Source organism: Rathayibacter tritici, assembly GCF_002932875.1.
GTDB lineage: Bacteria > Actinomycetota > Actinomycetes > Actinomycetales > Microbacteriaceae > Rathayibacter > Rathayibacter tritici.
In genome coordinates this window covers 1-55183 of sequence record NZ_PSWS01000058.1, presented here as the reverse complement: position 1 = coordinate 55183, position 55183 = coordinate 1, and the positions used below count along the sequence as shown (strand labels likewise).

Here is a 55183-nt window from a genome sequence, read left to right as displayed (position 1 = left end):
TGGGTGCTGGTCGACGACCGGCTGGCCGAGCTTCCCGAGGCCCTGGCTCAGGCCGGCTGCCAGGACGGAGTGATGGCTGCTCTCCGCGACGCGCTCCTCGCCATCGGCTCCGGCTTCGGCCCGGCGAGCGTGCCGTGGGTGCTCACCCAGTCGGAGCTGATCGGCAGCGTGCACGAGCTGCAGGCGTCGGCCCTCTCTCGCCTCGCCCGCCAGGCGGCCGTGATCGCGCGCTTCGTGCACGAGCGGAGCGCGCATCCGCTGCCCTCCCACCTGGCCCGGGCCATCGCCTACGCGAGTATCGGAGCCGCGGTCGCCGCGGTGCAGGCCTGGGCCGCGGCCGGGCCGACCCGCGGCGAGCTCGTGCCGTACCTCGATGAGGCGCTCGCACCTGTCTGCGCCGGTTTCGCGCCCGTCCTCGGCTGACCCCACTCCCGTCGCTCGGCTAGAATCGGCACGGCCGACGGGCGACCCGCCCCGGAGCCCCCATCCAGGCACCATCACCACCGACACGGTGCCGCCCACAGCGAACCGGAGCATCATGACCCTCGCCGACCGCCTCCCCGCGAAGCCCGCCCTCGAGGGATTAGAGGGCTACTGGGGCCCGCGCTGGCAGACCGACGGGACCTACCGGTTCGACCGCACCGGCCTCACCCGGGACGACGTCTACTCGATCGACACACCGCCGCCCACCGCGTCCGGTTCGCTGCACATCGGGCACGTCTTCTCCTACACGCACACCGACGTCGTGGCTCGGTTCCAGCGGATGCGCGGCAAGAAAGTCTTCTACCCGATGGGCTGGGACGACAACGGTCTGCCCACCGAGCGCCGGGTGCAGAACTACTACGGAGTGCGCTGCGACCCGACGCTCCCGTACGAGCCGGGCTTTACGCCTCCGTTCGAGGGCGGCGACACCGCGAGCAGCAAGGCGGCCGCTCAGAAGCCGATCTCGCGTCGCAATTTTATCGAGCTGTGCGAGCGCCTCACCGTGGAGGACGAGAAGCAGTTCGAGGACGTCTGGCGGATGCTCGGGCTCTCGGTGGACTGGTCGCAGAGCTACCGCACCATCGGCGACGAGTCGCAGGCCGCGTCTCAGCGCGCCTTCCTGCGCACTCTCGCCCGCGGCGAGGCCTACCAGGCGCAGGCCCCGACGCTCTGGGACATCACCTTCCGCACCGCGGTTGCGCAGGCCGAGCTCGAGGACAAGGACCAGCCCGGCGCCTACCACCGGCTGGGCTTCCACCGCGAGGGCGGCGAGGACGTCGTCATCGAAACGACCCGCCCGGAGCTGCTGCCCGCCTGTGTCGCCCTGGTCGCCCATCCCGACGACGAGCGCTACCAGGCGCTGTTCGGCACCACCGTCCGCACGCCGCTCTTCGACGTGGAGGTCCCAGTGCTCGCGCACCACCTCGCGCAGAAGGACAAGGGCTCGGGCATCGCGATGATCTGCACCTTCGGCGACATCACCGACGTGGTCTGGTGGCGCGAACTCGACCTGCCCAACCGCGCGATCATCGGTTTCGACGGCCGCCTCGTCTCGGAGGCGCCTGCCGCGATCACGAGCGACACCGGTCGGTCCGCCTACCAGCAGCTCGCCGGCAAGACCGTCTTCTCGGCCAAGCAGGCTGTCGTGGCGCTGCTGAAGGAGTCCGGGGAGATGATCGGCGACCCCCGGCCGATCACGCACCAGGTCAAGTTCTTCGAGAAGGGCGACAAGCCGCTCGAGATCGTCTCGACCCGCCAGTGGTACATCAGCAACGGTGCTCGCGACGCGTCGCTCAAGGAGCGCCTGCTGGAGCTCGGCCGCGAGGTGCGCTTCGTCCCCGAGTTCATGCGTGTCCGCTACGAGAACTGGGTGAACGGCCTCTCGGGCGACTGGCTGATCTCGCGCCAGCGCTTCTTCGGCGTACCGATCCCGGTCTGGTATCCGCTCGACGGCGACGGCAACCCTGTCTTCGACTCGCCGATCGTGCCCGAGGAGGCGGCCCTGCCCGTGGATCCGTCCAGCGACCCCGCCCCCGGCTACTCCGAGGACCAGCGCGGAGTCGCGGGCGGCTTCCAGGGCGAGCTCGACGTGATGGACACTTGGGCGACCTCCTCGCTGACCCCGCAGCTCGCGGGCGGCTGGGAGCGCGACGACGACCTCTGGCAGCTCGTGGCCCCCTACGATCTGCGGCCCCAGGGCCAGGACATCATCCGCACCTGGCTTTTCTCGACCCTCCTGCGCTCCCAGCTCGAGGACGGCCGTGCACCCTGGCGGAATGCCACCGTTTCGGGCTTTATCGTCGACCCCGACCGCAAGAAGATGTCGAAGTCGAAGGGGAACGTGGTCACTCCGGCCGCGATGCTGGAGCAGCACGGTTCGGACGCGGTGCGCTACTGGGCCGCCTCCTCGCGGCTGGGCACCGACGCGGCCTTCGATCCGCAGAATCCGACGCAGATCAAGATCGGCCGCCGTCTGGCGATCAAGATCCTCAACGCGGCGAAGTTCATCCACGGCTTCCCGCAGGCCGAGGGCGCCGGGGTCACGGATCCGCTGGATCTCAGCATGCTCGCCACCCTCGACACCGTGATCGCCGACGCGACGACGGCACTGGAGAACTACGACCATGCCCGCGCCCTCGAGACGACGGAGGCGTTCTTCTGGACGTTCTGTGACGACTACCTGGAGCTGGTGAAGGAGCGCGCCTACAGCGAGGACGGCGCGTCCGCGGCGGCCGCCCTGCACCGGTCGCTCGACGTGCTGCAGCGCCTGTTCGCACCGTTCCTGCCGTTCGCGACGGAGCAGACCTGGTCGTGGTCGCACGACGACTCGGTGCATCTGCGCCCCTGGCCGACCGTCGAGGGCCTGGGCGGCGACCCCGCCGTGCTGGCCGCCGCGAGTTCGGTGCTCACGGCGATCCGCCGCGCGAAGACCGACGCGAAGGCCTCGCAGAAGACACCGGCCCGCTCGGCGATGGTCACGGCTCCGGCCGATCTCGTCGCGTCGCTGCGCCTCGCGGCCGGCGATCTCGCGGCAGTGGGACGGATTGCGGCGCTCGATTTCGCGGAGGGCGACGCGCTCGCGGTGAGCATCGAGCTCGAGACCGAGGCGTAGCGCTCTTCCCCGAGAGGCGGGACCGTCCCGCCTCCCTCCTTACCGACGAGAGGACCCTCGCATGCAGCTCGGAACCCGCTGGGTAGTGGGCCAGGCTCCGCCGCAGACCCTTCCCGACATCGTGGTCACCGCGATCGGCGATGCCGAGCGCGACCTCGCCGCGATCGGCACGGCGACCGCCGACTGGCGGTGGACGCTGACCTGGCTCGAGGGCAAGCCCGTCCTCGAACTCGACGACGGCACAACAATCAGCTACCGCCCCGACGAGGACGCGGCCTCCATCACGCAGCCGCAGGGCCGGGTCGAGGGCGAGGACGACGACTGGGGCTGATCCGCGGCGCGGAAGCGTCGTGAACTCGTCGGCGCACCCGGGCCGGCGCGCCTCGCTCGTGCAGCACCTCCGTCGCCCAGGTCTTCTCCCCTGCGCGGCCATACAGACCGACCCCTGCTCGCACCCCCGCGCCCCCTCTAGTGGCGCCTCGGAACGAGCCAGGCCAGGAGGACGAGCCCGACGACCAGCCCCCAGAAGGCAGAGCCGATCCCGGCGATCGTCGTACCGGAGGCGGTGACCAGGAGGGTCGCGGCCGCGGGCAGCCGCAGCCGTAGGTCCTCGACGGCAGACTGCACCGCCGCGACGAACACGCCCAGCAGCGCCAGCCCGGCGACCGCCTCGATCAGCAGCGGGCTCGCGGAGGACACCAGCGCGGCGGCCGCCCCCGCGAACACGCCGAGCACCAGGTAGGAGGCGCCCGCCGACACCGAGGCGATCCAGCGCTGCTCCGGATGCGGCGACGCTTCGGGGCCGGCCGTCAGCGCGGCGCTGAGTGCGGCGTAGTTGATCGGCACTCCCCCGAAGACCGCGGAGACTCCGGAGAGGGCGCCGGTCGCGACGATCGCTGGCCGAGAGTGGGCCGCGTAGCCGAAGCTCGACAGCACCGCCATACCCGGGATGTTCTGTCCGGCCATCGTCACGACGTAGAGCGGCAGGCCGATCCCCACCATCGCGCCGATCTCGAACACCGGAGCGACGAACTGCGGCACCGGCAGCAGCGGAGCACCGGCCAGAGCGGCACCGTCCGCGACCACCAGCAGGACGATCGCCAGCGCGATCGCGGTCGGCACCGCCCAGCGGGGCAGCAGCCGCAGGAGGAGCAACCAGAGCAGGATTACCGGCAGTGCGAGCGCGGGAATCTCGACCGCCGCCCGCACCGGCGCCAGGACGAGCGGGAACAGAATGCCAGCGAGCATGGCGTTCGCCAGCGGCCGCGGGATGCGCGCCACCAGACTCCCGAGCGCCGGCCACAGCCCGGTGACCACGAGCAGAGCGGAGGCGACCAGAAACGCGCCGACCGCACGGTCGAAACCGCCCGGGAGCGTCGCCGTGGCGGCCAGCAGCGCAGCACCAGGAGTGCTCCAGGCGAAGGTCATCGGCACGCGGTAGTGAACGCTCAGGGCGATGCAGAGCACGCCCTGCAGCACGCAGACCGCGAGCAGGCCCGACGCGGCCTGCGCGTCGGTCGCGCCGACCGCGACGACTCCGGCGAGCACGATCGCGAACGAGCTGGAGAAGCCGGTGAGGGCGGCAACGATTCCGGCAAGGAGCGGCTGAACGATGGCGGAGCCTCCCGGCGTGTCAGCCGGGAGCCGCGGGCCCCCGGGCACACCTGCGGCGCGCTCCGCCAGAGTAGGGACGTCGATGCGGCACGATCGTCGATCCGCCGGGCCAATCGCGGTGAACTGGCGCGCCGAGGCGAGCAGTGCCTAGGCGCTCTTCTCCTGGCGACGGGGAGCGTGGGGCACGATCGTCGGCGCCGCATTGTCGAGCACGGCCGCGCGGGTAACCACGACCCGCGCCACCTCATCGGAGGATGGCACCTCGAACATGATCGGGCCCAGCACCTCCTCGAGGATCGCACGCAGCCCGCGGGCGCCTGTCTGGCGGAGGACCGCCAGGTCGGCGATCGCCTCCAGGGCGCCTCGGTCGAAATCGAACTCGACGCCGTCGATCTCGAACATTCGCTGGTACTGCTTCACCAACGCGTTACGAGGCTCGGTGAGAATCTGCATCAGCGCGTCCTGGTCGAGTTGGGTGACCGTGGTGACGACGGGCAGTCGCCCGATGAACTCGGGGATCAGTCCGAACTTGTGCAGGTCCTCCGGGAGCACCTCGCTGAAGATGTTGATCTCGTCGTCCTTGTTGTGCAGCGGGGCGCCGAAGCCGATGCCGCGCTTGCCCGCCCGCGACGAGATGATGTCTTCAAGCCCGGCGAAGGCACCGGCGACGATGAAGAGGACGTTCGTCGTGTCGATCTGGATGAACTCCTGGTGCGGGTGCTTGCGACCACCCTGCGGCGGCACCGAGGCGACGGTGCCCTCCAGGATTTTGAGCAGCGCCTGCTGCACCCCCTCCCCGGAGACGTCGCGGGTGATCGAGGGGTTCTCGGCCTTCCGCGCGATCTTGTCGACCTCGTCGATGTAGATGATGCCGGTCTCGGCACGCTTGACGTCGTAGTCGGCGGCCTGAATGAGCTTGAGCAGGATGTTCTCGACGTCCTCGCCCACATAGCCCGCCTCGGTGAGGGCCGTTGCGTCCGCGACCGCGAACGGCACATTGAGCCGCTTCGCGAGGGTCTGCGCGAGATAGGTCTTGCCGCAACCGGTGGGCCCGATGAGCAGGATGTTGCTCTTGGCGATCTCGACTTCGTCGTGGATCGCATCAGCGGCGGTAATGGTGTTGCGGGCGCGCACCCGCTTGTAATGGTTGTAGACCGCGACGGCGAGGGCCTTCTTGGCCTGCTCCTGCCCGATCACGTACTCCTCGAGGAAGCCGAAGATCTCCTTCGGTTTCGGGAGGTCGAACTCGTGGCTCGTCTCCTCGCTCGACTCGGAGAGGCGCTCCTCGATGATTTCGTTGCAGAGTTCGACGCACTCGTCGCAGATGTAGACACCAGGTCCTGCGATGAGCTGCTGAACCTGCTTCTGGCTCTTGCCGCAGAAGGAGCACTTCAGCAGGTCGGCGCTTTCGCCAATACGTGCCACGGGGATGCTCCACTTCCTTGTCGTGCGTCTGTCGAGTCGAACGGCGGAGCCCGGGGCCCCGGCGAGTGCGAGGGGGACGACCCCCTCATACACTGCTCCGAGCCTAGCCGCTGAGCCGCGGACGCTCGGCAGGCGGGCCGGATTCGCCGCGCCTTGCGGCTCGCGTGGCGCTTTGCTACGGGATCGCGGCAGACGGAGAAGGGGCCGGGCGGCGGATGACTCCGTCCCCCGGCCCCTGGTCGGCGATTCTCAGGCCGTGAGAGCCGGCAAGCTCTTACGGCTGGTGAGGACCTGGTCGATGAGCCCGTACTCGAGCGCATCGCTCGCGCCGAGGATCTTGTCCCGGTCGATGTCCTTCTTGACCTGCTCGATCGAGCGGTTCGAGTGGTGCGAGAGCGTCTCCTCGAGCCACTCGCGCATGCGCATGATTTCGGCGGCCTGGATCTCGATGTCCGAGGCCTGGCCTCCGCCCTGCTGCACGGCGGGCTGGTGAATGAGGATGCGCGCGTTCGGCAGGGCGAGGCGTTTGCCGGGCGTGCCCGCGGCGGTCAGCACGGCAGCGGCCGAGGCGGCCTGACCGAGCACGACCGTCTGGATGTGCGGACGGATGTACTGCATCGTGTCGTAGATCGCCGTCATCGCGGTGAAGGAGCCACCGGGCGAGTTGATGTACATCACGATGTCGCGGTCCGGGTCCTGGCTCTCCAGAACGAGGAGCTGCGCCATGATGTCGTCCGCGGAGGCGTCGTCGACCTGCACGCCGAGGAAGATGATGCGGTCCTCGAAGAGCTTCGCGTACGGATCTTGGCGCTTGTAGCCGTAGGCCGTGCGCTCCTCGAACGTAGGCAGGATGTAACGAGAGGACGGCGCGGCTCCCGAGCCGAACGCCGTTGTGCCGAAGGTGGGTGTGGTCATTGTCTGTTCCTGATCTCTCGGCGCGTTCGCTGGACTACTCGTCGACGGCGGTTCCGCCACCGCCGGCCACGTCGGTCGCCGACGAGCGGATGTGGTCCACGAAGCCGTAGGCCAGAGCCTCCTCGGCGCTGAACCAGCGGTCGCGGTCGCCGTCCTCGTTGACCTGCTCGACGGTCTTGCCGGTCGCCTTCGCGGTGATCTCGGCGAGGCGCTTCTTCATATCGAGGATGAGCTGCGCCTGGGTCTGGATGTCGGAGGCGGTGCCACCGAAGCCGCCGTGCGGCTGGTGCAGGAGCACCCGCGCGTTCGGGGTGATGTAGCGCTTGCCCTGGGTTCCGGCGGTGAGGAGCAGCTGGCCCATCGAGGCCGCCATTCCGATACCCACGGTCACGATGTCGTTCGGGACGAACTGCATCGTGTCGTAGATCGCCATGCCCGCGGTGATCGAGCCGCCGGGCGAGTTGATGTAGAGGTAGATGTCCCGCTCGGAGTCCTCGGCTGCCAGGAGCAGGAGCTTCGCGGCGATCTCGTTCGCGTTCTCGTCGCGCACCTCGGAACCGAGCCAGATGATCCGGTCCTTGAGCAGGCGGTCGAAAACACTGTTGGGCATAACCATGTCGGCCATGTATTGCTCCGTTTCAGTTGTCGCTTCGGAGGCGAATCTATCGGACGGCACCAGCCCGACCTGGCCGTGTTCGCCGGGGGCGGAGCGGGAGTCGGCGGTGTTCGCCCGCGGCGGAGCGGAGCCCACCAACGGCAGGAGCCGCCCTCCGACGGATCGGGGGCGGCTCCTGGTCGTGCTCGCGGGGACTACTCCGCGGCCGGGGTCTCCTCGGCGGCAGCGGCCGCCTTCTTCTTGGCGGGCGCGCGCTTCTTCTTGGGGGCCGGGGCGGGCTCCTCGTCGGCGTCGGGCTCGGCGGGAACCTCGGCGTCGGCGGCGGCCTGGGCCTCCTCGACGATCTCGGTTCCCTCCGAAGCGACGGACTCCTCTGAAGCGCCGGACTCGGCCGCATCGGCGGACTCGTCGTCACTGGCAACGGCGGTGAACGCGGTCAGGTCGACGGGGTTGCCCTCGGTATCGGTGACCTTCGCTTTGCCCAGGACGATCGCGAGCGCCTTGTTGCGGGCGACCTCACCAACCATCTGGCCGATCTGGTTGTTCTCGGACAGGATCTTGATGAACTCGTTCGGCTCCATGCCGTACTGCGCCGCACCCTGGATCAGGTACTGCATGAGTTCGTCCTGGCTGACCTGGACCTTCTCCTGCTCGACGACGTGGTCGAGGAGGATCTGCGTCCTGAAGGTCTTCTCACTGGCCTCGGTCACCTCTGCGCGGTGCTCGTCGTCCTCGAGGCGGTTTTCGCCCTCGAGGTGGCGGTGCACCTCGTCCTCGACGAGGCCGGTCGGCACGGGCACCTCGACGAGGGCAAGCAGCGCCTCGACGAGCTTCTCACGAGCCTCGCCGCCCTGCCCGAAGGTCTTCTGCTGAGCGGACTGCTCCTTGAGCGACTCGCGCAGCTCGGCGATCGTGTCGAACTCGCTGGCGATCTGAGCGAAGTCGTCGTCGGCGTCCGGCAGCTCGCGCTCCTTGACGGCGGTGAGGGTGACGGCGATCTCGGCCTGCTCGCCGGCGTGGTCGCCGCCGAGCAGCGGGGCGGTGAAGGTGGTGCTCTCGCCCGCGGTCAGCGAGTCGAGCGCCTCGTCGATGCCCTCGATCAGCTCGCCCGAGCCGAGCTCGTAGGAGATGGCGTTGGCGGTGTCGACCTCGACCCCGTCGATGGTGGCGACCAGATCGATCTGTGCGAAGTCACCGGTCGTCGCCGGGCGGTCGACGGTGACCAGGGTGCCGAAGCGGCTGCGGAGCGTGTCCAGCTCGGCGTCGACATCGGCGTCGGTGACCTCGGCTGCATCGACGGTCAGCTCGATGCCGTCGTAGTTCGGGACGGTGATCTCGGGGCGCACATCGACCTCGATGGCGAGCTCGAGGTCGCCGGTGAAGTCCTTGTCACTCGGCCAGGCGACGATGTCGGCCTGCGGACGGCCCAGCGGGCGCACCTCGCTCTCGCGAACGGCCTCACGATAGAAGCCGTCCAGACCCTCGTTGACCGCGTGCTCGAGCACGGCTGCCTTGCCGACGCGCTGATCGACGATCGCCGGCGGGACCTTGCCCTTACGGAAGCCGGGGACGGTGATCTGCTCGGCGATGTGTCCGTAGGCGTGCGTGATGCTCGGGCCGAGCTCGTCCGGGGTGACCGAAATCGCGAGCTTCACGCGGGTCGGGCTCAGCTGTTCTACCGTGGTCTTCACGTGAGGGGATCTCCTGTGCTGGTTGGTGTCGGCGCCGGATGACGGTCGTCACGGGTCGATGTCGTCACGATGAGTACTCGTGGTCGGGGCGACAGGATTCGAACCTGCGACCTCCCGCTCCCAAAGCGGGCGCTCTAGCCAAGCTGAGCTACGCCCCGGATGCGCGGACCTGGGGACCGTGCGTGAGACTCTCGTCGAGCCTTCCCCGCACGTCCGCTCGCGCAACACGCCGAAATGGCCTTCGCAAGTGTACTGCACGGCGGCCACTGCGACCGGAACGGCGCGGCGGTGGCCCGCTGGCTCGGTCACGCGGCGCGAACCCCGCGCTGTGCACGGCCGTGTTCCCGACCTTCGCGTGATGTACTACGCTGTCCTGGTGCCCGGTCGTCAGATCGAGTCACACCGATCGGCGCCGCCAGGCCGCCGAGTCGGGGCTGTAGCTTAGTGGTAAAGCCTCTGTCTTCCAAACAGATGATGCGAGTTCGATTCTCGTCAGCCCCTCATCGTTCTCGTCAGCCCCTCTGACGTCTCATCATCCCTCCGCGGTTCCACAGCAGGGGCGCCGTCGGCGTCTGTGCCGCGACTGATCCGCCGCCGCACGGTGCGCGTTCGTACGCCAGCTTTCCGCCGGTCCCCCTGTCCCCTCGTCAGTGGGGCATCTACCGTTTTTGTCCCCGACTCACTGACCTCCTTGTGATGATCGACCACGCGGCTGGGAACACCTCCCCGCCGTGATCCGCGACAAGGAGAACCCCGAATGACTGAGAACACCGCCCTCCCAGCTTCGACGACGCAACCGACCCGACGGGCCGCCCTGCGCGCCGCGGGCTGGTCCGTTCCCGTGATCGCACTCGCTGTCGCGACACCGGCACTCGCCGCCTCCGGGACCGGCACGGTCGGCTTCGCACCCAGTACCTATGTCAATCGCACCGGACTGGGCACCATCACGCTGACGGGGTACGTGTCGGGCCGCGTCCCGACCGTCGTGCTTCTGCGCTACTCCCCGGCTTCAGCGGCCCCGGCAGTGTGCCCGTCCAGGCCGATGGAACCTTCGTGGTCCCCAACGTCACCAGCCCCTCCGCCGTCATCACCGGCACGGTGACCGCCTCCGTCGACGGGTACACGGCGGGCACAGCGACCATCAGCGTCACCGACCCGGAGCCCCGCTCCGGCTCCATCGCGTTCAACCCAGTCCAGTACCGCGGTACTCGCAATGGCTCGCGAGTCGACTTCCCCACCCTGACCGGGACCGTCTCAGTGACCGGCGGACCGCTGCCGGAGCAGGTCGTCCTGAGCTTCTCCGAGCCCTCGCCCGGCCGCGTCGACCTGCGCCGGGACGCTGGACTTCTTGTTCCGATCGACTCGCAGACCGGAGCGTTCGAAGTGACCGGCGTCTACAACGCGATCGTCGGGGGCGATAACCCCTTCGGCTTCATCTACGCCGGCGTCCAGAATCCTGAACTGACGTTCGGCCTGAGCACGGCAGAGCTGGACGGCTAACCAGGAGTCCGGGGCGCAGGCACACGGTCTTCTGCCCCGGAGGACGACGAGGAGGAGGCAGCGCGGATGCAGCAGACAGCAGCGGCGAAGGAACTGTGGTCCCGTAGGTCGGGGCTGGCGGTCGTTGATCGGAAGGACCGTACGACGATCCTCGACCTCGGTGCCCCGGGGGCGCACCCCGTCCTCTTGGAGGGCGCCGCCCCGCTGATCTGGCGGCAGACCGCCGCACCCTGCTCCGCAGAGGCGATGATCGTGCGCCTCGCCGCGCTCACCGGCGAGCGGGAAGACGACATCCGCGAGGACGTCCTGGCCTTTCTGTGTACCCTGGCCGCTCTCGGGTTCCTCGAGGCGTCTCCTGCGCCCTCCACTGACGTCTGCGGATGATCGGCCGACTGCGCACAGACGACGCGATCCTGCTCGGGCATGCGCTGGTCGGTCGCATCGCCCGCGACCGCGGGATCCGCTGTCTCTCGGTCAAGGGGCCGGTCCTCGAACAGCAGCAGCTGCGCGATCCGTACCGCTCGAGTGACGTCGATGCTCTGGTCGAGCCCGCCCGCTGTGCTGATCTCCTGGCGGAGTTGCGTGTGCGGGGCTGGCGGGAGCGACCCGGGATGTCGGCGCCGCGGATCCTGCCGCTGCACTCGGTGACGCTGCTGCATGACCAGTGGCCGTGCGACATCGACGTGCACCACGCCTTCCCCGGATTTCTGGCACCGAGTGACACGGTCTTCGACGAGCTCTGGGCACGAAGGCTGCCGGCCGAGCTGGCCGCTGCGGCGGTCCTGGTCGCGGATCCGGTCGCGAACAGCGCTGTTCTCGCGCTGCACGCCCTGCGCCATCCTGCCGCTGCCCGCGGCCGACGAGAGCTCGACGGACTTGTGCAGCGGTGGGGCAGCGGACGCGCTGACCTCTCGATCGACGCTCTGCTGCGCCTGGCCGACGCGACCGACGCGACCGCCACTCTCGCTCCGTTCCTGACCCGCCTCGGGGTGCCCTCGGTGTCGCCGCCGCGGAACGTCGAGGCCTACGCCGACTGGGTCCTGCACGCCTCGAACGCGCATCGCGGGCGGACTCTGGCCTGGGTCCGCGCCTTCCGCTCGACGCCGCTGCACCGGCGCCACCGTCTCCTCGCCGAGGCCCTGTGGCCGGCAGAGGACGGCTTCCGTGCGGAGCACCCCGAGGTGGGGCCGTCGACATCGGCTCTCCGCCGCGCGCGCCTGACGCGACTGCTCACCGGTCTGAGCCGGCTTCCCCGCGCACTCCTCAGCCGATGATCAGCCGATCGCGCCGCGGTGTTCCTCCGTCAGTGCGAGGTACGAGGCAGCATTGCGGCGGATGCCCACCCGCTCCTGCTCGGACAGCTCGCGGCGGACCTTCGCCGGGACGCCCGCGACCAGCGAGCCCGGCGGGACGAGGGTCCCCTCCAGCACGACAGCACCCGCGGCGACGAGCGAGCCGGAGCCGATCACGGCCCCGTTCAGGACGGTCGCGTTCATCCCGACCAGCACGTCGTCCTCGAGCGTGCAGCCGTGCAGGACGGCGTTGTGCCCGACCGACACACCCGCACCGATCACCGCGTCGTGACCGGTGTCGACATGGACGACCACGCCGTCCTGCAGATTGCTGCGGGCGCCCAGTTCGATCCGGGCGTGCTCGGCGCGGAGCACAGCTCCGTACCAGACGCTCGCCTGCTCGCTCAGCAGCACGGAGCCGACCACGGTCGCGCCCGGAGCGATCCAGGCCGTGGCGGCGATCTCGGGCGTGCGGCCACCGGGCAGGGCGAGAACGCGAGCGCCCTCCGCGCGGGTCGACGTCATCCGGTGGTCCTCTCTCTCGGGCTCAGTGGCCGGCGCGCAGCCAGGCGAGCACGGCCAGCACGCGGCGGTGATCGGATCCCGAGTCCTCGAGTCCGAGCTTCTGAAAGATCGCGGTCACGTTCTTCTCCACGGCCCCCACGCCGACGAAGAGGGCGGCGGCGATCCCTGCGTTCGTACGGCCCTGCGCCATCTGCTCCAGCACCTCGCGCTCGCGCGGGGTGAGCGCGGCGAGCGGATCGCGGTTGCGCTGCAGGAGCGAGGCGACGACCTGCGGATCGAGGACGGTTCCGCCGGCCGCAACACGCTCGACGGCATCCCGCAGCTCCTCCACCGAAGCGACCCGGTCCTTCAGCAGGTAGCCCAGCCCGCCGTCGCCCGAGCTGAGCAGCTCCTGCGCATAGGTGACCTCGACGTACTGGCTGAGCAGCAGGACCGCAATGCCGGGATGGCGGCGGCGGATCTCGAGCGCCGCACGGACCCCCTCGTCCCGGAACGTCGGCGGCATCCGCACATCGAGCACGGCGACATCGACCGCGGCAGAATCATGGACGAGGGCGGCGAGCAGTCCGTCAGCATCCCCGAAGGCACCCACGGAGGCGAATCCTGCGTCTTCGAAGAGTCGGACCAGGCCCTCGCGCAGGAGGACCGAGTCCTCGGCGATGGCGACGCGGATGACGGACACGCCCTCAGGATAGAACGATCGGCCGGTAGGGGACGTGGACGCCCACGGTGCTCGGTCCGCCGACGGGCGAGTCCACCGTGAAGATCCCGCGCAGGCCCCGGACACGGCCGTCAGCCCCCTCCAGCCCGTGGCCGGGGACAGTCGACGCTCCACCGATTCCGTCGTCGATGACCCAGGTATCGAACCAGCGTTCTCCCGGCGTGCCTGAGTCACGCGTGTCCAGGTGCACCCGCACGGACTGGGCGTGCGAGTGCTTGGACACGTTGGCGAGAAGCTCGGCGACCACGAAGTAGACGCTGCGCTCGACCTCCGGCGGAATGTCCCCGAGCGAATGCTCCACGAGCACCTCGATCGGTACCGAGCCCAGGGCGGCGAGCGAGCGCACGGCCGCCTCGAAGCCCCGGTCCTGCAGGATCGGCGGCGCGACTCCCCGAGAGAGCGCCCGAAGCTCATCGAGCGCGGCGCCCACGTGCTCGCGGGCCTCGTCGACGAGCCGCCCGGCCGACTCCGGATCGGCGCCGAGGCGGTTGCGAGCGGAGGCGAGATCCATCTGCACCCGGATCAGGCGCTGCTGCGGGCCGTCGTGGATGTCCCGCTCGAGCCGGCGCAGAGCGCGGTCCTCAGCGGCGACCGCCGCACCGCGGGAAGCGCTCAGCTCGGCGACCTCGCGCTGCAGCGCCTCCGACTCCCAGGGCCCCAGGAGCAGCCGGTCGATCAGCCAGCGCGCGAGGGTGAGCCCCCGCGTAGCGAACGGCAGGGTCGAGACGAAGAGGACCGTGGTGGCGAGCGCAGCCGCGGTGATCAGCGCGGTCGGCGGCTGCGCGACGTTCAGGAGCGCGGCGCCCTGCTCGGCCAGCAGGCGGGCGGGTCCAGCGGTGCCCCTCAGCGCGGCCACCAGCCCGCCGACTCCCGCCCAGATCCACAGCGCGAGAAGCAGCCCGAACAGCACGGCGACGAGTGGACCGACGACGAGTGTGTGCACCAGCGCGAGCCAGTAGTGGCCGTCGATCACCGGGCCGTACAGCGCGAATGTCGACGGCGTCGCGGAGGCTGGTGGCCGCCGCCACTGCGGGCGCGGCACCGCGGGTCGACCGGCGAGGACGTCGAGGCCGACAGTGGCACGGGAGAACAGTCGCGCGGTGTAGAGGGCGGCGGGCAGGAAGACGAGGCCGATCAGGACGCCGACGAACCCGAGGGTCAGCGCGAGAGCAAGGCCGGCGCAGAGGGCGCCGACGAGGGCGACAGGGACGGCGGCGACCAGCGAGAGTACTTCGCGCGGCAGCCCGCACCACAGCCGGAGGTACGCGCGGGCGGCCTCCCTGAGCGCGGTCGATACGGTGCTCATACGCCTCTCCTCGCCGGTGCTCCTCGGCCCCTCCTGGCCGGAGCGGTCGTCCCGGTAGACCGGTCGAGCGTATCGGCGTCCGGCCGCGGACGCCCGGGGGCAGACCCCCGGATCGGCGGTGCGCGAGGCAGGCGAGCCTGCCCTTCGCCCCACTGAGCCGAGCCTGCGCTTCCTTGCGGCACCGCGGGATCTGCGTACAGTTGACGATCAGTCACCCCCTCTCGAAAGGACCAGACGATGTCTACCACGTCCATCACGTCGCACACCTCCTCGAACCCCGATGTCGCCTCCGGAGTCGCTCAGTTCCTCAGCCCCGTCGTCGTCGAGATGACCGCGCTCGCCGTCAACGGCAAGCAGGCGCACTGGCACGTCCGCGGCGCGAACTTCATCGGCGTCCACGAGCTCCTCGACGCGATCGTTGGCCGCGCCATCGAGTGGGCTGATCTGGCCGCGGAGCGCGTCGTCGCCCTGGGCCTCCCGGTCGACGCCCGCATCCAGACCGTCGCGTCGGCGACGCAGTCCGAGCCGCTCACCCCCGGCTTCCAGCGCTCCGAGAACGCGATCGTCGAGATCATCCGCCAGATGGACGTCGCGATCTCGATCGTCAACACGGCGATCGCCGAGCTCGCCGAGATCGACGCGAGCAGCCAGGATGTCGCCATCGAGATCGGCCGCGGCCTCGAGAAGGACCGCTGGTTCCTCTTCGCGCACGTCAGCGAGAGCTGAGCGACCACGCCCACAACGGCCCGCGGATCCTCGGATCCGGGGGCCGTTCGTCGTCCCCGCGACGCGCGAGGCCCGCGGCGAGTGGTCAGGCTCCGTGCGTGAAGCGTCCGGCCAGGAGCGTCGCCGCGACGGGCATCGAGCGGAGCTCGGCGGGGTCCGAGCGGAGCGGATCACGCTCCACCACGACCAGATCGGCCGGATCACCGACCGCGGGTATCAGCCGCCGCACCCGGGTCGAGGCGATGATCGCCTCCTCCACACTCACCCGCTGCTCCGGGTGCCACGGCTCGTCGCCGGGAAGCGCCCGGGAGACCGCGGCCGAGACGGCGACCCACGGATCCAGCGGCGCGACCGGCGCGTCCGAGCCGAGTACGACGCGGGCTCCGGAGTCGAGCAGCGAGCGCAGCGGGAACGCGCGACCGGTGCGTCCCGGCCAGTAGCGCTCTGCCACCTCACGGTCGTCGAGTGCGTGCGCCGGCTGCACTCCGGCGTCCACGCCGAGCGCGGCAAACCGCGGCAGGTCGGACTCGGCCAGCAGCTGAGCGTGCTCAATGCGTCCCCCGCCGACCCGGCCGAGTGCGTCCAGGGCGAGAGTCACCGCCGCGTCGCCGATCGCGTGCACGGTCGAGCGGATTCCGCCGGCGGCCGCGCGGGCGAGCAGCGCGTCGAGTTCGGCGGGCTCCACCGTGAGCACACCGCAGTCGTCGTGGTCGGCATAGGGGTGGGCGCAGTAGGCGGTCCGGGTGTTGAGTGAGCCGTCGATCAGGACCTTGAGGGGCCCCATCCGCAGCAATCCCCCGCCGCCCGGGAGCTCCTCTCCCGAGCGCAGGCCCTCGGCCAGGGCCCGATCGAGGTCGTCGCGGTAGACGCCGGTGTCGACGCGGAGGGAGCGTATGCCGCGGCCGACGCGGCGGACCCAGTCGCCCGCGTTCCAGCCCATCTCCAGATCGACGACACCGACCACGCCCCGAGCCGCCGCCCGCCCGGCCGCCGCGTCGGTAAGAGCATCGAGCTCGTCGTCGCCGAGCGCACCGAGCGCGGTGACCAGCTCGAAGCAGGGGTCCTCGCGGACGAGTTCCCGCTCCGGAGCGACGCCGTACTGCCGGTAGGCGGCGGAGTTCAGCCAGGCGCAGTGCAGGTCGCCGCTGATCAGCACGACCGGCCGCTCGGGAGAGACCTCGTCGAGGAGCGCGGTCGTCGGCGGCTCGGGCCAGAGCCCGTCGCGGAAACCGAAACCGATCAGAGTGCCGGCGCCCGGTTGCTCCGCGAGTCTTCGCCGCACCGCGTCCGCCGTCTCGCGGGCCGAAGCGGCCGCCGAGACGTTCAGGCGCGGGGCCGTCATCGCCCACTGCGAGAAGTGGACGTGCTCGTCCCAGAGCCCGGGGAGCAGCCAGCGCCCGTCGAGGTTGCGCACCTCATCGCCGGGAGCGGGCACGACGTCGGGCCCGATCGCTGCCACGCGGCCCTCGCGCAGCTGCACGGCACAGGGCGTGGAGGACCCGAGGAGGCGGGCGCCCTGCAGCAGGAGCCCGCGGCTCATCGACCGGCCCGCCGGGTCGCGGTGGGGAGCGCTCGGTGGTCGTGGGGCAGGCGGGCCTCCAGTGCTCCGGTGCTCACGACTGGCACACCGGGCACCAGTAGAGCTTGCGCGCACCGATCTCCTCGAGCAGGACGTTCGTGCCGCAGACCCGGCACGGCAGGCCCTCGCGCTTGTAGACGTAGTTGCGCTCGGCGCGGCTGCGGACGGCCTTCGAGCGCTCCGTCTTCGTCAGGCCGCGGCGCGTGATCATCATGCCGGTGCGGATGCCGTCCTCGAGCAGGTGCGCCCAGTCGTGCCACAACTCCTGCGCAAGCTCGAGCGGCACCTGCTTGCCCGGCGTGTGTGGATCGAGGCCCGCACGGTAGAGCAGCTCGGCGCGGTAGATGTTGCCGATGCCGCTGACGACGGACTGGTCCATCAGCACCAGGCCGACCGGGGTGGCCGTCTTGCGCAGCCGGTTCACGAAGCGATCGCGCGCCTCGTCGGAGTCGTCGGCGGCGGGATCCGGGCCGAGCCGGGCGAGCAAGACAGCCACCTGGGCGGGGTCCATCACCTCGCACGCGGTGGGGCCGCGCAGGTCGGCGACGGTCTCCTCCGTCTGGATGCGCACCCGCACCGCCCCCACGGGCGGCGGCGGGAATGCGTCGAGGTCGGAGTCGGTCTCGTGCTCCGTCTCGGACAGGCGCACCGCGCGTCGGCGGCGCGGGGCGCCGATGCTGCTGCCGGCCTTCCCCTCGGGGAACAGCGGCGAGACGTGCCCGAGGAAGTCCCACGCCCCGTAGAGGCCGAGGTGCACGTGCAGGGTGAGCTCTCCCTCAAAGCGGAGCAGAAGGTGCTTGCCGACAGCGGTCGACTCGCGCAGCTCGCGGCCGTCCAGCACCGCGGCTCCCTCTGTGAAGCGACCCTGGGGGCTGCTGGTCGCGACACGGTGCCCGACGACGTCGCGCTCGAACTGCAGTGCGATCCGGTGAACGGAGTGCCCCTCGGGCACTCAGCGCTCCTTCGCGGCGGAGTCGACGAAGCGGCCGGCGATGTCCCCGGTCGCCTCGTACTCGGCGAGCTGTGCGATGCGGCGCACGTGGCGCTCCTCGAAACTGAAGGGCTCGGCGACGAACGCGTCGATGAAGCCCGTCGCCTCCTCGACCGAGTGCTGGCGCGCACCGATCGAGATGACGTTGGCGTCGTTGTGCTGGCGGGCGAGCACCGCGGTGCTGAGATTCCAGACCAGGGCCGCGCGCACACCCGCGACCTTGTTCGCGGCGATCTGCTCGCCGTTGCCCGAGCCGCCGAAGACGACGCCGAGGGCCTGGACCCCCGCCTCCTGATCGCGCACGACCGCGGCCGCGGCGGTGATGCAGAAGGACGGATAGTCGTCCAGCGGGTCGTAGGAGGTGGGGCCGTGGTCGACCACCTCGTGACCGGCGGCACTCAGGTGCTCGATCAGGTGACGGCTGAAGTCCAGCCCTGCGTGGTCCGTGGCGAGGTGGATGCGCACGAGAGAACTCCTCCAGGAGACGTCTGCGACCCGCGGTGCCCGGGCCGGGAGTCAGAGTACCGCGGGCCGGCTCAGTCAAACTGCGGGTCGCGGGTCCGCGAGCGCTTGAGTTCGAAGAAGCCGTCGAACGAGGCCGCCGCGACGATGCCGTCCCAGAGCGTCAGCGCCTGCTCCCCGCGCGGGGTCGGCGAAATGACGGGGCCGAAGAAGGCGACGTCGCCGATCGCGATGACCGGCGTGCCGACGTCCTGGCCGACGCGCTCGATCCCGTCGACGTGGGAGGCGCGCATCGGCTCGTCGTACTCGTCCGAGTCGGCGTACGCGGCGAGCTCCGCGGGCAGGCCGAGCTCGGCGAGCGACTCAGCGATCACCGCGTCGACGTCGGTGCGGCCGCCCACGTGGATGCGGGTGCCGAGCGCGTCGTAGAGCGGCTTCACGTGCTCGCGGCCCTCGCGCTCGGCGACGGCGGCGACCAGGCGCGTGTAGCGGAGCGCGCGCGGGAGGAAGGCGCGGTACGAGTCGTCCACGTCCTTGTCCTCGTTGAGGACGGCGAGGCTCATGATGTGCCACTGCACGTCGAGCTCGCGGGCGGGGGTCACCTCGTCGACGAATCGCGACGTCATCCAGGCCCACGGGCAGGAGGGATCGAACCAGAAGTCCACAGAGGTCATGGAGACACGGTACGCCGCTCGCAGGAGCCGCAGCCGCCGCTCCCAGGCGGCTCCGGGGATCGCGGCGGCGGGGCTCCCCGGCGGGTCGCCACGGCCCTAGGGTGGATCGGCGGCGTCCGCACCCCGGCGCCCGCGGCAGCGCCGAGACGAACGGATGGAGCACCCCCGTGCCAGGAGACAACCTCACCCGGAGCGAGGCGCAGCAGCGCGCCTCGCTGATCCAGGTCCACGACTACGACATCGCTCTGGATCTGACCCGGGGTGCCGAGACCTTCCTCAGCACGACCACCGTGCGCTTCTCCGCCACCGCCGGAGCATCCAGCTTCATCGACGCGATCACGCGCACGGTCCACTCCGTCACCCTGAACGGCGTCGAGCTCGACCCGGCCGAGGTCGCCGACGGCGTGCGTCTTCGGCTGGACTCCCTCGCCGCCGACAACGAGCTCACCGTCGTCGCCGACGCGGTGTACACCAACACGGGCGAGGGCCTGCACCGCTTCGTCGATCCAGTCGACAACGAGGTGTACCTGTACTCGCAGTTCGAGGTCCCCGACTCCCGCCGCGTCTTCGCGGTCTTCGAGCAGCCGGATCTGAAGGCGCAGTTCCGCTTCACCGTCACCGCGCCCGCGCAGTGGCAGGTCGTGTCGAACCAGCCGACGCCCGAGCCGGAGCCTGCGGGCGAGGGGACCGCGATCTGGCGCTTCGAGCCCACGCCGCGCATCTCCTCGTACATCACGGCCCTCATCGCGGGCCCGTACGTCGTCCGGACCGACTCCCTCGTCTCCTCCGACGGCCGCACGATCCCGCTCGGCGTGTTCGCGCGAGCCTCCCTCGCCCCCTTCCTGGACGCCGACTACGTGTTCGAGAAGACGAAGCAGGGCTTCGCCTTCTACGAGGAGAAGTTCGGCGTCCCCTACCCGTTCGCGAAGTACGACCAGCTGTTCGTGCCCGAGTTCAACGCCGGCGCGATGGAGAACGCGGGAGCGGTGACCTTCACCGAGACCTACGTGTTCCGCTCGAAGGTGACGGACGCGGTCAAGGAGCGCCGGGTCGTCACGATCCTGCACGAGCTCGCGCACATGTGGTTCGGCGACCTGGTCACGATGAAGTGGTGGAACGACCTCTGGCTGAACGAGTCGTTCGCCGAATACGCCTCCACCCTCGCCACCGCCGAGGCCACCGAGTGGACCGAGGCGTGGACCACGTTCGCCGCAATGGAGAAGAGCTGGGCCTACCGCCAGGACCAGCTGCCCTCCACCCACCCGATCGTCGCGACGATCAACGACCTCGAGGACGTCCAGGTCAACTTCGACGGCATCACCTACGCCAAGGGGGCGTCGGTGGTGAAGCAGCTGGTCGCGTGGGTCGGCGAGAAGGAGTTCCTCGCGGGAGTGCACGACTACTTCGTGAAGCACGCGTTCTCGAACACCGAGCTGCGCGACCTGCTGGTCGAGCTCGAGGCGACCAGTGGACGCGACCTCACCGACTGGTCGGCGCAGTGGCTCGAGACGGCGGGCGTGAATACGCTCCGCCCGGAGATCGCGGTCGATGAGAGCGGAGTGATCGCGTCGTTCGCGATCCTGCAGAGCGCGGTCGAGGAGTATCCGACGATCCGCCCGCACCGGTTGGCGATCGGGCTGTACGACTTCGAGGGCGAGCGCCTCGTCCGCGTCGACCGGCTCGAACTCGACGTGGACGGCGAGCGCACCGAGGTGCCCGAGCTGATCGGCCGCACCCGCCCGGCCCTCATCCTGCTCAACGACGACGACCTCGCCTATGCGAAGATCCGCCTCGATGCGGACTCGCTCGCCGTCGCCATCGAGCACCTCGCGGGCATCGAGAGCCCGCTGGCCCGCTCCCTCGTCTGGGGCTCGGCCTGGGACGCGACACGCGACGCCGAGTCCGCCCCGCGCGACTTCGTCCGCCTCGTGCTCGGCAACAGTGCCACCGAGACGGAGTCCACGACCCTGCGGACGGTGCTCAACCAACTCGTGGCCACCGCCACCCAGTACGTCGCTCCGGAGTTCCGGGCCGAGGTCATCGAGGAGACGGGGGATCAGCTCTGGACGCTCGCGCAGACCGCCGAGCCGGGCAGCGACGCGCAGTTCCAGTTCGTGAAGTTCTTCGCCACGGTCGCGTCCACTCCGGCGCACCTCGAGGCCGTGCAGGCGCTGCTCGACGGCTCCGCCACGCTCGAGGGCCTGGACATCGACACCGACCTCGGCTGGGAGCTGCTGATCGCGCTCGTTGCCGGAGGGCGCGCCGGAGCGGACGACATCGACGCCGCGCTCGCCTCGGACAACACGGCGACCGGCCAGCAGTCGGCTGCGCACGCCCGTGCCGCGCTGCCGACCGCGGAAGCCAAGCGCGCGGCCTGGGAGTCGGTCACGGCCGACGACTCGGCGCCGAACACGATCGTCCGCTCCACCGGCCTCGGCTTCCAGCGTGTCGCCGACACGCACCTGCTCGAGGCGATGATCCCGGTCTACTTCGACGCCCTCCGCTCACTCTGGGAGTCCAAGAGCTACAAGATCGCCGAATACCTGGTCGTCGGGTTCTACCCGGCCGCCACGCCCTCGCAGCAGATCGTCGACGCCACCCGCGCCTGGCTGGAGGCGAATCCGGAGGTCCCGGCGCTGCGCCGCCTCGTGATCGAGAACCTGGCCGGCGTGGAACGAGCACTTCGCGCCCAGGAGCGGGACGCCCAGGGGTGACTTGCCACCGCTCGGTCCCGCGACGCCTCAGCGCTGCGGGACCGAGCGGCGCTGCGGTCCGTCGTACGCCGAGAGCGGCCGGATCAGCGCGTTCGAGCCCCGCTGCTCGATCACGTGTGCCGTCCAGCCCACCACGCGCGCCGCGACGAACAGGGGCGTGAAGATCTCGATGTCGAAACCCATCAGGCGGTAGGCGGGTCCCGACGGGTAGTCGAGGTTGGGCAGGATGCCCGTGCGCTGGGCCATCGCCTCGGCCAGGGCGTCGTAGAGCTTCATCAGGTCGCCGGCGTCCTCGTGCTCGGCGAGCCGGCGAAGCGCCGCGTCCATCGTCGGCACCCGCGAGTCGCCCGATTTGTAGACCCGGTGCCCGAATCCCATCACCTTCCGCTTCTGCGCGAGCGCGGCGGAGAGCCACTCTTGAGAGCGCCGCTTCGCCTCGGGCCCGGTGCCGACCTCGTCCAGCACGTGCAGCACCGCCTCGTTCGCTCCGCCGTGCAGCGGGCCCTTGAGGGCTCCGATCGCCGCGGTGACGGCGGAATAGACGTCCGAGAGCGTCGACGTCACGACGCGCGCGGTAAAGGTCGACGCGTTGAAGGAGTGCTCGGCGTAGAGCACCAGCGAGACGCGGAAGGCGTCGACGACGACCGGCTCCGGCACCTCGCCGAACGTCATCCAGAGGAAGTTCTCGGAGTAGCCCAGGTCATCGCGCGGCTCGATCGGCTCGAGCCCTCGCCTGCGCCGCTGTGCAGACGCGACGATCGCCGGCAGCGCCGCCCAGAGCCGCACCGAGCGATCGAGCACGGCGCCGGGAGCATCGGCGTCCGGGTCGGGGTCGAGCGCGCCCAGGACGCTGACGGCCGTCCGCACGACGTCCATCGGGTGCGCTGCGAGTGGCAGCAGGTCGATCACGGTGCGAACCTCCGCTGCGAGGGCGCGATGGGCGCGCTCCACGGCCGCGAGTTCCGCAGCCTGTTCGCTCGTGGGCAGTTCGCCGTGCCAGAGCAGCCAGGCCACGTCCTCGAACGAGGTCTGGGCGGCGAGCTCCTGAACCGGGTAGCCGCGATAGAGCAGCGAGTTCGACTCCGGGTCGACCTTCGAGACCGCCGTCGTGTCGACGACGACCCCCACGAGTCCCTTGCGGATGTCCTGGTCGGTCGTGCTCATTGTTCGCTCCTGGGGGAGAGGCGGGCGACGGCGCCGGTGCGCGCCGCCGGCTGGTGCCGGTGGGGTGCGGTCAGGCGCCGTAGTGGTCGGCGAGCGAGAAGTCGAAGACGCCCTCGTCGAAGCGGCTGTAGGAGGCGTAGTCCAGCAGTTCGTAGAGCTCGGCGCGCGTCTGCATCCCGGGCACCTCCGAGCGGAGCGATCCCTCAGCCTTGAGCGTGTCGAGCGCGCGCATCGCCGCGCCCATCGCGATCCGCAGCAGCGACACCGGGTGGATCACGATGGTGACGCCGACATCGGTGAGCTGCTGCGCCGTGAACAGCTCGCTCTTGCCGAACTCCGTCATGTTGGCGAGGATCGGCACGTCGATCGCCGCGCGGACCGCCTCGAACTCGGACAGGTCGCGCATCGCCTCGGGGAAGACCGCGTCGGCACCGGCGTCAACCAGCCGCTTCGCCCGGTCGATCGCGGCCGGCAGCCCGTCGAGGGCCCGGATGTCGGTGCGCGCCATGATCACGAGGTCGCAGTCGCGCCGCGCGTCGACCGCCGCCGCGATCCTGCGCACCGAGGTGGCCCCGTCGACGACGGCCTTGCCGTCCAGGTGCCCGCAGCGCTTGGGGTTCACCTGGTCCTCGATGTGCAGCCCCGCAACTCCGGCGTCCTCGAGCATCTGCACGGTGCGCGCCACGTTCAGCGGCTCGCCGAAGCCGGTGTCGGCGTCCACCAGGACCGGGAGGTCGGTCATCCGCGCGATCTGCTGCCCGCGGTCGGCAACCTCGGAGAGGGTGGTCAGCCCAATGTCCGGCAGTCCCAGCTCGGCCGAGAGCACGGCGCCCGAGACGTAGATCCCGTCGAAGCCCTTCGCCTCGATCAGGCGTGCGGAGAGAGGAGTGAACGCGCCGGGCAGCTGCAGCAGCTCGCCCGAAGCGAGGCGCTCGCGGAAGAGGCGGCGCTTCTCGGCGGGAGTCCGGGTGGAGTGGAGCATCGGGCGTCCTTCCCAGGGCGGTGTCCGGGTCCGTGCGGACCCGACTCGAATCTATACGCGCGCGGGGCTCGTGCACCCGACTCGGAGGGAGGCGTCCCGTAGCCTGGAGCGGTCATGCTGCTTCTTCAGACCTCCACCCCGGACCCTGTCGTCGCCACCGTCTCCTTCTTCGAGTCCGACGCCTTCTGGAAGGTGATCGCGATCCTCGGGATCGTGCTGGGCGCGCTGCTGGTGCGCGTCATCGCGCACTTCGTGATCGGTCGCGTGGTCGACCAGATCGTCTCGGGGGTGAAGCGTCGGCAGCGGGTCGAAGACACCCAGTCGATCGCCGCCTCGCCGCTCGCGGCCGTGCGGGTAGTGCAGCGCACGCGCACGCTCGGCTCGATCCTGAACAATCTCAGCTCGATTCTGATCGTCGTCATCGCCCTGGTGATGATCGTGACGACCATCGACAAGGATCTGATCGGCTCCTTCGCCCTGCTGACAGCCGCGCTCGGCGCGGGCCTGGGCTTCGGCGCCCAGAACATCGTGAAGGACGTGCTGAACGGCCTCTTCATGGTCGCGGAAGACCAGCTCGGCGTCGGGGACGTCGTCGACACCGGGCAGGCCACCGGCGTGGTCGAGTCGGTCGGCGTCCGCGTCACCCAGATCCGCGACGTCAACGGCACCCTCTGGTTCGTCCGCAACGGCGAGATCGTCCGGGTCGGCAACATGTCGCAGGGCTGGTCCCGCGTGATCGTCGACCTCGCAGTGCCGTACGAGACGGATCTCGAGCAGGTGCAGTCCACCGTCCTCGCCACGGCGAACGACCTCGCCGCGAGCAGCCGGTGGCGCGCCCGGATCATCGAGAAGCCGGAACTCTGGGGGCTGGAGTCGATCGCCGACGACGCCCTGGTCATCCGGGTCGTCGTCAAAACGCGCACCACCGCGAAGGACGACGTCGCCCGCGAGCTGCGGCTGCGTCTGAAGACGTCGCTCGACGCACTCGACGTGAAGCTGCCCTCCCTCGCGACCGTCGTGCTCGAGGGCTTCGAGGGCGCGACGAGTGTCGGAGGCGCCAAGCCGCCACGGACCACTCCCTCCCCCACGATCAGCACCGAGCACGGCAAGCCCGTTCGGCTCCCCCGGGCGCTGCGGCGCGGGGGCGGGACGCCTCCGTCGACCGACGGCAGCGTTCCCGGAGCGTCGGAGCCGCGCTCGTGAGCGGCCTGCAGATCGGCGGGACGCCTCCGCTCCGCAGCTTCTGGGAGCATCTCGGCGGCCGACCGACCTTCGAGCGCCTGGTGCGCCGATTCTACGAGGGTGTCCGCGAGGACGAGGTGCTCTGGCCGATGTACCCCGAGCACGACCTCGAGGGCGCGATTCAGCGTCTCACCGGCTTCCTCGAGCAGTACTGGGGCGGGCCGGGCACCTACAGCGAGCAGCGGGGCCATCCGCGCCTGCGGATGCGGCACCAGCCCTTCCGGATCAACCCCGAGGCCCGCGACCACTGGCTCCAGCACATGCGCACCGCCGTCGACGAGCTCGACCTCGCTCCGGCAGACGACGCCCTGCTCTGGGACTATCTGGAGCGCGCCGCCCACGCGATGGTGAACACCTTCGAGGAGTAGCCGACGGCTCAGCCCGGAGTGCGGACGAGGACGTGTCCGCGACGGGACGTGAGCCGGCGCCAGGCCCCGCTCTCCAGTAGCGCCACCGGATCATCGGCGCCGAGGAATCCGAGTGCGAAGAGCGCGAACGCCGCACCGGCGGGGACGTCCGGGAGGCCGTCGAGCGGGCGCCCCCACACGCTCACGCGCACGCGGCCGACGATCTGCTCGCCGGTCTCGGAGCCGACGGCAGCCGCGATCTCGTCGATCCCCTCGCGCGCCACCCGCTCCAAGAAGCCGGGGTCCACCGGTTCGCGTCGAGTCCAGCCACCGCGGGGCGGGGAGACGCCCGCCCAGGGCCCCGCCGTCGCGTCGTCGCCGTCGGGCAGCACGACCGGCTTGCCGTCCGCTCCGCCCGGCTCCCACTGCAACCGGGCGAGTCGGTCCGAGAGCGCCCGGATCGGTACGATCCTGTCGAACTCGGCGGGCTCGCCGAGCGCGAAGACCCGCAGGCCCAGCACAGTGGAGGAGCGGTCGAGCAGCCCTCGTGGCTGAAGGACCGGCGTATAGACGGCCAGCACGTGGTCGTCGGCGAGCAGCCGGACCGCACCGTCCTCGACCCGGGCCGAACGACCCAGGAAGACACGCAGATCCGACAGGCTCGGCGGATCCGCCAGGGAGAAGGACGAACTCATCGCGTCGATAAACTTACCCGAGGCGGCCCGCCCTACCGCCCGACACCCCGGAGGTACCGTGCCCGACCCCCTCTCCTCGTTCCTCACCGCACTCGATCTCGTCGATACGGGCGCCCGTACCAGCGAGGACATTTCGACAGGGCCGTCGCAGTGGATGCCCGAGGGGCGCGTCTTCGGCGGCCAGGTCCTCGCACAGTCCTTGATCGCGGCCGGCCGCACCGTCGAGGAGCGCTCCGTGCACTCCATGCACGGCTACTTCCTCCGCCCGGGCGACGTCACCCTGCCGATCACATTCTCGGTCGACCGGATCCACGACGGCCGCTCGTTCTGCACGCGGCGCACGCAGGCCTACCAGAACGGACGGCCGATCCTCTCGATGATCGCCTCGTTCCAGACCGACGACGACGGGCTCGACCACCAGGCTCCGATGCCGGAGGGCGTCCCCGATCCGGAGTCGCTGCCGAGCACCGCCGAGGTCCTGGCGGGGGTCGACCATCCGGTCGGCAGCTTCTGGGCCACCCAGCGCCCCTTCGACGTGCGCCATGTCGAGCAGCCCGTCTACCTCCGGGCCGACCCCGAGCGGGTGGCGCACCAGAGCGTGTGGATGCGCTCGCTGGGCCCCCTGCCGGACGACGCGATGCTGCACCGCGCGGCCCTCGCCTACGCGAGCGACTACACGATCCTCGAATCCACGCTCCGCCGCCACGGCGCGGCCTGGACCACGCCGGGGCTGCGCATCGCGAGCCTCGACCACGCGATGTGGTGGCATCGCCCCGCGCGGGTGGACCAGTGGCTCCTCTATGTGCAGGAGTCACCGAGCGCGTCCGGCGGGCGCGGCCTCTCGCTCGGGCGGATCTACACCCGCGATGGCCTACTGGTGGCGAGCGTCGCCCAGGAGGGCATGGTTCGTGTCCCGCTGGCGTAGCTGCCGCGCTCGACCTCCGGCTTCGGCTCGCCGGATCACGTCCGGCTCGCGAGAAGTCCGGGATCGAGCGAGCCGAGCCGAGAATCACGAGCCGGAGACGACCTCCGTGTTCGGACCGAACCCGCAGGAGCGCCGGATCAGCGACGCGTGGAGAACCTGACCGGCTCCTCGACGTAGGGGCCCCACGCCCCGCGCACCTCCTCCGGGACGCGCTCGGGCCGCCCGGTCTCGGCGGTAACCAGGACGAGTGTCGTGGCGGCCTTCGTGAAAAGCACCCGCGGGACGACGCCGGCGGGCGAGTACAACTCGTAGCAGACCTCGAAGCTCGCCCCGCCGATCCGCCCGATCCACAGCTCCACGTCGATCGGCGCACGCATGTACGGGATCGGCGCGAGGTACTCGATCTCCTGCCGCGCGATCAGGCTGATCGACGTCGTTCCGGGCCGCGCGTCGAGCACCGCCGTCGCCATCCCACCGGCCTGCGGTGAGTCCGGCTTCCAGAACGCCTGGATGCGCGCCTCTTCGAGCAGGCGCAGCATCTCGGCGTTGTTCACGTGCGCGTAGGCGTCGACGTCCGACCAGCGCAGCGGGATGGCGACGTGCAGGCGCATCAGTCGCGGGTGAGCTTGCGGTAAGCGGAGCGATGCGGCTTCGCCGCGTCCGGGCCCAGGCGCTCGATTTTGTTCTCCTCATACGCCTCGAAGTTGCCCTCGAACCAGTACCAGTTGGCCGGGTCCGCCTCGGTTCCCTCGTAGGCGAGGATGTGGGTGGCGATCCGGTCGAGGAACCACCGGTCGTGGGTGATCACCACTGCGCAGCCCGGGAACTCGAGGAGCGCGTTCTCGAGGCTGCCGAGGGTCTCGACGTCGAGGTCGTTGGTGGGCTCGTCGAGCAGGAGCAGGTTACCGCCCTGCTTGAGGGTCAGCGCCAGGTTGAGCCGGTTGCGCTCACCACCGGAGAGGACTCCGGCCTTCTTCTGCTGGTCCGGGCCCTTGAAGCCGAACTGGGAGACGTAGGCGCGCGAGGGGATCTCGGTCTTGCCGACCGTGATGTAGTCGTGGCCGTCCGAGACGACCTCCCACAGGTTTTTCTGCGGGTCGATGCCGCCGCGGCTCTGGTCGACGTAGGAGATGTCGACGGTCTCGCCGATCTTCAGGTCGCCCGAGTCGAGCGGCTCGAAGCCGACGATCGTCTTGAACAGCGTCGTCTTGCCGACGCCGTTCGGGCCGATGACGCCCACGATGCCGTTGCGGGGCAGGGTGAAGCTGAGGTCGTCGATGAGGACGCGCTCGCCGAACTGCTTGTGCAGCTTCTTCGCGTCGATCACCTGCGCTCCCAGGCGCGGGCCGACCGGGATCACGATCTCTTCGAAGTCGAGCACCCGCGTCTTCTCGGCCTCTGCTGCCATCTCCTCATAGCGCGCCAGGCGCGCCTTCGACTTCGCCTGACGGCCCTTCGCGTTGCTGCGCACCCAGTCCAGCTCGGTGGTGAGGCGCTTGGCGAGCTTGGCGTCCTTCTTGCCCTGGACCTCCAGGCGTGCGCTCTTCTTCTCGAGGTAGGTCGAGTAGTTGCCCTCGTAGGGGTACAGGTGGCCGCGGTCGACCTCGGCGATCCACTCCGCGACGTTGTCGAGGAAGTACCGGTCGTGAGTGACGGCCAGTACGGCGCCGGGGTACTTGGAGAGGAACTGCTCCAGCCAGAGCACGCTCTCGGCATCGAGGTGGTTCGTGGGCTCATCGAGCAGCAGCAGGTCTGGCTTCTGCAGCAGGAGCTTGGTGAGCGCCACGCGTCGCTTCTCGCCACCGGAGAGGTTAGTGACGAGCGAGTCGCCCGGCGGGGTGCGCAGTGCGTCCATCGCCTGCTCCAGCTGCGAGTCGAGGTCCCAGGCGTCCGCGGCGTCGATGGCCTCCTGCAGGGTGCCCATCTCGGCAAGGAGACTGTCGAAGTCTGCGTCCGGGTCGGCCATCGCGAGCGAGATCTCGTTGAAACGGTCGATCTTGCCCTTGATCTCGCCGACGCCCTCCTGGACGTTCTCGAGAACCGTCTTCGTCTCGTCGAGCTCCGGCTCCTGCATCAGAATGCCGACGGAGTAGCCCGGGCTCAGCCGCGCCTCGCCGTTGCTGGGAGTGTCCAGGCCCGCCATGATCTTCAGGATCGTCGACTTGCCGGCGCCGTTGGGCCCGACCACGCCGATCTTCGCGCCGGGCAGGAACGACATGGTCACATCGTCCAGAATCAGCTTGTCGCCGACCGCCTTGCGCGCGCGCACCATCGAGTAAATGTATTCAGCCACACTAAGTCCTCAAGTCCGTAGGTCTGCGCGGAGTCGCGTCGCCCGCTCGTCCCCTGCTCCGCGCGTGGGCGCTGCCGGAGGCTCGGACCGGGGCGGAACGCCGGTCCCCGGCCCGACGCGGAGCGCGGGCCGCGGGACCACCCGCACCAGTTGAGGATAACGGCAAGTCGCTCCCCCGCGTCGGCAGGAGTGCCGGAAGACGAACCGCCCTCCCTGCCGGCGGACGCGCGGGGAGGGCGGAAAGCGTCAGCAGTCCCGGATCAGCCGCAGGGCGTCAGCGCCGCCACCGAGTCGGACAGTGTCCTCGTGCTGCCGAGCAGAACGACCCGGCTCGCTCCGGAGGCGGAGATGTCGGCCAGGACGGCCGCGGGCACGCAGGTGGGCTGCACCGCGAACAGCGGGCTGCCGGTGAAGCCGGCAGCCGTAGCTCCTGCGAGGGCGTCGGGGAAGTTCTCGCCGGTGGCGAGGTACACGGTCTTCACCGCGCCGAAGGCGGCCCGGTTCAGCTTCTCCGACGTGTCGTAGCGGTCGGTTCCGCCGATGCGGGTGATCTCCGGCCCCTGGATCGAGCGCTCGATGCCGGAGCTGACGGAGAGCGGTGAGCCCGCGATGGTCAGCGTCTTCACCCCGAGTCCACTGATGATTCCGCGGGTGAGGGCGTCCGCCGTGGCGCCCGTCCCGTTGGTCAGGATCACGGGAGCGTCAACCGCGCCGGCTGCCGCGCTGGCGCTGAGGGCATCGGGGAACTTCTCCCCCGTCGCCAGCCAGGCCCTGGACGAGCCGCCGGAGAAGGCGTACTGGATGATCCGCTTCGAGGTGTCGTACCGGTCGACTCCGCCGAGGCGGCGGATGTCGCCGTTCTTCGCGTAGGCAGTCAGGTCTCGGTAGACCTGGCCGCCGATACTCAGCTCGGACCCGACGACGACGATCTTCGCGGGCTTCAGGCGGGTCAGCTCGTCGCGGACGACCTGGCTCATCGAGTCCCGATCGACCAGCAGCAGCGGGCCGCCCTGCTTCGCCGCGGCAGGTCCGGCGCTCAACGCGTCGGGGAAGTTCTGGCCGGTGGCGACGTAGACGACGGGCACGTTCACGCCGAAGGTGCGCTTGGACACCTCGACCGCGGTGGCCTGGCGATCGACGCCGGCGATCCGCGAGACCGTCGGCGATCCTCCGGCGGGAGGAGTCGTCGCTGTGGCGGTCGGGGTGGGCGTGGCCGGCGGCGTGGTCGAGCCGCCCCCCGTCACACGGATCGCCGCGTCCATGTTCACGGTGGTCCCGGCCGGCTGCCCGCGGCCTCGGCTGATTCCGGAGACCTGGACGAGACTGCCCGCGGCGTCCTTCGAGGCGGCGTAGGCGCCGGCGGGGACGGTCACGGAGACGGCGGACTGATCACTGTCGACGCTGATCTGCGCGCCGAGGCGGTTGGAGCGACTCGGCCCGACGTTCGCGGTGAGGCCCTCGAGGTCGAAGAAGCCTGCACTGTTGGATTCGAGGACGATCACGTCGTTGTCTGCGACGTTCTGCGCGCTCGAGTTCGTGCCCCAGAAAGAGCCTCCGCGGGCAAGGCTCACAGCGTCCCCGGACAGGTCGACCCGGCCGAGCCCCGCGCCGGCGTTCCCGCCCACAGTGAGGGTTGCGGTGGTGAAGAGCTCGTATCCGATGTCGAACGCCTGGCCGTACGGCTTCGCGGAGGCGCTCAGCGGCTCCTTCTGCGCGGTCAGCTGCAGCGGGATCGACGAGCCACCGAGAGAGGACAGGCTCTGCTTCAGCGGGATGCGGAAGGTCCGGCTACCCGAGGTGAGCTCGCTCTGGCCCCGCAGAGCGCCGACCGTCCAGTTCACCGTGGTGAAGTCGGGGTAGGGCGACGTCGGGCGGGCCGACCTCGAGAGGGTGATCTCGAGTTCGGTGGCGTCCGCGGCGACCGGCGCGACCTGAGCTGCGCTGTAGTCCTCCGTGACCGACCAGGTGTACGGAGCCGTCGACATTCCGACGCGACGGGTCTCGGCCGACGCTGCCCCGCCCCCGCTCGTGACGCCGAGGATGACGGCGGTGGCGCCGACAACGGCGACCGCGGAACGCAGCCACCTCCCCCGCGTCGTCGCAGGCGATTGGGCTGTGGTCATGGCGAGTTCCCCCTCGTCGTGGTCCTCGTGCCGAACACTCCCGTCGGCACGATCGTCCCCGTGATCCTCAGATGGGGCACAGATGTCGGTCAGGGCAGCCTAACCCGACCGAGGGGGCCCGGGCAGGGTCGTTGTCCGCCCGGATCGACACACTCCCGCCGGTGCTCGCAACGGAGAGAGGTGCGCCACCGGCGGTTCCGCTGTGCTCGGCGGCCCGATCAGCCACGGGCAGGCCGACCCCGCAGGAGCACCGTGCCTCCCTTTTCGAGCATCGGTTCTCCGACTCGCACCCCGTTCGGGGTACGAGCGTCTCAGCCCTCGATCGGCTCCGTACGGCCGACGAGGCAGGCACCGGTCGCGATCGGCGCCGCGATCACGGCCCGCACACCGCCGCTCTTCGGACCGTACTGACCAACGAGGCAGGACTCGCCGAGCTTGACGGAGACCTGCACCGAGTCCGCGTCGAGTCCGACCGAGGTCTCGTCGGCCGTCACTTGCAGTGACTCGCGAGGGAATCCGGCTGCAACGAGCGCCTGGACCACCCTCGAACCGGCCACCTCAGGATCGGGCTCTGCGGCCGACCGCAACGTCTGCTCGAAGGCCGGGAGGTTCTGCTCGGTCGTCCCGCCGGGGACATAGGCGGCGGGGGCGGCCTGTTCGGGAACCGACTCTTGCGACGCGGTTGCCGAGGTGTCGGGCTCGGGCGCTCCGGGCGCCGTGCAGCCACCGAGGCAGGCGGTGAGAGCGCCGATCGCGAGCACGATATGGGCCGCGCGGTTGCGTCTCACGCCTGGCTCCTCCCCACCGCAGCGGCTCTCGCTTCGGGCCCCTGATCAGAACGGGGTGTCCCCGGATCCTACCGAGATCAGCGGAGCGTCCTCCTCACGCCCGACCATCGATCGCGATTCCTCCGCAGCACGGACGGCTCCGGATCCCTCCGTCGCGCCTCCCCAGTCCTTCGGCGTGGACCCCTCCCCGGGCGCCTCCTCGCTCCAGGCCGGCTCACCCGCGGGGGCGGCGGGCGCGGCGACCCGCACCACGGTCTTCGTGTAGCGGGTCGTACCCCAGGCGAGATCGTGTCCGATGCCCTCGGCCGTGATGACCACATCGGTCCCGGTCTTCCCGCCCGCCTCCCACGCCTTCACGCCGAGTCGGCCGGTGACCAGGACTCGGTCGCCCCGGGACAGAGAGGACAGCGCGTTGCCGGCGAGGCCGTTGAACGCAGTGACGGTGTACCAGTTGGTAGAGACGTCGATCCAGCGCTGCTCGGTTCGGTCGTAGCGTCGCTGCGCTGTGGCCAGGCGGAAGCTGGTCATTGCCGTGCCGGTGGAGGTGTCGATGCTCCGTGGGTCGGTGCCGATGGTCCCGATGACGGTCAGTGTGTCGGTCATGGTCGTGTCCTCTCTTCATCCTCCCCCGCCACGTCTGCGGCGGAGACGGCGCCCGGGCGGAGGGGGCTGGTACCGCTCGGGCGCCGCAGAGACAGTGTCGCGACGAAGGGCCCGACTCCGAGGTGGAGGTGGGCCCTTCTGGGGAGAAACCGACGAAGCCGTTCCCTGTGGAGGAGCGTTACGACGCGGTGATGTAGGACGAGTACGACGAACGGATTTTATTCACCTTCGGCAGCGCGACGGCGAGGCAGTAGCCCTGCCCCGGGTTCTTCGCGAAGAAGTCCTGGTGATAGTCCTCCGCCGGGTAGTAGACCCCCAAGGGAGAGATCTCGGTGACGATCGGGCCCTCCCACCACTCCGACGCCCGGTCACGGGCGGACTCGAACAGTTCCTTCTCCTCGTCCGAGGAGTAGAACATCGCTGAGCGGTACTGCGTGCCGACGTCGTTGCCCTGACGGTTCAGCTGGCGGGGGTCGTGCAGGGTGAAGAAGACATCGAGGATCACCTGCTCGGGGATCATCTCGGGGTCGAAGGTGACGGCGACCGCCTCCGCGTGCCCGGTGCGACCGGAGCAGACGTCCTCGTAGTCGGGTTCGGTCGTGCGGCCGCCGGTGTAACCGGAAACGACGTCGGTCACGCCATCAAGGACGCGATAGACGGCGTCCAAACACCAGAAGCATCCTCCGGCGAGTACGAATGTGCGCATTGCGTGTGACTCACTTCCTGTCGCATCGACGCATCCGGGGCGCCGGGCGCGTCCCCTGATCCAACACCCTCTCGGCCCTGTGCATTCCGTGAGCCCGCACCCCTGGAATAGAGTCGCCGCGTGAGCTACGACGCCGCCCCCGCCCGCTACGACCGTATGGACTACCGACGCACCGGACGGAGCGGGTTGCTCCTGCCCGCGCTCTCTCTGGGCCTCTGGCACAACTTCGGGTCCGACCGCACCCTCGACACTCAGCGGGCGATCCTGCGCCGCGCGTTCGACCTCGGCATCACCCATGTCGACCTCGCGAACAACTATGGACCGCCTTACGGGGCAGCCGAGACAGCCTTCGGTCGGATCCTCGCCGAGGACCTCCTGCCCTATCGCGACGAGATGGTGATCTCCTCGAAGGCCGGTTACGACATGTGGCCGGGGCCGTACGGCGACGGCGGGTCGCGCAAGTATCTGCTCTCCTCCCTCGATCAAAGCCTGCGGCGGATCGGCGTGGACTACGTCGACGTCTTCTACTCCCACCGGCCGGACCCTGAGACACCGATCGAGGAGACCATGGGCGCCCTGGTCACCGCCGTGCAGCAGGGCAAGGCGCTCTACGCCGGCATCTCCAATTACTCGCCCGAGCAGACCCGGGCGGCCGAGGCTGCGCTTGCGGGCAGCGGCGTCCCGCTCCTGCTGCACCAGCCGCGCTACTCCCTCTTCGACCGCGGCCCTGAGGACGGCCTCTTCCCCGTCCTGGACGAACTCGGATCCGGCTGCATCGTCTTCTCGCCGCTGGCGCAGGGCCTGCTGACCGACCGCTACCTCGACGGCACCGTCCCGGAGGGTTCTCGCGCCGCAACCTCCCGCTTCCTCTCCGCCGACCGGATCGATGACGCGTACCTCGCGCGGGCGCGGGGCCTGACGGCGATCGCCCAGCAGCGCGGGCAGTCACTGGCGCAGCTCGCGCTGAGCTGGGTGCTCCGCGTGCCGACGGTCACCAGCGCGATCATCGGCGCCTCGAGCGTCGCCCAGCTCGAGCAGAACGTCGCTGCGCTCGACGCAGGACCCCTCTCAGCGGAGGAGATCGAGGCCATCGAGGAGTTCGCGGTGCACGGCACGACCCTGCGCTGAATCGCGGCCGGGGATGTCGGTGGTCGGCCGTAGTCTGCGACAGCACTCAGCCGGTGAGTGCTCCGACCCTGAAGCAGGAGGAACCGATGTCACTGTCCACTCTGCACGCGATCCGCACCCCGCCGTCGCTCACTCGCGTCAACTCCCGGCTGTGGCGCGTCAGCTCCGGCTCGGGGTCCGTCGTCGGCCACATCGAGCTCGTGGACGACCCGCTCGGTGAGCGTTACCGCGCCCGGCTCCTTCGCGCGGGGATGCCCGCGGGTGCCGAGCTGGGCGAGTTCTGGAGTGTCGATGACGCGATCGAGGTGTTCCGGGTCGCTTGAGTCCGCGCCGATCCATCCGCTCGGCGGCGTGCCGAACGAGAGGCGGTGGCGGCCACGGCTAGCGTTCGCCCCATGCAGTGGTGGAACGAGTTCATGTCCTGGATCCGTACGAGTGACGGGCACCAGGCGGTCTTCACGGCCGTCGTGGTGCTGTTGGCGGTCGTGATCGGAGCGGTCGTGATCGGCTCCGTCTTTCGCGCGTCGATAGCGCGCCTGATCCGGCAGCAGGATTACGAGCGCAAGAACGCGATCATCGCGACGCTCGTGGATGCCGCCGTCGATGCCTCCGCTTGGAACGCCCTGAGCAGCCCCGAACGCGTCCTCAGCGACCGCGCATCGGCCCAGGCCGAGACCCACCTGCGCTTGCTGCCGATCAAGGGCTCCGGAGTCGCAGCCAACTGGGCCGCACACGAGCTCGCCGAACTCAAGCACACCTCCAGCACCGGCGGGTACCAGACGCAGGCGAGCGTGGGCGAGTTCCGCGACCGACTGGTGCTCTGGCGCGACAAGCCGGGGCGCGCGCGGAAGGCGTTCCTGGAAGACCTCGAGCGCTGGCGATTCTCGGAGACCGGTCGTGAGGACTCGGCCGAGTCGGCACTCTCGGACCTGGCCGAGCAGATCGGGAACACCGGGAGGACGGCACCGGAGGGGACCACTCCCTCGGCCGCTCAGCCGGCGGCGGTGGCCCCCGTCGTCGTGGGTGCCGCGACCGCGTCCGGCGCTGCGGAGGGTACGGCCGCCGCCGTGACTCCCACGATCGTCCTGCCGCCGTCGGCCGCAGACGCATCGCAGGACGAGACGCACCGCCTCCTCGCCGACGTCGATCGCTTGGACGTCCCCTCGCGCGAGCGCACCGTCGAAGAGCTGCCGCCCGTCGAGACGAAGCCCGTCACTGCCGGTAAGGAGTCCGAGCAGGACGCGGGCGCTCCGTCGCCCGTCGGGAACAATGGGCAGGCCTTCCGCGGCGACGGCACACCGGCCGGCGCCCCGGCCGATCCGGACGGCCAGGACGACGCCGTCGTCCGCGCGGACGAAGCCCGCTTCCAGCGCTCCGCCGCCGAGAACGACCAGCGGGACGAGCACACTGCCCTCTAAGGCCGATCACCAGCGCATCTCCCCAGCAGCCACCACCCGAAGATGCAGAGAAGGCCCCGATCGCGATAGCGGTCGGGGCCTTCTCTGTGGTGCGGCGGTGCATGTACGGACTAGCTGTGTGCATCTCGTGCACGGGCGACTCGGCCGACCAGCACGGCGAGGGGCGCCGCGACGATCGTCCACGCGACGGCGATTCCACCGAGGATGGCGAGGAGCAGCATGGTCGTACCTCCGTTCGTTACGTCGTTGTAATTCCGGACAACTCCACAGTAGATGCCCGAATGACACTCCACCGACATCCGTTGGGAAACACGCCGGTGTTGCCTCCGATGTACCGGTGTGTTACGGATGCAGGACCCGCGAGTCCTCGTTCGAGGGCCAGGCGGGAGGATGAAACCGCGGATGTCGAGCGGGTGACCCGCCCGCGGGGGACGCCAGGACGACGGGCGCCCGCTCGGCCTCGTAGTACCCTGACCAGGCGCCCCCGTAGCTCAGCGGATAGAGCAGCAGCCTTCTAATCTGACGGTCGCAGGTTCGAGTCCTGCCGGGGGCACCGCAGCGCCGGAACGTCACACTCGGCCCTCAGACCGCCGTCGGTTCGAGGGGAGGACCCTCCGTCAGGCGGACACCCCAGCCCGGGATGACGACGGTCGGTAGGCGCTCGTCGGACCACAGCGCGATCACCGCCGGGTTGTCGCAGACGGCGAGGATCGGCTCGGCGCCGGATCCTCGTCGGACGTTCTCGTTCCACCTCGACGTCCGTCCGAGCCCGCTCCCCTGCCGACTACGCGCCCTGGACTAGTCCGAGCACTCCCCCGACGAGCGAAACGGCGGCGAGGGCGAGCGAGGTCCCGATGAGCACCGTGTGGACGCGGAGGAAGGTCGTCGCCCGGCCATCGGCATCGCGTGCGCGCGGATCCTTCCGCACGCGACGCAGGAAGGGCGGCCAGACGACCGCATTCCACACGGCGTTGACGATCAGAAGGGAGCAGACGAGCGCGATCACGGGGATTCAGTCTAGGAGGAGCGCGCGGACAGGATCGGGTGTCGGTGGCCGCGGATAGACTGCCCGGCATGAGTAGCGCCCCCGACCGTCTTGTCTGGATCGACTGCGAGATGACGGGGCTCGATCTCGCCGTCGACGAGCTGGTCGAGATCGCTGTCGTCGTCACCGACTTCGAGCTGAATCCCCTGGATGAGGGCCTCTCGCTCGTCATCAGACCGGACGCCACCGCGCTCAAGAACATGGGTGAGTTCGTCCGGACGATGCACGAGACCTCGGGGCTGCTCACCGAGATTCCCTCCGGAGTGAGTGTCGCGGAAGCCGAGTACGAAGTGCTCGAGTACGTGCTCCGGCATGTCCCGGCCGAGCAGCAGGCGCCGCTCGCCGGCAACTCGATCGGCACCGACCGCGCGTTCCTGGCCACGTTCATGCCCCGCCTCGACGCTCACCTGCACTACCGCAACGTCGACGTCAGCACGATCAAGGAGCTGGCCCGGCGCTGGTTCCCCCGCATCTACTTCAACGCCCCGAAGAAGAATGGCGGCCACCGCGCTCTCGCAGACATCCTCGAGAGCATCCGGGAACTCCAGTACTACCGCCGCGCCGTCTTCGTGGCGGAGCCGGGACCGACCACGGCCGAGGTGCAGGCTGTCTCGGCCGCCGTCGTGGACGAGTTCGCCTCGCGGATGTAGTACTCTCGTACAGGTGCTTCGCGGGGTCGCCCCGGCGGAACACGCTCCTGGTGGGTATAGCTCAGTTGGCAGAGCGCCTGGTTGTGGTCTAGGAGGTCGCGGGTTCGAGCCCCGTTACTCACCCCAGTAGCTGTACATGCAGCGGAAGAGGCCCGGAGTTCCGACTCCGGGCCTCTTCGCCTCTCCAGCGGCCGATCACGAGCACGCGTAGAGAGAGGCCACGGATGCTCGACCTGGACGAGTACGCCTTCGAGGCCCTGGTCGTTGCCGAGCTCGACGCCCTCCCCGACGATATGGTCGACGGCCTCGACAACCTCGTGTTCGTCGTGGAGGACCGGCCGGAGGACGGCACTCTCGATGTGCTGGGCTACTACGACGGCGTCGCACTGACCGAGCGCGAGCGCTACGGATTCGGCGAGATGCCCGACCGCATCGTTGTGTTCCGGGAGCCGCACCTGGCGGCCTGCGAGGATCTGGACTCCCTGCGGGACGAGATCCACGTCACACTCGTGCACGAGATCGCGCACTTCTACGGCATCGACGACGAGCGGCTGCACGACCTCGGCTGGGCCTGACGCCCCGCTGCACGACGCGGCGCTCGCCCGGTCGAGCGTCGATTCTCCCCGCCTCAGGCGTCTCCTGCTGCGCCACTCGAGTCCAGCACGAGGTCTGCCCCCCGGCGCGGCCGCTCACGCTCGCAGTACGAGCGGAAGCTCCGATCCCAGGCATCCCAGTGCGCCGCGAAGAGCTCACCGTCGCGGGCGAGTGCGCGCGCCCTCCGCAGCTCGTCGCCCGCTTCGAGCCAGATGACCAGGTCCGCAACGCGCCGCGCGTCGGCGCTGGCCGACCCGCAGCCTTCGAGCACGAGAACATCCTCACGGACGACTCGTCGGCCGGCCGTCGTCCCGGCAGCCCAGTTCCACGGGCGCCAGTGCGCCGCGAGTCCGAGAGCGTGCGGGCGCACGAGCACCCGGGCGCTTTCCTGAGACGCCCGGTCCAGGCCCGACCACCCGGGGTAGAGGTCGTCCATCTGCACGAGAGCGATAGTCGGTGCGCCCGGCGCGAGGCGGATCTGCTCCACCAGTGCGCGCGCGACCGTGGACTTCCCGGAACCGCTCGGCCCGTCCACGAGGACAGTGCGACAGCGTCTCGCGAGGATTGACCGGGAGAGCTGACGCACCGACGCACCGGTCAGGGGAACGCCCCGCTCAGCCATGCAGCACGAAGCTCCACGCTCCGGACACGACGGACACCGTGACGGCCGTCGCCGCGATCGCCAGTGCACCTGCGATCAGCAGCAGGTCTCCCGCTCGCAGCCGCGACTCCCGGGCCCAGGTGCGCGGGACTCCGGAGCCGAACCCCTTCGCCTCCATCGCCGTCGCCAGCCTGCTCCCCCGCCGGATCGCCAGGACGAACAGCGAGAAGCTCCGCGAAGCGAGACCGCGCAGTGCGTGCACGGCCCCTCGGCCGTCGGCGACGCCCCGCGCCCGGCGGGCCATCGAGAGGGTGCGCCAATCGTCGACGAGCAGGCCGACCACTCGCATACCGGCGAGGGCGCCGAGCACGAAGCGCGAGGGCAGCCGAAGGATCTGGGCGAGGCCGTCCGCGAGATCGGTCGGGTCGGTGGTCGCGATCAGGACCACGCTCGGCAGACCAATCGCCAGCACCCGCAGGGTGATGGCTGCACCGAGCGCGACCGAGCCCTCGGTCACCGAGACGATCAGGAACTCTGCGTAGACGGTTCCGCTGTCACGCCCGTAGAGGACGGTGGAGAGCCCGGCCAGCGGGGCGGCGACCCAGACGGGCGCCGTCCGCCGGACGAGCTCGCCTACCCGGAGCCCGGCGAACGGCAGGACCAGCAGCTCGAGCACGAGCGCGGTAGCAGCCGAGACGGCATCGACGGTGAGGATCAGAGCGAGGGCGATCACCAGGCTCGCCAGTAGCTTCGCCACGGGGTTCGCGCGAGCGATCCGACCGCGGGCGGGCAGGGCATCCAGGAGCGTCATCCGGACACCGCTTCGCGTGCGCCGAGGGTGAGGACCGAGTCGGCGAGGGCCGCCACCAGCGCCTCGTCGTGGGTGATGGCGAGCACCGCCACGCCCTCGATGCGCTGCTCGGCGAGAAGGCCGACGAGGACCTCCCAGGTGAGACGGTCCTGCCCGAACGTCGGCTCATCGAGCACGAGCACGGACGGCTTCCGGGTGAGAGCGGACGCGACCGCGAGCCGCCGCTTCTCACCTCCGGACAGAGTGAAGGGGTTCGCGTCGGCCAGGTGAGCGAGTCCGAGACGATCCAGCAACTCCTCCGCGCGCCGGCGCTCCGCCCCGTCCCGGGCGCCGAGGGCGAGCTCGGCGCGCACCCGAGCGGTGAGGAACTGGTGCTCCGGTTCCTGAAAGACCATCGCGATCCGCTCGGCGAGCTGAGCGGAGCTCCAGCGGATCGGATCGGGCCCGGCGCCGGCCCGCAGCGACTCGGAGGCGCTCACGCGCCCCGCGACCGGCGGGAGGAGGCCGGCCAGCGTGAGAGCCAGGGTCGACTTTCCGACGCCGTTGGGCCCGAGCACGGCCGTGACCCGAGCGGAAGCGACGGCGAGGTCGAGCCCGGAGGCGACGACGGTGGCGCCACGGCGCCCGAAGACGGGCCGGCCTATCGAGAGATCGCGTGTGCTGAGCACGGCCGGTGACGCCAGGATGCTGGGGGCTCGGCGCTGGGGATGCTCGCCCGGCAGCCAGACGCCCGAGGCGCGGAGCACCTCGCGCGCCTCACGCAGGACCTCGGCCGGTGCACCGTCGGCGACGACCGCGCCGTCGCGGTCGAGGACCACGATGCGGTCGACCAGATCGACCCAGACATCGACCCGGTGCTCGACCACGATCAGCGTCGCTCCCGTGCGGGCCGCCGTGCGCTCGACTGCCGCTCGCACCTCCCGCACCCCCTCGGGGTCGAGGTTCGCGGTCGGCTCGTCCAGCAGGAGGAGCCGAGGGCGCATCGCGAGAACGCCCGCCAGGGCGAGCCGCTGCTTCTGCCCGCCGGAGAGTGCCGAGGTGGAGTGGCCGAGCGGCACGTCGAGCCCGACGTCCTCCAGTGCCTGCCGCACTCGGGCGGGGATCTCCGCGGGCGGCACACCGAGGTTCTCGCAGGCGAAGGCGACGTCGTCACCGACCCGCGCGAGCACTGCCTGGGTGTCCGGGTCCTGCAGCACGAGGCCGGCGACTCCGCGTCGAGCGAGCGGGGCTGCGCCGTCGATCGCGAGCTCTCCTGCCGCGGCTCCGTCCTCTTCGTCGCCGAGGACCCCAGCCAGCGCGTGCAGAAGCGTGCTCTTGCCCGCTCCGGAGGGGCCGAGCAGCAGCACGCGCTCGCCCGGCTCCAGAGCGAGATCGAGCCCAGAGATGGCGGAACGAGAGCGTCCCGCGTGACGCCAGCTCCAGCCCCGGGCCCGGACGGACGCGCCGCTCATCGGGCGACCGCGCCGGCTCCCTCGACCGTTCGGCCCTCGCGACCGGAGGCGAACCGGTCCAGCGCACCGGAGGCGGCGAGTCCGCGAACTGCGAACCAGGACAGCAGACCGGCCAGGATAACGCCCGACACGATCGAGGACACGACGTACACGCTCATGAAGAGCGCGTCATTCGCGGCGTAGTACGACAGCAGGTCGTTGATCGCGAGGGCGAGGCCCGCGCCGGCGCCGGCGAGCATCGCAACGAGCGGACGGCCGCTGCGGTAGAGGAAGAGCGCGAGGACGATCTCGGCGCCGAGCCCCTGGACCAGGCCGGAGATCAGCACGGTGTACCCCCACTGGGTGCCGATCAGCGCGGAGACCGCCGCGGCGACGAGCTCAGTGAAGAGCGCCGCTCCGGGCTTGCGGATGATCAGGCCGCCCAGGACGCCGGCGAAGAGCCAGCCGCCGCCGAGGAGCCCGCCGAGCCCGGGTAGGAAGTCGAAGGCGAGGCCGAGGACGTTCGTCGCCAGGCCCCAGGCCCAGAAGACGACCCCGCTCGCGACAGCGACGACGCTCGCCACCACGATGTCGACCACCCGCCAGCGCAGGTTCCGCCGAGCTGTGGCGGTGGAGGAGCCGAGGGGCTGCGCGTTCGTGTTCTGCGCGGTCGTTTTCTGCGCGTTCGTTTTCTGCACTGGCGTGCCCTTTCGTGGGAGCGAATGGAGGGCACGGGTTGGAGAAGAGGAGATCGAAACGTTCCTTCGCTGGCATGACCCAGATCAGGTTCGACGGTCGAAGGCTTCTGCCTTCCTCTCAGTCCGGTGCACCGGACTCCCGTGTTCGTCGGTAATCATAGACGTCATGTCCTGGTCGGTGGTCGTCGTTCTCGCCGTGGTGCTGCTCGTGTTGCTGCAGGCTCTGCTCTGGCAGCGCCGTGCGCGGATCCGCCGCGAGCTCCTCAGCTACGGCACCCGAGTGACGGCCAGCGTGGTCGGGCCGGATCCAGCGCGAGGCGACCGCGATTCCGCCCGGGATCTGGGGCGTCTCCTGGTCGTCTACCGCACCGCCGAGGGCGAGGAAAAGCGTGCCCTGAAGTACCCGCAGAAGCGGGGCGACGCCTGGATGGCGGGTGAGCCGGCGGCGGTGATCTACGACCCGAAGCGGCCGGACGACGTCGAACGGCTGATCGTCGGCTTCGGCCGGACGAAGAAGAAGTGGTACCCCGCGCGCCAGCAACGTGCCAGGTGACGGACGACCGCTCCGACTATTTCTTCAGGGCGCGGATGATGCGGGCCAGGGCCTTGCCGGTGACCCAGACGAAGGGGATGCCGACAGCCAGAACCGAGATCACGTTGGGTTGGAACCGCAGGCCCAGGTCGTCCTTGATGTACGCGCCGATCGGGATGACCGTGGCGCCGCCGCCTCCGCCGCCGCCCTCCTGGCCGCCCTCGGATCCGCTGCCTCCGCCGAAGCCGAACCAGCGCAGAGCGACGGGGACGAGCGAGACACCGTCGACGGTGACGGGCTCGCCGTAGATCGTCGAGGTACCCGCGGTAGTGACGGTGTCGGCCAGGGAGACTGCGATGTTGGGCATGGTGCGACGGTACTCCGCGCCTCTCCGCGGCGACAAGCGGCCCGCCGGAGCGTACAGGACTCGCCCATGCATCCTCCGGGACCGGCTGACATGATCGTCTGATGCCCGCTCGCTCCCGCCGCCGCCCTGTGCGCTCGGTTGCGGTCGCGATCGCGAGCCTGGTCCTGGCGGCGTTCCTCGCCCTGCACCGGGTGCTGCCGGATCCGCTCGGCTGGCTGTCGGTGCTGGAAGTCGGGATCCCCTGGACGGGACTGCTCGTCCTGCTGCTCATCGCTGCCGGGGCGACTCTCCGCTCGCGGCGGACGGCGGCCGCCGTCACCGTGCTGGCGATGGTCTACGGCGTGCTGGTCCTGCCTGTCGCGCTGCCCGCGCCGCCGGTTCGCTCCGGGGTGTTCACCGTCATCAGCCAGAACATCAAGACGAGCCAGGACGCGGGTGAACTCGCCGCGTCTCTCGCCGCGCGCGATCCTGACGTGATCACCCTGCAGGAGCTCGACGGGGCAGCCGTGCGCGCCGTCGATGACGAGCTGGCCAACGAGTACCCCTACTCCTTCGTCTCGAGCACCGTCGGCGTCTGGAGCCGCACCGAGCTGACGGCTGAGGAGCCACTCGATCTCGGTCTCGGCTGGAAGCGTGCGCTGGCGGTCGATGTGGACACCCCGGTGGGCGGCACGCGCCTGTTCGTCGTGCACCTGGCATCGTTCCGGCCGGGTGAGCACGCGGAGCGGGACACGATGCTCTCGAACCTCGCCACAGTGCTCCGTGATGATGCGTCGGCGCGGACCCTGGTCATCGGCGACTTCAACACGCCGACCGACGATCATCTGCTCGCGCCCGTGCTCGCCGAGGCGGGACTGGTGCGCACCGGCGGAGTCGGCTTCCCGGCGACCTGGCCGTCGGTTCTGCCGCTGGTCTCGCTCGACCATGCCCTGGCCGACGGCGTTCCGGCCGCGACCCTGGCGGTCCTGCCGCCGAACGGCTCCGACCACCGGCCCATCAGTCTGACGATCGGTTCCGCGTAGCGAGCGTGTCGCTCAGGTCGATCCCCTTCGCCGACTCGGGGGCCCTGGGGGAGAGCAGCGAGGCGGGGCGGACGGCCGCGGAGCCGAAGCGGGCCGCCACACCGTCGACCGCGAGCTCAGCGTCGCGCCAGTCGTCGGAGTCGCTCCACAGCGAGAACGCGACGTCGTCGCCCTCAACAAGCTGCTCGCCGCGCACGCCGATCAGCCGCACGGGGCGGCGGAGCGGATTCGCCGCCTCCAGCAGTGCGGAGGACGCCTCGTAGAGGACCCAGGCGACGTCGGTCGCCTCGACGAGCGTGCGCGACCGGGTGAGGGTGCTGAAGTCGCCGAAGCGGACCTTGACCGCGACCGTGCGGCAGCGCACGCCGGAGCGGCGCATCCGCACCGCGACCTTGTCGCAGAGCCGCAGCAGTTCTCGCCGCACGAGCTCGGGGTCGGCCACATCGTCGGCGAAGGTGATCTCGTGGCCGGCGCTCTTCTCGATCTGACGGGTGTCGACCGGCCGCGGGTCCACGCCGTTCGCCAGGGCGTGCAGGCGGCGCCCGGTGGCCTCGCCGAGCGCCGAGACCAACGAGGTCAGCGGAGTGGAAGCGACGTCGGCCACGGTGCGCAGGCCCCGGCGCACGAGTGCCTCTTCGGTGCTGGCGCCGACCCCCCACAGGGCGCTCACGGGCAGCGGATCGAGGAACTCGCGGACCGCGTCGGCGGGGACGACGAGCAGGCCGTCGGGTTTGGAGCGGCCGGAGGCGAGCTTGGCGACGAACTTGGTACTGGCGATCCCGACGGAGCAGGTCAAACCCAACTCGTCGTGGACCCGGCGGCGGATCTCGGTGCCGATCGCGAACGGTGAGCCGGAGAGGCGGCGGGCACCCGCGACGTCGAGGAATGCCTCGTCGATGCTCAGACGCTCGACCAACGGTGTGAACGAGTCGAAAATCGCCATTACGCGGCGGGAGGCCTCGCGGTAGCGCTCCATGTGCGGCTCGAGGACCACGGCATGCGGGCAGCGGCGGAGGGCGACCGCCATCGGCATCGCGGAGTTGACGCCGTAGCGGCGGGCCTCGTAGGTGGCGGCGGTGACGACCGAGCGCGCGCCGTGGTGGCCGACGATGACCGGTCTCCCCCGCAGATCCGGCCGATCGAGCAGCTCGACGGAGGCGAAGAACGCGTCCATGTCGATGTGCAGGATGCTCGCGCGCGGGTCGTCGAAGGGCTCGGTCGTGACCTGCCGAGCCGTGCCGTCCTGCTTGCTCACACCGTGCCGTCCTGCTTGCTCACACCGTGCCGTCCTGCTCACCTGCACTCCGCCTCATGGTCGCACGCACCACCGACATTGCTGGCACGCCCGGAGCGGACTGCGCGGTCGGGGAAGGACTGCGCGGTCGGGGAAGGACTGCGCGGTCGGGGAAGGACTGCGCGGTCGGGGAAGGACTGCGCGGTCGGGGAATGAGCGCAGACCGCTCGTGGTTGACCCGAGCACCACGACGCTCCGGAGAGACCATGACGCACGAGCAGCCCGACTCCCCCACCGCCACTACGACGAGCACCAGCGCGGAGTTGGCCCGCTGGCTCGATCTGCAGGACCGCGCCCACCGCGCCTTCGAGCTCCGGCTCAGCGCAGTCCAGGACTGGTCCTCCCCCACGCCCGACAGCGAGTGGGATACGCGCGCGCTGGTGTTGCACGTCGTCCGCGAGCAGCAGCGCGCGCACACGCTCCTGTCCGGCGGCGACGAGTCGGCCCTCCGTCTCGAGCCCGTCGCGCCCGACCTGCGGAGCGAGTGGCGCCGCGTGACCGACAGCCTGCGCGCCGTCGCCCAGTCCGTCGATCCGGAGGCCACCGTGCAGCTGGGACGCGACACCGTCAGTGCCGTCGAGCTCCTGCAGGAGCAGACGGCCGACGTGACCGTGCACGCCTGGGACCTCGCCCGTGCGACCAGCAGTGACGAACGACTCGACGACGAACTCGTGGCGGCCGTCTGGGAGCTGTTCGCACCCCAGGAGGCGACTCTGCGAGCCAGCGGGCTCTACGCCGCACCCGTGCCCGTCGGCGCGGCCGCATCGCTGCAGAGCCGCCTGCTCGCGATCACCGGTCGCGACGACCGCCTGGCAGCCTGAGCACGCCGTCAAGGCCTGGGGCGCTCGGAGGAGGCCGCAGCAGGATGAGGGCGACCACGAACCCGGGGCGGCCCGCCCCGACGAGGAGAGGAACATCCATGACCCGTATTGCTGTCATCGGAGCCCACGGCAAGGTGGGGCAGCAGATCCTGCACCTGCTCTACGACGCCGGACATGAGTCGGTCGGAGTGATCCGCAACCCCGATCATGCGGAGGACATCATCCGCCTCGGCGGCGAGCCGCTCGTGCACGACCTCGAGGACACCACAGTCGAGGCTTTCGCCGAGGCGCTCGGCCAGGTTGACGGCATGGTCTTCACCGCCGGCGCGGGGCCCGACTCCGGCCCCGAGCGCAAGCGCACCGTCGACCTGGGGGCGTCCGTGCTCAGCCAGAAGGCCGCCGCGATCATCGGGGTTGCGCACTTCGTGCAGGTCAGCGCCATCGGCGTGGACGAGCCGCTGCCCGAGGACACCGAGGAGGGCTGGAAGGCCTACGTCGAGGCCAAGCGCGACGCCGACGCGGCGCTGCGCGACTCCGGACTCGACTACACGATCCTCCGCCCGGGCGGACTCACCGACGACGAGGGCACCGGCTCGATCACGCTCGGCACCTCCGTCGAGAAGGGCAGCATCCCTCGGGCGGACGTTGCGGCCACCGTGATCGCTGCGCTGGCCCAGCCGACCTCGATCGCCAAGACCTGGGAGATCGTCTCGGGTCCGACGCCGATCGAGGATGCTGTGGCGCAGGGAGTCTGAGCACCGGCACCGCCTTCTAGAGTGGGGCGGGTGAGCACCCACCCGCCCCGCCCCTGGACCCGCAGCTACGCTCCCGGCGTGCCGACGGAGCTCGAGCTCCCGACCGGCTCGCTCGTGGATATTGTCACCGAGTCGGCCGAGCGCTATCCGCAGCACGTCGCGCTCGAGTTCTTCGGCCGCTCGACCAGCTACTCCCAGCTCGCCGACGAGGTCGAACGGGCCGCCGAGGGCCTGCGCCGCCTGGGCGTGCGCGCGGGCGACCCGGTGGCCCTCATTCTGCCCAACTGCCCTCAGCACGTTGTCGCCTTCTACGCGATCCTCCGGCTCGGCGCCGTCGTCGTCGAGCACAATCCGCTGTACACGCCGCGCGAGCTCCGGCACCAGTTCGAGGACCACGGCGCTCGCGTCGTGATCGCCTGGACCCGCGTCGTCCCGACGGTGCACGATCTTCCCGCCGATCTCGGCATCGAGTCCGTCATCGCCGTCGACCTCACGCGGGCCATGCCCGCGCCACTGCGAGCGGCCCTGCGCCTCCCCCTGAAGAAGGCACGAGAGTCGCGATTCGCCCTCACGGGTCCGGCTCGGGGGGCGGTCGAGTGGGAGTCGCTGCTGCGCCGCCGGATCGACTCCGAGCACCCACGGCCGACGGCGGAGGACCTGGCGGTCATCCAGTACACGAGCGGCACGACCGGCACGCCCAAGGCCGCCGAGTTGACCCACGCGAACCTCACCGCGAACGCCGCCCAGTCGCGCGCCTGGGTGCCCACGGTTCGACGTGGCGATTGCGTCGTCTATGCGGTGCTGCCGATGTTCCACGCTTACGGCCTCACGCTCTGCCTCACCTTTGCGATGAGCATGGGCGCGCGACTGGTGCTGTTCCCCAAGTTCGACCCGGAGCTGGTGCTGAAGGTGGTGAAGAAGCACCCCGCCACGTTCCTCCCGGCTGTGCCGCCGATCGCGGAGCGCCTGGCGCGCAGCGCTCAGCAGAGCGGAGTCTCGCTCCACGGCATCGAGATCGCGATCTCCGGCGCGATGCCGCTGGATCCGGCTCTCGTCGAGTCGTTCGAGGCGCTCACGGGCGGGACGCTCGTCGAGGGCTACGGCCTCTCGGAGACCTCGCCGGTGCTGATGGCGAATCCCGTCGGGCCCACGCGGCGCGCCGGAACGGTCGGTCTTCCGCTGCCGGGCACGGACGTCCGAATTGTCGACCCGGACGACCCGGCCAGGGAGATGGCGGTCGGTGAGCAGGGCGAGCTGATCGTCCGTGGTCCGCAGGTGTTCCGCGGCTATTACCGCAAGCCCGAGGAGACGGCAGCGACCTTCACGAGCGACGGCTGGTTCCGCACCGGAGACATCGCAACGATCGACGAGGACGGCTTCGTGCGCATCGTCGACCGGCTCAAAGAACTCGTGATCACCGGCGGCTTCAACGTCTCGCCGTCCGAGGTGGAAGAGGTGCTGTTGCGTCTGCCCGAGATCAAGGAGGTGGCCGTGGTCGGTCTACCCGATCCCCGCAGCGGCGAATCCGTGGCGGCCGCCGTCGTGCTGGAGCCGGGTGCGCAGCTCGACGTCGGCGCGGCGCGGAAGGCCGTGCGCGAGGCGCTGACCGCCTACAAGGTGCCCAAGCGGATCACAGTGGTCGACGAGCTGCCGCGGAACATGATCGGCAAGGTCCTCCGCCGCCAGGTGAAGGCGATGCTGACCGACGGCGACTGAGCCCGGAATGAACCGAGGGCCCCGACCACTCCTTGTGGTCGGGGCCCTCGGTATCCGAGCTAGAAACCGAAGTCGCCGCCGAAGTCCCCGCCACCGAAATCCCCGCCACCGAAATCCGCGCCACCGAAATCCGCGCCACCGAAATCCGCGCCACCGACGTCGCCGCCGGAGTCGCCCCAGCCACCATCGCCCGCGTCCGCTCCGGAACTGCCCGCGTCCGCTCCGCCATCGGCCGACGCGTCACCCGCGTCCTCGCCGCCCGCGTAGTCGCCGCCCGCGTCCGGGAGGAAGGCACCCGCGACGGCCGAGCCGATCGCGAAGCCGGCGATCGTGCCGAGCATCGAGGAGGCGAGGACGCCGCCGAAGCCCATGCCGCCACCACCGGCGAAGCGGCGCTCCATGAACCCGGGCTGGCGCAGCTCGCTCCGCGTCGCGGACTGGGCGAGCGTGCGGGGATCGTCGTCCTTCGGCGCGTCACCCACGGGCGCACCCTCGCTGAGTTCGCGGAACACCTGCTGACGCTGCTGGGGGGTCAGCTGCTCGAAGGCCTCGCGGTGCACCTGCTCGATCGCCTCGGGCGGCGCCGTGCGGAGGAGGTAGCGGTAGCGCTCGATCGCCCGCTCGTCGTCGCTGCGCGGGGAGGTCGCCGGCGGGGAACCGTACTCGGGCCTGCGGTCCGCAGCCTGGGGCGGGGCGTAGGTTGAGCGACGTGCGCTCTCGGGCTGCTCGTCGCGGCCCAGCAGTCGGTCCAGGAATCCCATGATCTCCTCCTCGGCGCCCGACGGGCGCACAGCGCCACGGTAGGCCTCCCACCGCTTCACAGGCTGAGCGTTCTCTCAGCGGTGGCTCGGAGCGAGAGGGCCCGGGTCACTTCTGCTTCGGAATGACCACCCACATCACGAGGTACGCGATGATCTGCGGCCCGGGGAGCAGGCACGAGAGCACGAACAGGAGCCGCACCAGGAAGGGGCTCCAGCCGAAACGGCGGGCGAGACCGGCACAGACGCCGGCGATGATCTTGCCCCGACGGGGGCGCACGAGAGTAGCCATGACTCCACTGTGTCGTAGGGCGGCTGAGCGGGGTATCCGGGAAACCCCCTAGTCGTGCGCGGGAGTTCCGTCGAGCTCCTCGGGGCGGGACGCTCCGATCGAGCGGGCGAAGGCAGCTGCTCGCTCAGCGTCGGCCTCTGGCCACACCACGCGGAAGCGCTCGAAGACGACATCGCCGATGCCGCCGGACGAGACGCGGGAGAAGAAGCGGCGGTGCCCGTCGAGCCAGTACTCGCGGGTGCGCTCGCCCTCGCCCTCGGCCCAGGCGAAGGCGTCGTCGACCGAGTCCAGCGGACCGATCCGCACCCCCTCGGTCACGAGGACCACCCGCGCGATCCCGCCGCCATCGCAGACGATCCAGTGCTCGCCCGCGGCGGGTGCGCCGTCTGCGGCGAGTGAGGCGGTGGCCGTCTTCACACCGCGCCGCACGAGGCCCAGCAACTCGTCGGCCATCGCGGTGCTGTCGCCGAAGGACTCGACAGGCGGGAGCTCCTCCTCGACGGCCGGATGCGCGGCGCGGTACTGCGCCCAGAGTCGAGTGGCCGAGTCCCCATCCGGTTGTGGCGGGGCCGTCAGTTCCGGGACGGCCGGGACGAGAGCGACGATATTCGCGCCGGCCAGAGCGGCGGGATCGTCTGGACGATTGTCGGGAGTGGTCACGGTCTCGAACGGCCAGTGCTGCTGCAACCAGCGGCGCGTGTAGGCGTCGAGCTCCTCCTCGAGCCGCGACCCGCGGACGGCGGGAACGACCCACCAGGAGGCCTCGGCGGAGTCGCCGCCACCGGGTCGCACGCTCACAGCGCCCACCGCGTCCGTGCGGTCCGGGCCGACGAGCAGGACGCGTATGCCCGGCCGGCGCGCGCCTCCTCCTCGACCCGCAGGAGCCCGCGCACATCGTCACCGAGGGAGGCAGACGGGAGCGCGGCCGGGTCATCGGCGGGCAGCAGCGCGGCGAGCCAGGAGCGCTGCTCGCCGATCGCCTCGTGCAGGAGGTCCGCGTCGCTCGAGACCAGCGGGCGCAGGAGCGCGCCCGCCGGTAGCTCGAGCCGTGTGGGGACGGGTGCGTCGCCGGATCCACCGCTCATGACCGCACCTCCGCACCCACCGGTTCAGCCGGCCGCGCGCGCCAGGACGAGTTCGCGGACACGGGCCGCGTCGGCCTGGCCCTTCATCGCCTTCATGACGGCGCCGATCACGGCGCCAGCGGCCTGCACCTTGCCGTCGCGGATCTTCGCGAGCACGTCCGGCTGCGAGGCCAGCGCCGCGTCGATCGCCTCGATGAGCGCGCCGTCGTCCGACACGACCGCGAGTCCGCGGGCGTCGACGACCTCCTGCGGTGTGCCCTCCCCGGCGATGACGCCCTGGAGGACTTCCCGGGCGAGGCGGTCGGTCAGCGTACCGCTCTCGATCAGCCCGGCGAGCTCGGCGACGTGGGCGGGGGTGACGAGGGCGGCCGGGTCCTCGCCCGCCGCGTTCGCGAGCCGCGCGATCTCGCCGGTCCACCACTTGCGGGCAGCCTGCGCAGTCGCGCCGGCGGCGATGGTCTCGGTGATCTCCACCAGCAGGCCGCTGTTGGCGACGTCCTGGAACTCGAGATCGGTGAAGCCCCACTCGGTCTTCAGGCGGCGACGGCGCTCCGCGGGCTTCTCGGGGAGCGCGGCGCGCAGCTCCTCGATCAGCTCGTGGCTCGGCACGACGGGAAGCAGATCGGGTTCCGGGAAGTAGCGGTAGTCGTCGGCGTCGCTCTTAGGCCGGCCCGCGGAGGTGCGTCCGGTGTCCTCGTGCCAGTGGCGCGTCTCCTGAGTGATCGTGCCGCCGGAGGCAAGGATCGCCGCCTGGCGCTGGATCTCGTAACGCACGGCACGCTCAACCGAGCGCAGGGAGTTCACGTTTTTGGTCTCGGTGCGGGTGCCGAGCTTCTCCTGGCCGATCGGGCGGAGCGAGACGTTCGCGTCGCAGCGGAGGTTGCCGCGCTCCATCTTGGCGTCGGAAATGCCCAGCGCGAGCACGATGTCACGGATGGTTGCGACGTAAGCCTTCGCGTACTCCGGCGCGCTCTTCCCGGCTCCGTAGATCGGCTTGGTGACGATCTCGACCAGCGGGACGCCCGCACGGTTGTAGTCGACGAGCGAGTACTCGGCGCCCTGGATGCGGCCGGTCGCGCCGCCGACGTGCGTGAGCTTGCCGGCGTCCTCCTCCATGTGCGCGCGCTCGATCGGGATCTGCACGAGCGAGCCGTCGCTCAGCTCGATCTCGACGGAGCCCTCGAACGCGATCGGCTCGTCGAACTGCGAGATCTGGTAGTTCTTCGCGAGATCGGGGTAGAAGTAGTTCTTCCGCGCGAACCGGCTGGACGGCGCGATCGAGCAGCCCAGAGCGAGGCCGAGGCTGATCGAGTACCGGACGGCCTGCTCGTTGACCACGGGCAGCGAGCCGGGGAGGCCGAGGTCGACGGGAGTGACATTCGTGTTGGGCTCGGAGCCGAACTCGTTGGGCGCGTCCGAGAACATCTTGGTCGTCGTGTTGAGTTCGACGTGCACCTCGAAGCCGAGCACCGGCTCGAAGGTCTCGAAGACCTCGTCGTAGTCCATCAGCTCGGGGGCGGACGTGTGCGCGGAGGCCATCAGACGGCACCTTCCTCGGTCGCGGAGAGCACGGAGTGGGTCAGGTCGGGTGCCTGAGCGAGTAGCGGGTGGCCCCACTTCTCCTCCAGCAGCGCCTCCAGCGCGGCGCCGACCGTGTAGAGGCGCACGTCCTCGCGAGCGGGAGCAAGGAACTGCACGCCCACGGGCAGGCCGTCCTCGTCGGCCAGACCGGCGGGCACGGAGATGCCGGGGATGCCGGCCAGGTTCGCCGGAATGGTCGCGATGTCACCGCGGTACATCGCCAGCGGGTCGTCGAGCTTCTCGCCGAGGCGGTAGGCGGTGGTCGGCGCGGTCGGCGAAGCGATGACGTCGACGCTCGCGAACGCGGCGTCGAAGTCGCGCTGCACCAGCGTCCGCACCTTCTGCGCGCTGCCGTAATAAGCGTCGTAGTAGCCGGCCGAGAGGGCGTAGGTGCCCAGGATGATCCGGCGCTTGACCTCGGGGCCGAAGCCCTGCTCCCGGGTCGCGGCCATCACCTGCTCGACGGTGCCGCCGCCCTCGGGAGTGACGCGCAGGCCGAAGCGCACCGAGTCGAACTTGGCGAGGTTGCTGGAGGCCTCGGCCGGAAGGATCAGGTAGTACGCGGCGACCGCGTGCTCGATGCTCGGGAGGCTGACCTCGACAACCTCGGCTCCCGCGCCCTGGAGAATCTCGAGAGCCTCATGGAATCGGGCCAGCACGCCGGGCTGGAAGCCCTCGCCGCCGTCGAGTTCCTTCACCACGCCGATCCGCAGGCCTGTCACGTCAGCGCGGCGGACGGCGTCGGCGAAGGAGGGCCAGGAGTCGCGGAGCGAGGTGGAGTCGCGCGGGTCGTGCCCGGCGATCACGTCGTGCAGCAGGGCGGAGTCGAGGACGGTCCGAGAGACCGGGCCGATCTGGTCGAGGCTCGAGGCGAGCGCGATCGCTCCGTACCGCGAGACGCCGCCGTAGGTCGGCTTCACGCCGACCGTGCCGGTGACGTGGGCGGGCTGACGGATCGAGCCGCCGGTGTCGGAGCCGAGGGCCAGTGGGACCTCGTAGCTCGCGACGGCCGCAGCGGATCCGCCACCGGAGCCGCCGGGGATGCGGTCGAGGTCCCACGGGTTGTGGGTGGGGCCATAGGCGGAACGCTCGGTCGTCGAGCCCATCGCGAACTCGTCCATGTTGGTCTTGCCGATCGGCACGAGTCCTGCCTCGCGGACCTTCCGCATCACCGTCGCGTCGTACGGCGGGCGCCAACCCTCGAGGATCCGAGAGCCGCTGGTGGTCGGCATGTCGTTCGTCACGATGACGTCCTTGACCGCGAGGGGCACGCCGGCGAGCGGGTGCAGCGCCTCGCCATCGGCGCGGCGGCGGTCGACGGCCTCGGCGGACGCAACGGCACCCTCGCGCGCGACGTGCAGGAAAGCGTGGACTGCTCCGTCGACCGCGTCGATGCGCTCGAGGTGGGCGCGAGTGGCCTCGACCGAGGAGACCGAGCCGTCGGCCAGTCTCTCGGACAGGGCAGAGGCGCTCAGGCGGACGAGCGCGTCGCCGTGCGCACTCACTGCTCCTCCCCCAGGATCGCGGAGACCTGGAAGCGGCTGCCGTCGTGCTCGGGCGCGCCGGAAAGGGCCTGCTCGAGCGTGAGGGTCTCGCCGACCACGTCGGGGCGGAAGACGTTCTGGAGCGGGATCGGGTGGCTGGTCGCCGGCACGTCCGGCGTGGCGACCGCCTGGACCGCGCGCACGGAGTCGACGATCTGGCCGAGCTCCCTGGTCAGGCTGCCGATCTCATCGGAAGTGAGGTCGATCCTGGCCAGCTGGGCCAGATGGGCGACCGTATCGGCCGTGATCTCGGACATGCGTCTCCGTCTGGTGATTCGGGGGGATTTCCGGCGGCCAGTCTACTCGGCCCGCCCGCGGCGACTCCGCCGCACCCCCTCGCGGTCACGGGCCGCCGAAGAGGCTCGCGCCGTGCGTCAGCAGGGCGTCGTAGGCGCCCTCGTCGGTGGTCGGTTGCTCCCCGCCGGGCTCGCCGTAGCGGGCGAGCAGCAGTCCCGTCAGTCCGACGGCGGGCGGGCTCAGCGGCTTGTCGCGGTTCGCGTGCGCCGGACTGGCGAGGGCCGCCTCGCGAACATTGCCGTTTTCTTCCTGCTCCACCGTTGCGTAGAAGTTGTCGTCCTCCTTCGTATCGAACGTCGCGTGGCCGAGCACATCGATCGTCCGCGTCATCGCGAGCGAGTAGTCGCACTGGACCGTTCCCCGGTACTGCCCTTCCGAGACAATTCGGACAGTGCGGAGCGTCGGCTCCTTAGACCGGGAGTTCATCACAAGATGAGCTGCCCAACGTTTCCTGGACCAGTTGAATAGTTGTCTACGCGGCGAGGTTCTCGGTGATCCATGCCTGCTCGGCTTCGTTCGGGGTCCGATAGTCAAGCCCCGAGTGAAGTCGTTGTTGATTGTAACGCAGTTCGATGTACCGTGTCACGTCGCGGATCGCTTTCTCTCTTGTCGGATATTGAGTGCGATTGCAGCGCTCGTTCTTCAGTGTTCCGTTGAATGATTCGGCCCACGCGTTGTCCCAGCAGACTCCCGTCCGGCCCATCGATTGTCTGATGTCGAGCTTCTTCGCGAGTTTCCCGAAGTCGGCGGAGGTGTAAACGGAGCCGCGGTCGCTGTGGAAGATCGTTTTCGCGGCCCGGTTCGGCTGGTTCCTTGCCGCCATTTCGAGAGCTTCGCTGACGAGTTCGGTACGCATGTGGTCGGCGAGGGCGTACCCGACGACCTTCTTTGAATAGCAGTCGAGGACGGTCGCGAGGTAGACCCATCCTTCCCAGGTGCGGATATAGGTGATATCACCGACCCATTTGCAGCCGGGTCGGTTTGCGGTGAAGTCCCGCTTGACGAGGTCGGGGATGTCAGTCGGATCGCCT

The 55183-nt window shown here is 70.2% G+C and carries 58 protein-coding genes, 4 tRNA genes and 1 riboswitch (1 of these 63 cut by a window edge); of the genes, 24 read left to right on the top strand and 38 right to left on the bottom strand.

Features of this window, described 5'->3' with window-relative positions:
- The 3 genes from C5D07_RS10700 to C5D07_RS10690 form a co-directional block, all read left to right on the top strand.
- Positions 1-423 carry the 3' portion of a TetR/AcrR family transcriptional regulator gene (locus tag C5D07_RS10700; protein WP_249028224.1) on the top strand. The gene continues 135 nt to the left of window position 1, outside the view, so only the last 423 of its 558 coding nucleotides appear in the window; its start codon lies beyond the left edge, outside the window; it ends in the stop codon at positions 421-423.
- A gap of 115 nt (positions 424-538) precedes the next feature.
- Entirely contained in the window at positions 539-3094 is a 2556-nt protein-coding gene (gene valS, locus C5D07_RS10695; protein WP_104259334.1) for a valine--tRNA ligase, read from the top strand.
- Between the two features lie 61 nt (positions 3095-3155).
- Entirely contained in the window at positions 3156-3425 is a 270-nt protein-coding gene (locus tag C5D07_RS10690; protein WP_104259333.1) for a hypothetical protein, read from the top strand.
- Positions 3426-3562: 137 nt separating this feature from the next.
- Here the strand turns inward: C5D07_RS10690 and C5D07_RS10685 are convergent, their stop codons facing one another.
- The 6 genes from C5D07_RS10685 to C5D07_RS10660 form a co-directional block, all read right to left on the bottom strand.
- The gene (locus C5D07_RS10685) at positions 3563-4756 is read right to left on the bottom strand and encodes a benzoate/H(+) symporter BenE family transporter (RefSeq protein WP_104259332.1); all 1194 of its coding nucleotides are present in this window, start codon (positions 4754-4756) and stop codon (positions 3563-3565) included.
- Positions 4757-4855: 99 nt separating this feature from the next.
- Positions 4856-6133, bottom strand: a complete 1278-nt coding sequence (gene clpX, locus C5D07_RS10680) for an ATP-dependent Clp protease ATP-binding subunit ClpX (protein ID WP_104259331.1) — start codon at positions 6131-6133, stop codon at positions 4856-4858.
- A gap of 249 nt (positions 6134-6382) precedes the next feature.
- On the bottom strand, positions 6383-7048 hold the full coding sequence (locus C5D07_RS10675) for an ATP-dependent Clp protease proteolytic subunit (protein ID WP_104259330.1): 666 nt from the start codon (positions 7046-7048) through the stop codon (positions 6383-6385).
- Between the two features lie 34 nt (positions 7049-7082).
- A complete protein-coding gene (locus C5D07_RS10670; protein ID WP_068253285.1) occupies positions 7083-7673 on the bottom strand; it encodes an ATP-dependent Clp protease proteolytic subunit in 591 nt (196 codons plus the stop codon).
- 185 nt (positions 7674-7858) lie between these two features.
- Entirely contained in the window at positions 7859-9355 is a 1497-nt protein-coding gene (tig, locus tag C5D07_RS10665) for a trigger factor (protein WP_068253288.1), read from the bottom strand.
- 80 nt (positions 9356-9435) lie between these two features.
- Positions 9436-9513 (bottom strand) — tRNA-Pro (locus C5D07_RS10660).
- Positions 9514-9785: 272 nt separating this feature from the next.
- Here C5D07_RS10660 and C5D07_RS10655 point away from each other — a divergent pair.
- The 4 genes from C5D07_RS10655 (at position 9786) to C5D07_RS10640 (ending at position 12129) form a co-directional block, all read left to right on the top strand.
- Positions 9786-9856 (top strand) — tRNA-Gly (locus C5D07_RS10655).
- Positions 9857-10408: 552 nt separating this feature from the next.
- Positions 10409-10855 carry a hypothetical protein gene (locus C5D07_RS10650; RefSeq protein ID WP_068253291.1) on the top strand — a complete coding sequence of 149 codons (447 nt, stop codon included), beginning with the start codon at positions 10409-10411 and terminating at the stop codon, positions 10853-10855.
- A gap of 66 nt (positions 10856-10921) precedes the next feature.
- Positions 10922-11239 carry a PqqD family protein gene (locus C5D07_RS10645; RefSeq protein ID WP_068253292.1) on the top strand — a complete coding sequence of 106 codons (318 nt, stop codon included), beginning with the start codon at positions 10922-10924 and terminating at the stop codon, positions 11237-11239.
- On the top strand, positions 11236-12129 hold the full coding sequence (locus C5D07_RS10640; protein ID WP_068253293.1) for a nucleotidyltransferase family protein: 894 nt from the start codon (positions 11236-11238) through the stop codon (positions 12127-12129). Before C5D07_RS10645 ends, C5D07_RS10640 begins: the two co-directional genes overlap by 4 nt.
- Here C5D07_RS10640 and C5D07_RS10635 read toward each other — a convergent pair whose 3' ends face one another.
- From C5D07_RS10635 to C5D07_RS10625, 3 genes are read right to left on the bottom strand one after another with little or no spacing between them, the layout of a single operon-like run.
- Positions 12130-12672 (bottom strand): gamma carbonic anhydrase family protein, encoded by a 543-nt coding sequence (locus tag C5D07_RS10635; protein WP_068253294.1) that lies wholly within the window; start codon positions 12670-12672, stop codon positions 12130-12132.
- A 22-nt stretch (positions 12673-12694) separates the two neighbouring features.
- Positions 12695-13354, bottom strand: a complete 660-nt coding sequence (locus C5D07_RS10630) for a response regulator transcription factor (RefSeq protein ID WP_068253296.1) — start codon at positions 13352-13354, stop codon at positions 12695-12697.
- Between the two features lie 4 nt (positions 13355-13358).
- Complete coding sequence (locus C5D07_RS10625) at positions 13359-14699, bottom strand: sensor histidine kinase (protein WP_068253298.1); 1341 nt, start codon at positions 14697-14699, stop codon at positions 13359-13361.
- A gap of 237 nt (positions 14700-14936) precedes the next feature.
- On the opposite strand from C5D07_RS10625, the gene C5D07_RS10620 reads away from it, so the two are divergent.
- Positions 14937-15425 (top strand): Dps family protein, encoded by a 489-nt coding sequence (locus tag C5D07_RS10620; RefSeq protein WP_068253299.1) that lies wholly within the window; start codon positions 14937-14939, stop codon positions 15423-15425.
- A gap of 85 nt (positions 15426-15510) precedes the next feature.
- Here C5D07_RS10620 and C5D07_RS10615 read toward each other — a convergent pair whose 3' ends face one another.
- The 4 genes from C5D07_RS10615 to C5D07_RS10600 all read right to left on the bottom strand — a co-directional run bounded on the left by C5D07_RS10615 (position 15511) and on the right by C5D07_RS10600 (position 19131).
- Positions 15511-16965: an amidohydrolase gene (locus C5D07_RS10615; protein ID WP_068253305.1), complete on the bottom strand. Its 1455-nt coding sequence runs from the start codon at positions 16963-16965 to the stop codon at positions 15511-15513.
- 73 nt (positions 16966-17038) lie between these two features.
- Positions 17039-17956 (bottom strand): Fpg/Nei family DNA glycosylase, encoded by a 918-nt coding sequence (locus C5D07_RS10610; protein ID WP_104259329.1) that lies wholly within the window; start codon positions 17954-17956, stop codon positions 17039-17041.
- Positions 17957-18460 carry a ribose-5-phosphate isomerase gene (locus C5D07_RS10605; RefSeq protein WP_068253311.1) on the bottom strand — a complete coding sequence of 168 codons (504 nt, stop codon included), beginning with the start codon at positions 18458-18460 and terminating at the stop codon, positions 17957-17959. It abuts the gene before it with no gap.
- A gap of 71 nt (positions 18461-18531) precedes the next feature.
- Positions 18532-19131, bottom strand: coding sequence for a mycothiol-dependent nitroreductase Rv2466c family protein (locus tag C5D07_RS10600; protein ID WP_104259328.1), 600 nt, complete (start codon positions 19129-19131; stop codon positions 18532-18534).
- A gap of 167 nt (positions 19132-19298) precedes the next feature.
- Here C5D07_RS10600 and pepN point away from each other — a divergent pair, with 167 nt between their 5' ends.
- The gene (pepN, locus tag C5D07_RS10595) at positions 19299-21845 is read left to right on the top strand and encodes an aminopeptidase N (protein ID WP_104259327.1); all 2547 of its coding nucleotides are present in this window, start codon (positions 19299-19301) and stop codon (positions 21843-21845) included.
- A gap of 27 nt (positions 21846-21872) precedes the next feature.
- Here the strand turns inward: pepN and C5D07_RS10590 are convergent, their stop codons facing one another.
- Positions 21873-23009 carry a bifunctional 2-methylcitrate synthase/citrate synthase gene (locus C5D07_RS10590; protein WP_104259326.1) on the bottom strand — a complete coding sequence of 379 codons (1137 nt, stop codon included), beginning with the start codon at positions 23007-23009 and terminating at the stop codon, positions 21873-21875.
- Between the two features lie 70 nt (positions 23010-23079).
- Entirely contained in the window at positions 23080-23991 is a 912-nt protein-coding gene (gene prpB / locus C5D07_RS10585; protein WP_068253318.1) for a methylisocitrate lyase, read from the bottom strand.
- A 114-nt stretch (positions 23992-24105) separates the two neighbouring features.
- Here prpB and C5D07_RS10580 point away from each other — a divergent pair, with 114 nt between their 5' ends.
- Complete coding sequence (locus C5D07_RS10580; RefSeq protein ID WP_068253319.1) at positions 24106-25194, top strand: mechanosensitive ion channel family protein; 1089 nt, start codon at positions 24106-24108, stop codon at positions 25192-25194.
- Positions 25191-25601 (top strand): globin, encoded by a 411-nt coding sequence (locus C5D07_RS10575; RefSeq protein ID WP_269465688.1) that lies wholly within the window; start codon positions 25191-25193, stop codon positions 25599-25601. The genes C5D07_RS10580 and C5D07_RS10575 overlap by 4 nt, the downstream gene beginning before the upstream one ends.
- 8 nt (positions 25602-25609) lie before the next feature.
- On the opposite strand, the gene C5D07_RS10570 is transcribed toward C5D07_RS10575, so the two are convergent.
- Entirely contained in the window at positions 25610-26275 is a 666-nt protein-coding gene (locus C5D07_RS10570; RefSeq protein WP_068253320.1) for a DUF8185 domain-containing protein, read from the bottom strand.
- Between the two features lie 58 nt (positions 26276-26333).
- Between C5D07_RS10570 and C5D07_RS10565 the strand changes: the two genes are divergently transcribed.
- Positions 26334-27200, top strand: coding sequence for an acyl-CoA thioesterase (locus C5D07_RS10565; protein ID WP_068253322.1), 867 nt, complete (start codon positions 26334-26336; stop codon positions 27198-27200).
- Between the two features lie 137 nt (positions 27201-27337).
- Here the strand turns inward: C5D07_RS10565 and C5D07_RS10560 are convergent, their stop codons facing one another.
- The 6 genes from C5D07_RS10560 to msrA form a co-directional block, all read right to left on the bottom strand.
- On the bottom strand, positions 27338-27811 hold the full coding sequence (locus tag C5D07_RS10560; RefSeq protein ID WP_104259325.1) for an acyl-CoA thioesterase: 474 nt from the start codon (positions 27809-27811) through the stop codon (positions 27338-27340).
- Positions 27811-29493, bottom strand: coding sequence for an energy-dependent translational throttle protein EttA (gene ettA / locus C5D07_RS10555; RefSeq protein WP_068253326.1), 1683 nt, complete (start codon positions 29491-29493; stop codon positions 27811-27813). The genes C5D07_RS10560 and ettA overlap by 1 nt, the downstream gene beginning before the upstream one ends.
- Positions 29494-29753: 260 nt before the next feature.
- A complete protein-coding gene (locus C5D07_RS10550) occupies positions 29754-31616 on the bottom strand; it encodes a cell wall-binding repeat-containing protein (protein WP_104259324.1) in 1863 nt (620 codons plus the stop codon).
- A gap of 311 nt (positions 31617-31927) precedes the next feature.
- On the bottom strand, positions 31928-32404 hold the full coding sequence (locus tag C5D07_RS10545) for a DUF6993 domain-containing protein (protein WP_068253333.1): 477 nt from the start codon (positions 32402-32404) through the stop codon (positions 31928-31930).
- Between the two features lie 45 nt (positions 32405-32449).
- The gene (locus tag C5D07_RS10540) at positions 32450-33007 is read right to left on the bottom strand and encodes a single-stranded DNA-binding protein (RefSeq protein ID WP_068253335.1); all 558 of its coding nucleotides are present in this window, start codon (positions 33005-33007) and stop codon (positions 32450-32452) included.
- Positions 33008-33185: 178 nt separating this feature from the next.
- The gene (gene msrA / locus C5D07_RS10535) at positions 33186-33713 is read right to left on the bottom strand and encodes a peptide-methionine (S)-S-oxide reductase MsrA (RefSeq protein WP_068253337.1); all 528 of its coding nucleotides are present in this window, start codon (positions 33711-33713) and stop codon (positions 33186-33188) included.
- Between the two features lie 120 nt (positions 33714-33833).
- Here msrA and C5D07_RS10530 point away from each other — a divergent pair, with 120 nt between their 5' ends.
- From C5D07_RS10530 to C5D07_RS10515, 4 genes are all read left to right on the top strand, one after another.
- Entirely contained in the window at positions 33834-34841 is a 1008-nt protein-coding gene (locus C5D07_RS10530; protein WP_068253338.1) for an aldo/keto reductase, read from the top strand.
- Between the two features lie 86 nt (positions 34842-34927).
- Positions 34928-35164 (top strand): hypothetical protein, encoded by a 237-nt coding sequence (locus C5D07_RS10525; protein WP_068253340.1) that lies wholly within the window; start codon positions 34928-34930, stop codon positions 35162-35164.
- A gap of 72 nt (positions 35165-35236) precedes the next feature.
- Positions 35237-36259 (top strand): hypothetical protein, encoded by a 1023-nt coding sequence (locus tag C5D07_RS10520; protein WP_068253342.1) that lies wholly within the window; start codon positions 35237-35239, stop codon positions 36257-36259.
- Between the two features lie 480 nt (positions 36260-36739).
- Positions 36740-36812 (top strand) — tRNA-Arg (locus C5D07_RS10515).
- A 231-nt stretch (positions 36813-37043) separates the two neighbouring features.
- Here C5D07_RS10515 and C5D07_RS10510 read toward each other — a convergent pair.
- Positions 37044-37265: an SCO4848 family membrane protein gene (locus tag C5D07_RS10510; RefSeq protein WP_068253345.1), complete on the bottom strand. Its 222-nt coding sequence runs from the start codon at positions 37263-37265 to the stop codon at positions 37044-37046.
- 68 nt (positions 37266-37333) lie between these two features.
- Here C5D07_RS10510 and orn point away from each other — a divergent pair, with 68 nt between their 5' ends.
- The 3 genes from orn (at position 37334) to C5D07_RS10495 (ending at position 38529) form a co-directional block, all read left to right on the top strand.
- On the top strand, positions 37334-37954 hold the full coding sequence (gene orn, locus C5D07_RS10505; protein WP_068253347.1) for an oligoribonuclease: 621 nt from the start codon (positions 37334-37336) through the stop codon (positions 37952-37954).
- Positions 37955-38004: 50 nt separating this feature from the next.
- Positions 38005-38080: transfer RNA gene (locus C5D07_RS10500), tRNA-His, on the top strand.
- Between the two features lie 98 nt (positions 38081-38178).
- Positions 38179-38529: a metallopeptidase family protein gene (locus C5D07_RS10495; RefSeq protein ID WP_104259323.1), complete on the top strand. Its 351-nt coding sequence runs from the start codon at positions 38179-38181 to the stop codon at positions 38527-38529.
- A 53-nt stretch (positions 38530-38582) separates the two neighbouring features.
- On the opposite strand, the gene C5D07_RS10490 is transcribed toward C5D07_RS10495, so the two are convergent.
- From C5D07_RS10490 to C5D07_RS10475, 4 genes are all read right to left on the bottom strand, one after another.
- Entirely contained in the window at positions 38583-39083 is a 501-nt protein-coding gene (locus C5D07_RS10490; RefSeq protein WP_167542355.1) for an AAA family ATPase, read from the bottom strand.
- Between the two features lie 79 nt (positions 39084-39162).
- Positions 39163-39960 carry an energy-coupling factor transporter transmembrane component T family protein gene (locus tag C5D07_RS10485; protein ID WP_068253353.1) on the bottom strand — a complete coding sequence of 266 codons (798 nt, stop codon included), beginning with the start codon at positions 39958-39960 and terminating at the stop codon, positions 39163-39165.
- Positions 39957-41411 carry an ABC transporter ATP-binding protein gene (locus tag C5D07_RS10480; RefSeq protein ID WP_104259321.1) on the bottom strand — a complete coding sequence of 485 codons (1455 nt, stop codon included), beginning with the start codon at positions 41409-41411 and terminating at the stop codon, positions 39957-39959. Before C5D07_RS10480 ends, C5D07_RS10485 begins: the two co-directional genes overlap by 4 nt.
- On the bottom strand, positions 41408-42088 hold the full coding sequence (locus C5D07_RS10475) for an ECF transporter S component (RefSeq protein WP_084415879.1): 681 nt from the start codon (positions 42086-42088) through the stop codon (positions 41408-41410). The genes C5D07_RS10480 and C5D07_RS10475 overlap by 4 nt, the downstream gene beginning before the upstream one ends.
- A gap of 44 nt (positions 42089-42132) precedes the next feature.
- Positions 42133-42240, bottom strand: a riboswitch (TPP riboswitch).
- A 14-nt stretch (positions 42241-42254) separates the two neighbouring features.
- On the opposite strand from C5D07_RS10475, the gene C5D07_RS10470 reads away from it, so the two are divergent.
- Entirely contained in the window at positions 42255-42641 is a 387-nt protein-coding gene (locus tag C5D07_RS10470; protein WP_068253358.1) for a DUF3592 domain-containing protein, read from the top strand.
- A 16-nt stretch (positions 42642-42657) separates the two neighbouring features.
- On the opposite strand, the gene C5D07_RS10465 is transcribed toward C5D07_RS10470, so the two are convergent.
- On the bottom strand, positions 42658-42987 hold the full coding sequence (locus C5D07_RS10465) for a hypothetical protein (protein WP_068253366.1): 330 nt from the start codon (positions 42985-42987) through the stop codon (positions 42658-42660).
- Between the two features lie 101 nt (positions 42988-43088).
- Here C5D07_RS10465 and C5D07_RS10460 point away from each other — a divergent pair, with 101 nt between their 5' ends.
- Positions 43089-44009, top strand: a complete 921-nt coding sequence (locus tag C5D07_RS10460) for an endonuclease/exonuclease/phosphatase family protein (protein ID WP_068253368.1) — start codon at positions 43089-43091, stop codon at positions 44007-44009.
- Here the strand turns inward: C5D07_RS10460 and dinB are convergent.
- Positions 43984-45264: a DNA polymerase IV gene (gene dinB / locus C5D07_RS10455; protein WP_104259320.1), complete on the bottom strand. Its 1281-nt coding sequence runs from the start codon at positions 45262-45264 to the stop codon at positions 43984-43986. The two genes, C5D07_RS10460 and dinB, sit on opposite strands and share 26 nt — an antisense overlap.
- 245 nt (positions 45265-45509) lie before the next feature.
- Here dinB and C5D07_RS10450 point away from each other — a divergent pair, with 245 nt between their 5' ends.
- The 3 genes from C5D07_RS10450 to C5D07_RS10440 all read left to right on the top strand — a co-directional run bounded on the left by C5D07_RS10450 (position 45510) and on the right by C5D07_RS10440 (position 48595).
- Positions 45510-46124: a TIGR03086 family metal-binding protein gene (locus tag C5D07_RS10450; RefSeq protein WP_084415880.1), complete on the top strand. Its 615-nt coding sequence runs from the start codon at positions 45510-45512 to the stop codon at positions 46122-46124.
- A 98-nt stretch (positions 46125-46222) separates the two neighbouring features.
- Positions 46223-46879 carry an SDR family oxidoreductase gene (locus C5D07_RS10445; protein ID WP_068253370.1) on the top strand — a complete coding sequence of 219 codons (657 nt, stop codon included), beginning with the start codon at positions 46223-46225 and terminating at the stop codon, positions 46877-46879.
- A gap of 30 nt (positions 46880-46909) precedes the next feature.
- The gene (locus C5D07_RS10440; RefSeq protein ID WP_068253372.1) at positions 46910-48595 is read left to right on the top strand and encodes a long-chain-fatty-acid--CoA ligase; all 1686 of its coding nucleotides are present in this window, start codon (positions 46910-46912) and stop codon (positions 48593-48595) included.
- Between the two features lie 59 nt (positions 48596-48654).
- Here C5D07_RS10440 and C5D07_RS10435 read toward each other — a convergent pair whose 3' ends face one another.
- The 9 genes from C5D07_RS10435 to C5D07_RS10395 form a co-directional block, all read right to left on the bottom strand.
- A complete protein-coding gene (locus tag C5D07_RS10435; RefSeq protein WP_346243094.1) occupies positions 48655-49416 on the bottom strand; it encodes a hypothetical protein in 762 nt (253 codons plus the stop codon).
- A gap of 46 nt (positions 49417-49462) precedes the next feature.
- On the bottom strand, positions 49463-49645 hold the full coding sequence (locus tag C5D07_RS10430; protein WP_068253376.1) for a PspC domain-containing protein: 183 nt from the start codon (positions 49643-49645) through the stop codon (positions 49463-49465).
- Positions 49646-49693: 48 nt separating this feature from the next.
- Entirely contained in the window at positions 49694-50443 is a 750-nt protein-coding gene (locus C5D07_RS10425) for an ASCH domain-containing protein (RefSeq protein WP_146076814.1), read from the bottom strand.
- Positions 50440-50730 carry a hypothetical protein gene (locus C5D07_RS10420; protein ID WP_104259318.1) on the bottom strand — a complete coding sequence of 97 codons (291 nt, stop codon included), beginning with the start codon at positions 50728-50730 and terminating at the stop codon, positions 50440-50442. The genes C5D07_RS10425 and C5D07_RS10420 overlap by 4 nt, the downstream gene beginning before the upstream one ends.
- A 24-nt stretch (positions 50731-50754) precedes the next feature.
- Complete coding sequence (gatB, locus tag C5D07_RS10415) at positions 50755-52269, bottom strand: Asp-tRNA(Asn)/Glu-tRNA(Gln) amidotransferase subunit GatB (RefSeq protein WP_068253384.1); 1515 nt, start codon at positions 52267-52269, stop codon at positions 50755-50757.
- Entirely contained in the window at positions 52269-53816 is a 1548-nt protein-coding gene (gene gatA, locus C5D07_RS10410) for an Asp-tRNA(Asn)/Glu-tRNA(Gln) amidotransferase subunit GatA (protein WP_068253385.1), read from the bottom strand. Before gatA ends, gatB begins: the two co-directional genes overlap by 1 nt.
- Positions 53813-54112, bottom strand: a complete 300-nt coding sequence (gatC, locus tag C5D07_RS10405; RefSeq protein ID WP_068253386.1) for an Asp-tRNA(Asn)/Glu-tRNA(Gln) amidotransferase subunit GatC — start codon at positions 54110-54112, stop codon at positions 53813-53815. The genes gatA and gatC overlap by 4 nt, the downstream gene beginning before the upstream one ends.
- An 85-nt stretch (positions 54113-54197) precedes the next feature.
- Positions 54198-54482 (bottom strand): hypothetical protein, encoded by a 285-nt coding sequence (locus C5D07_RS10400; RefSeq protein WP_146077252.1) that lies wholly within the window; start codon positions 54480-54482, stop codon positions 54198-54200.
- A gap of 142 nt (positions 54483-54624) precedes the next feature.
- Positions 54625-55183, bottom strand: a 559-nt coding sequence (locus C5D07_RS10395) for an IS3 family transposase (protein ID WP_146079793.1), incomplete at its 5' end; no start/stop codon positions are given.

Bases quoted from the DNA above. Each gene is read 5' to 3' on its own strand.
- valS (WP_104259334.1), top strand. From the start codon at position 539: ATGACCCTCGCCGACCGCCTCCCCGCGAAGCCCGCCCTCGAGGGATTA.
- C5D07_RS10690 (WP_104259333.1), top strand. From the start codon at position 3,156: ATGCAGCTCGGAACCCGCTGGGTAGTGGGCCAGGCTCCGCCGCAGACC.
- C5D07_RS10675 (WP_104259330.1), bottom strand. From the start codon at position 7,048: ATGACCACACCCACCTTCGGCACAACGGCGTTCGGCTCGGGAGCCGCG.
- C5D07_RS10670 (WP_068253285.1), bottom strand. From the start codon at position 7,673: ATGGCCGACATGGTTATGCCCAACAGTGTTTTCGACCGCCTGCTCAAG.
- C5D07_RS10645 (WP_068253292.1), top strand. From the start codon at position 10,922: ATGCAGCAGACAGCAGCGGCGAAGGAACTGTGGTCCCGTAGGTCGGGG.
- C5D07_RS10640 (WP_068253293.1), top strand. From the start codon at position 11,236: ATGATCGGCCGACTGCGCACAGACGACGCGATCCTGCTCGGGCATGCG.
- C5D07_RS10635 (WP_068253294.1), bottom strand. From the start codon at position 12,672: ATGACGTCGACCCGCGCGGAGGGCGCTCGCGTTCTCGCCCTGCCCGGT.
- C5D07_RS10625 (WP_068253298.1), bottom strand. From the start codon at position 14,699: ATGAGCACCGTATCGACCGCGCTCAGGGAGGCCGCCCGCGCGTACCTC.
- C5D07_RS10620 (WP_068253299.1), top strand. From the start codon at position 14,937: ATGTCTACCACGTCCATCACGTCGCACACCTCCTCGAACCCCGATGTC.
- C5D07_RS10615 (WP_068253305.1), bottom strand. From the start codon at position 16,965: ATGAGCCGCGGGCTCCTGCTGCAGGGCGCCCGCCTCCTCGGGTCCTCC.
- C5D07_RS10600 (WP_104259328.1), bottom strand. From the start codon at position 19,131: ATGACCTCTGTGGACTTCTGGTTCGATCCCTCCTGCCCGTGGGCCTGG.
- C5D07_RS10590 (WP_104259326.1), bottom strand. From the start codon at position 23,009: ATGAGCACGACCGACCAGGACATCCGCAAGGGACTCGTGGGGGTCGTC.
- prpB (WP_068253318.1), bottom strand. From the start codon at position 23,991: ATGCTCCACTCCACCCGGACTCCCGCCGAGAAGCGCCGCCTCTTCCGC.
- C5D07_RS10580 (WP_068253319.1), top strand. From the start codon at position 24,106: ATGCTGCTTCTTCAGACCTCCACCCCGGACCCTGTCGTCGCCACCGTC.
- C5D07_RS10570 (WP_068253320.1), bottom strand. From the start codon at position 26,275: ATGAGTTCGTCCTTCTCCCTGGCGGATCCGCCGAGCCTGTCGGATCTG.
- C5D07_RS10560 (WP_104259325.1), bottom strand. From the start codon at position 27,811: ATGCGCCTGCACGTCGCCATCCCGCTGCGCTGGTCGGACGTCGACGCC.
- C5D07_RS10550 (WP_104259324.1), bottom strand. From the start codon at position 31,616: ATGACCACAGCCCAATCGCCTGCGACGACGCGGGGGAGGTGGCTGCGT.
- C5D07_RS10540 (WP_068253335.1), bottom strand. From the start codon at position 33,007: ATGACCGACACACTGACCGTCATCGGGACCATCGGCACCGACCCACGG.
- msrA (WP_068253337.1), bottom strand. From the start codon at position 33,713: ATGCGCACATTCGTACTCGCCGGAGGATGCTTCTGGTGTTTGGACGCC.
- C5D07_RS10525 (WP_068253340.1), top strand. From the start codon at position 34,928: ATGTCACTGTCCACTCTGCACGCGATCCGCACCCCGCCGTCGCTCACT.
- C5D07_RS10520 (WP_068253342.1), top strand. From the start codon at position 35,237: ATGCAGTGGTGGAACGAGTTCATGTCCTGGATCCGTACGAGTGACGGG.
- orn (WP_068253347.1), top strand. From the start codon at position 37,334: ATGAGTAGCGCCCCCGACCGTCTTGTCTGGATCGACTGCGAGATGACG.
- C5D07_RS10495 (WP_104259323.1), top strand. From the start codon at position 38,179: ATGCTCGACCTGGACGAGTACGCCTTCGAGGCCCTGGTCGTTGCCGAG.
- C5D07_RS10485 (WP_068253353.1), bottom strand. From the start codon at position 39,960: ATGACGCTCCTGGATGCCCTGCCCGCCCGCGGTCGGATCGCTCGCGCG.
- C5D07_RS10480 (WP_104259321.1), bottom strand. From the start codon at position 41,411: ATGAGCGGCGCGTCCGTCCGGGCCCGGGGCTGGAGCTGGCGTCACGCG.
- C5D07_RS10470 (WP_068253358.1), top strand. From the start codon at position 42,255: ATGTCCTGGTCGGTGGTCGTCGTTCTCGCCGTGGTGCTGCTCGTGTTG.
- C5D07_RS10465 (WP_068253366.1), bottom strand. From the start codon at position 42,987: ATGCCCAACATCGCAGTCTCCCTGGCCGACACCGTCACTACCGCGGGT.
- C5D07_RS10460 (WP_068253368.1), top strand. From the start codon at position 43,089: ATGCCCGCTCGCTCCCGCCGCCGCCCTGTGCGCTCGGTTGCGGTCGCG.
- C5D07_RS10450 (WP_084415880.1), top strand. From the start codon at position 45,510: ATGACGCACGAGCAGCCCGACTCCCCCACCGCCACTACGACGAGCACC.
- C5D07_RS10445 (WP_068253370.1), top strand. From the start codon at position 46,223: ATGACCCGTATTGCTGTCATCGGAGCCCACGGCAAGGTGGGGCAGCAG.
- C5D07_RS10430 (WP_068253376.1), bottom strand. From the start codon at position 49,645: ATGGCTACTCTCGTGCGCCCCCGTCGGGGCAAGATCATCGCCGGCGTC.
- C5D07_RS10420 (WP_104259318.1), bottom strand. From the start codon at position 50,730: ATGAGCGGTGGATCCGGCGACGCACCCGTCCCCACACGGCTCGAGCTA.
- gatB (WP_068253384.1), bottom strand. From the start codon at position 52,269: ATGGCCTCCGCGCACACGTCCGCCCCCGAGCTGATGGACTACGACGAG.
- gatC (WP_068253386.1), bottom strand. From the start codon at position 54,112: ATGTCCGAGATCACGGCCGATACGGTCGCCCATCTGGCCCAGCTGGCC.
- C5D07_RS10400 (WP_146077252.1), bottom strand. From the start codon at position 54,482: ATGACGCGGACGATCGATGTGCTCGGCCACGCGACGTTCGATACGAAG.